The sequence below is a fragment of the Ferranicluibacter rubi genome, assembly GCF_011603255.1.
GTDB classification, from domain to species: Bacteria; Pseudomonadota; Alphaproteobacteria; order Rhizobiales; family Rhizobiaceae; genus Ferranicluibacter; species Ferranicluibacter rubi.
In genome coordinates, this window is the sequence record NZ_JAANCM010000012.1 from 54,915 (window position 1) to 110,184 (window position 55,270).

Genomic DNA, 55,270 nt, shown 5'->3' on the forward strand with positions numbered 1-55,270 from the left:
GGGCAGGGTACTGCGGAAGGCAAGGTGGACGAGAGCTTCACCGAGGATGTCGAGCGCACGATCAAGGGCCATAAGATCAAGCGCAAGGCCTCGACCGACGAGCCGGCCTACCTGATCAGCCAGGAAGACGGCGCGCATGTGCTCAAAAGCCATTCGGAACTGAGCGCAAGCTGATGGCCGGCGATCATGTTCCCCCGGAGGCCGTCGCCAAAGCGGCCGAGAAAGGCCTCGAGCTTCGCGAGACATTCAAGCGCGGCGGCACCCAGATCGGCGTCGCCCGCGCCCGCGACCTGAAGAACCGCGTCAATCTCTCGGCCGATACGATCAAGCGCATGTCGAGCTACTTCTCCCGACACAAGGTCGACAAGCGCGCCAAGAATTTCGGCGACGACAGCGATCCGTCCGCCGGATACATCGCCTGGCTGCTCTGGGGCGGCGATGCCGGGCGGGATTGGGCGGAGAAGCAGAAGGGGAAGATGGGGAAAGAGTGAGTGGTGAGCCGTAAGCAGTAAGCCGTAAGCCGTGAGGAGGACTTCGGCAGTCGGCAGTCGGGCTCTTACCGGTCGGACATAAGGCGTTCTGCAAGCGCTGCGATGTCGGCGCGGAAGCGGGCGTTCCTGCCAGGGTGCCAGCCGAGCGAACGCAGGCGGGCCGTGTCCATTCGGCTGAAGAGGCTTTTGTTGAGCGGCTCGGGAAGGGGATGGATGCAGGCCGTGGCCTGCTGGAGTTCCGAGAGGACGTCGTGGTGGCTCGTCAGGAGGTCGGAGGCGTTGAAGGCTCTGTTACCGACGAGGGCTGCATCGGCGGTCAGCAGCAGGAGAACGGCGGCGGCGAGATCGTCGCCATGCACCTCGGTCCCCACCCGATCCTCCATCGGCCGGCCGGCGATGTAATCGCGCGCCAGCATTTCCCACTTGTGCGGCAGGCCGGGGAGCAGGCCGTAGACGCCGGTTGAGCGAAGGATTGCGGTGACGAAGTTATCCGAATGAAGCGCCGCGAGCGCCTGTTCCGCGTCCCATTTGACGATGCCGTAAAGGCTCTCCGGTGCAGGCTCCATATCCTCGCTCAGGAGGACTCCCGCCGGTTGGCGACCGTAGACGGCGCGGCTCGACAGGAAGACGCAGCGCCGGGCGTCGGCCTGCTTCGCGGCCTCGAACAGCCGCAATGAGCCACCGACATTGGCGCGCCGAAAACCATCAGGGTCGTCCCCCTCGCCACCGCGATATCGGCCGGGCACATGCTGAAAGGCAGCGTGGACGAAGGCGTCGCATCCATCGAAGGCGGGGAGGGGCGCGGTGGGGTCCAGCGAGAGGAGCGTGGTCTCGACAGGCTGCGAAAAGGGCAGGGCGGTGGTTACATCTCTGACGCCGGCCACCACTTCATGACCCTGCGCCAGCAAATGCTCCACCACGAACCGCCCGACGATGCCTGTCGCGCCCGAGACCAGTACCCGCATCAGCCGTCTCGTTCATTGGAGGGAGGACCGGCAAGGCTCGCGATATCGGGAACATCGGAGCCGTCGTGGAAGGCATGCCAGAGGTCGATCAGCGGTTTCAGCGCCTCCGCCTTCGGGTGATCCGTCTCCCACGGCTTTTCATACTGGTAGTGCAGCACGCCGATGGAGGACCAGTCCCACAAAGCCGGCAGCGCAAACCAGACATATTGCAGCATGTTCATCGTCACCGGCAGGCCGTGCCAGTCGGGAAAGAAGGCCTGCAGAAAACTCTGGTCGGTGCGGGGCCAGAAGGCGTCCGGCGCATCCAGCCTTTGCAGCATCGCCTGGAACGTCTCGTCGGACGGCTTCGCCACGAAGACGCCGGAGTTCAGCCGGTGGAAATCGGCAAGGCTTTCATAGACGTTCGGTGCAGCCGAGAATTCCGGATAGGCAAAGAGCTTGTCGATGTTCTTCAGTACCAGCGTATCCGCATCGATGAAAATGCAGCGCTCGTACTGCGTCAACTGCCAAAGCCGCAGCTTGCAGAAATTGTCGAGCGGCGAATGGAAAGCGGGCTTGCGCCCTTTGGTGAAGGGCGCTGCAGCATGCACGTTGCGCCGCGCATGCCGTTCGTTGAAGGCGTCGGATAGCGGCAGCAGATCGGTCTCGACCAGCCGCACGCCGAATTCGGCCAGCGGCGCGAGCGCGTCTATCGCAACGGCCGGCGTATGGAGAACCACGATATCGGCCGCCGTGCCGGTGCGGCGGATCGAGCGGCAGAGCGCTTTCGCGCCCATCGCATAATTCGCATTGGTCACCAGCGTGACGAAGGCGTGTTTGCTGCCCCCGCTCATGAAACGGATTTCAGCCGGCGCCCTTCCGGATCGTGGACGATCTTTGCGGCGATGTCTTTCGTCCAGGCGGAAACGGCGGGAACGCGGCTGCGATCGACGCGATAGCTGTATTTCTTCGCCACATCGACGATCTCCGACAGCAAGCCGTCCTTCAGCTTCGTCGGGGAAAGGCCGAGGTCGAGGAACTTGTCGTTCTTCACCACCAGTTCGTTCTCCGGCGCTTCCTTGCGCGGGTTCGGCAGCCAGGCGATTTCGGCGCCGGTCATGTCGCCGATCATCCGGGCGAGGTCACGCACCCGGTGCGTCTCGGTCATCTGGTTGAAGATCTCGACGCGCGATCCCCGCGCCGGTGGGTTCTTCAGCGCCAGCTCGATGCAGCGCACGGAGTCCTGAATGTGGATGAAGGCGCGGGTCTGCCCGCCGGTGCCGTGCACGGTCAGGGGATAGCCGATGGCGGCTTGGATGAGGAAGCGGTTCAGCACGGTGCCGTAGTCGCCGTCATAGTCGAAGCGGTTGACCAGCTGCTCATGGCGGCGGGTCTGTGCGGTGTGGGTGCCCCAGACGATGCCCTGATGCAGGTCGGTGATGCGCAGTGCGTCGTTCTTGGCGTAGAACTGGAACAGCAGCTGATCCAGGCACTTGGTCATATGGTAGATCGAGCCGGGGTTCGCCGGATAAAGAATGTCCTGGCTCACCGTTTCCCCGCTCTCGGTGGTGATGCCGACCGGCAGGTAGCCTTCGGGAATGGCGGCACCGACGGTCGAATAGCCGTAGACGCCCATGGTGCCCAGATGCACCAGATGCGCGTCGAGGTTCAGCTCCACCAGCGCGTTCAGCAGGTTGTGCGTCGCGGACACGTTGTTGTTGACGGTGTAGTTCTTGTGCCGGTCGCTCTTCATCGAGTAGGGCGCGGCGCGCTGTTCGGCGAAGTGGATGACGGCGTCCGGGCGATGCTCGCCCAGCCAATTCTTCAGAAGCTCGTAGTCGCGCCCGAGGTCGATCAGGTTGAAATGGATGCGGCGCCCGGTCTCGGCATGCCAGATGCGCGTGCGCTCCTGGATCGAGTCCATCGGGGTGAGCGATTGCACGCCGAGTTCGGTGTCGATCCATCGGCGGGAGAGATTGTCGAGGATATGGACGTCATGGCCCACTTCCGAAAGGTGCAGGGCCGTCGGCCAGCCGATGAACCCGTCTCCGCCCATCACTGCAATCTTCATGACGTCGCCTCCTGGAGAGAATGTCGGTCGGCGGCACCCGCGTCCCGAACGAATTTTGCGCCTTCACCGCTGTAATTAGAAATCATGACAGTTGTTCAATGCTTGTCGCGATGCGTTCTTTGCGCCACAACGAGCTCGCAAGGATGATGACGGCGGCAAAGAGGCGGCAGGACGTGGATTTCTCGATTGCGGGTCGGCTCGGCGACGACGGGCATCTGCTCCACCAGCGGGTCTATTACGAAGACACGGATTTCTCCGGCCTCGTCTATCACGCCCGCTACCTGCATTTCCTCGAGCGCGGCCGCACGGATTACCTGCGCTGCCTCGGCGTCGAGCAGCGGGCGCTGCTGACGGCCGATGCCGAGGGCCTCGTCTTCGTTGTCCACCGCATGGAGATCGACTTTCGCCTGCCGGCCCGCATGGACGATATCCTCGACATCCGCACCGTGACGGAAAAAGCCGGCGGCGCGAAGATGGTGCTGCAACAGCAGATCCTCAGCAGCGATCGCCTGCTGATCGCCGCGAAGGTCATCATCGCCGTCATCAATGCCGCCGGGCGTCCGCGACGCCTGCCGGAAGCGCTGGCCGCGAAATTCCTGGGCTGAGGCAACCCATCCTCGCGGGCGTGCAGCCTGCTAACCGAAGTTTCATTCCCGGATGCTACAGCAAGGGCGATAGGGGATGTCCATGAAGATTGCCGTCAACGCCCGGGTCACGAAATTCGCCATGGGTGGCCAGCAGCGGGTTGCCGCCGAGATCGCCACGCGGCTGGGGCCGATGACGGAAATCGTGCCGGATCGCCCGCTCGGCGGCATGAAGGCGCATGCCTGGGAGCAATTCGTGCTGCCGGTTCGCGCCCGTGGCTATCTCCTCTGGTCGCCCTCGGCCACCGGGCCCGTCGCCATGGGAAACCAGGTCGTCACCCTCCACGACGTCGCCTTTCTGGATGTGCCCGAATTCTTCTCCCGGTCGTTCACGGCTTTCTACAAGGCGCTGCTGCCGGTGCTGGTGAAGCGCGTGGCGCGGGTCGTCACGGTGTCGGAGTTCTCGCGCCAGCGGATCGCGGCCACGCTTCCGATCGATGAAAGCCGGATCGACGTCATCCCGAACGGCGTCAGCCGCCATTTCCGCCCCTACCAGCCGCACGAAATCGCGGCCACCCGAGCAGCCCTCGACCTGCCCGAACGATACCTGCTGCTGCAGGCGACCGCCGACCGGCGCAAGAATCTGGCAGCCACGTTGCGCGCCTGGGCCATCGCGCAGCGTGCGCTTGATCCGGATATCGCGCTCGTCGTCTCCGGCAATCTCGGGCGCGCGCATGTCTTCGGCGATGTCGCGGCCCTTCCCGACGTGCCGCGCACGAAGTTGATCGGCTATGTCGACGAGGCGCATATGGGGCCGCTGATGGCGGGTGCGCAGGCATTTCTGTTTCCCTCGCTCTACGAGGGTTTCGGCCTGCCGATCGTCGAGGCCATGGCCTGCAACACGCCGGTGCTGACGGCGTCGGCAACGGCCACGGGCGAAATCGCCGGCAACGCGGCCATGCTGGTCGATGCCACGTCCGACGCCGCGATCGCGGACGGCATCGTGGCGCTGATGCGTGACGAGGCTCTGCGGACGCGGCTCGCGGCAGACGGCCTCCTGCGCGCCCGCGATTTCTCCTGGGACAGCGCCACTGACCAATACCGCACGCTCTTCCGCTCGCTGGGTGCGGATATCTGACGGTCTTGCCGGACACGCGACCGCGCTTTCACGCGGGTTGCAAGCGGCAGACGCTCGCGTGGTAACACTCCCTTAACCATAATGATGTCTTATCGAGCCACGGGATTTTGTGCAGTGCACGTCATCCTTTGACCAAGATTACGCGGGAAAGGTTTGCCCGAAGCTTGGATTGCACGTGTGCGATCGGCGGCGGGCTGCCGGGGCGAACTTGATAACAATGACGTTTGAGCGACCTGGCGTCGAGCATGTGATGGCTCTTGCCGGGCGTCCGGATTCGGGGATTTGATAGCATGGAACAGGCTGGATTGGCCGCTGTGACCACGGACGTGACGTTGTGGTCTCTTTTCATGGAGGCCGGTTTCGTCGTGAAGCTGGTCATGCTCGGGCTCATGGCCGCATCGGTCTGGACCTGGGCCATCGTGGTCGACAAGACCATTCGCTATGCCCGTATCCGTCGCCAACTCGATAGTTTCGAGCAGGTGTTCTGGTCGGGCCAGTCGCTGGAAGAGCTCTACCGCACCCTGTCCGACCGCCAGACCTCCGGCATGGGCGCGATCTTCGTGTCGGCCATGCGCGAGTGGAAGAAGAGCTTCGAACGCGGCGCACGGTCGCCGATCGGCCTGCAGATGCGCATCGACCGCGCCATGGACGTGACGCTGTCGCGCGAATCCGAAGCGCTGGAAGCCCGGCTCGGCTCGCTCGCCACCATCGGTTCGGCCGGTCCGTTCGTCGGCCTCTTCGGTACGGTCATCGGCATCATGACCTCGTTCCAGGCCATCGCCGGTTCGAAATCCACCAATCTCGCGGTCGTGGCGCCGGGTATCGCTGAAGCGCTGCTCGCCACCGCCATCGGCCTGCTTGCCGCTATTCCCGCGGTTATCGCCTACAACAAGTTCACGGCGGATGCGGGCAAGATCAATTCCCGCATGGAAGGCTTTGCCGACGAGTTCTCCGCGATCCTGTCGCGCCAGATCGACGAAAAGCTGCAGCCGCGCCAGGCGGCGCAATAAAGAACACTGACGGAGACCTCGACGATGGGTATGGCAGTGGGCGGATCCAAGGGCTCGGGCGGCAGACGCGGCGGGCGTGGTCGCGGACGCGGCGGCAAGGCCGTGATGAGCGAAATCAACGTGACGCCCTTCGTGGACGTCATGCTGGTGCTGCTCATCATCTTCATGGTGGCCGCACCGATGATGACCGTCGGCGTGCCGATCGATCTGCCGGAAACGCAGGCCAAGGCGCTGAATTCCGATACGCAGCCGATCACGATCTCGGTCAATCCGGCCGGCGAGATCTTCCTGCAGGAAAGCCCGATCACCATCGAGGAGGTCGTGCCGAAGCTCGAGGCCATCGCCAAGACCGGCTACGAAGAGCGCATCTACGTGCGCGGCGACACCAATGCCGACTACGGAACGGTCATGAAGGTCATGGCGCGCATTTCGTCTGCCGGCTTCAAGAACCTGGGTCTCGTGACCCTTCAGGAAACGGACAAGTGAGCCTTTGACATGAAGGGCAGCATCGCAACCTCCGCTGTGCTTCACGGACTGGTGCTCACCTGGGCGCTGGTTTCGCTCGGCAGTCCGAAGCCTCTCGAGGTTGCGGCCGTCGAATCCGTTCCCGTTGAAATCATCAGCGAGATGAGCCAGATCCAGCAGGGCGACCTCAAGGCGCCCATGGCGGAGAAATCCGCGCCCAAGCCCTCCGAAAAGCCGCAGACGCTGCCCGAGGCCGAGAATGTCGGCGATAACGACGTCGATATGAAGACGCCGCCGAAGCCGGTTTCCAAGCCGATCGAGAATCAGGCCTCCGCCGCACCGCCGAAGTCGGAGGACGCACCGCCATCGCCCGATCCGGTGAAGGAAGAGGTCAAGCCGTCCGAAAAGCCGCCCGCCGAACCCGCAACCGAGGTCGCCGCCCTGCCGGCGCCCAAGGAAGAGGTGAAGCCGGACCCCAAGCCCGATCCGAAGCCGGAGCCGGAAGCGAAGGCCGAGCCGACGCCGGAACCGACCCCGACGCCCGCCGAGCCGACGCCGGCTGAGGCCCCGGATGCCGCGGCCTTGCCGCAGAACGTGCCGGCCCCGACCGCGCGCCCGAAGGTCGAGGAGACCGCCGCCGCGCAGACCGCCAAGACGCCCGATCGCAAGACGGATGCGGCGCCCAAGGAGCAGAAGAAGACGTCGTCCCAGAAGGAAAGCGACTTCAATGCCGACGAGGTGGCAGCCCTCCTCAACAAGACGGAATCCTCCGGCGGCGGCGCCAAGCGCTCGCAGGACAAGGCGGCGCTGGGCGGCAAGAAGACGACGACCGGCAATACGCTGTCCCTGAGCGAGATGGACGCATTGAAGGGCATGATCCAGAAGAACTGGTCGATCATTCCCGGCATGGCGGATCTTCAGGGCATGGTGATCACGGTCACAATCCAGCTCGATCCGCAGGGCGAGATCGTCGGCCAGCCCGAGGTCGAAGCGACGGGGGGCACGCCGACCTCGCAGCGCGCGATGATCGGCAGCGCCACGCGCGCCGTGCGCCGCTCCGCACCCTTCAAGCTGCCTGCCGAGAAGTACGATTCCTGGCAGGAAGTCGTCATCCACTTCGATCCGTCGGACATGCTGCTGTGACCGCCGGCTCTATCATCGAAATCACTCCGGCCATCGCTTCGTGGGATGGCCGTCACCATACCGAATGGACTGCTGAGAGGCTCCGTAACCATGCTTAGACGCACCTTTTTCCGGCTCTTCGTCGCGCTGACGGGTCTGGTCGCTGCTGCGACCGTGCCTGCGCATGCGCGCGTCGAGATCAACATCAACCGGGGCAATGTCGAGCCGCTGCCGATCGCCATCACCGACTTCCTGCAAGGGGAGATGGGGCAGAAGATCTCGGACGTCGTGGCCGCCGACCTCAAGCGGTCGGGCCTGTTCGCGCCGGTCGACCGCAAGGCCTTCATCGAGAAGATCACCAACCCGGACGCGGCGCCGCGCTTTGAAGACTGGCGCGTCTTGAACGTGCAGGCGCTCGTCACCGGCCGCGTCACGCAGGAGGCCGATGGCCGCCTGAAGGCGCAGTTCCGCCTGTGGGATGCCACGGCGCAGAACCAGATCACCGGCCAGCAGTATTTCACGCAGCCGGAAAACTGGCGCCGTCTCGCCCACATCATCGCGGACGCGATCTACAAGGAAATCACCGGCGAGGAGGGCTATTTCGATACCCGCGTCGTCTATGTCGCCGAAAGCGGCCCGAAGACGGCCCGCAAGCGCCAGCTCGCCATCATGGATCAGGATGGCGCCAATGCGCGCGCCATCACCAATTCCAACGATATCGTGCTGACGCCGCGCTTCTCGCCGAGCCGCCAGGAAATCACCTATATGTCGTTCGAGGGCCAGGAGCCGCGGGTCTACCTGCTGCAGCTGGAAACCGGACAGCGCGAGGTGGTGGGCAACTTCCCCGGCATGACCTTTGCGCCGCGCTTCTCGCCGGATGGCCAGCGCGTCATCATGAGCCTTCAGCAGGAGGGCAACGCCAATATCTACACGATGGACCTGCGCTCGCGCACCACGACGCGCCTGACCTCGACGCCGGCCATCGACACCTCGCCGTCCTATGCGCCGGACGGCGCGCGCATCGTGTTCGAAAGCGACCGCGGCGGCCGCCAGCAGCTTTACGTCATGGGCGCCGACGGTTCCGGCCAGACACGCATCTCGTTCGGCGACGGTTCCTATTCCACACCGGTCTGGTCGCCGCGCGGCGACCTCATCGCCTTCACCAAGCAGTCGGGCGGCAAGTTCTCGATCGGCGTGATGAAGCCGGACGGTTCGGGCGAGCGCATCCTTACATCGGGCTTCCACAATGAAGGCCCGACCTGGGCGCCCAACGGCCGTGTGCTGATGTTCTTCCGCCAGGAGAGCGGTGCCGGCGGTCCGCAGCTCTATTCCATCGACCTCACGGGCTATAACGAGCAGCGCGTTGCCACCCAGGGCTTCGCGTCCGACCCGGCCTGGTCGCCGCTCCTGGAGTAGCCAGACCTCGCGATTGCGGCGGGAATCGTGGTAAAATGCCGCTTTCTCGCCGCAAAGTGCTGATTACGACCGCTCGATGGTCGCGCGTTGAGAGAGTTTTAACCATCTCCGGTGTATGAAGATTAACCGCTTCCGGTTACAGTTCGGCAACCCTGATATTTGTTACCCCCCGACCTTTGCTTACCCAAGGAGACCGGCTCATGAGCCGCATTCACGTCCCGGCCACAGGCCGCCTTCAGTCCCTCGCGCGCAATCCCGTCGCGATCGCCCTGTTCATGTCGCTGGCCCTCGCAGGCTGCGCTTCCAAGAAGAACAACATGCCGAACGATGCCGCCGGCCTCGGCCTCGGCGCCGGTTCCGCAACGCCGGGCTCGCAGCAGGACTTCACGGTCAATGTCGGCGACCGGATCTTCTTCGACACGGATAGCTCGTCCATCCGCGCCGACGCGCAGGCAACGCTGTCGCGCCAGGCACAGTGGCTTGCCAAGTACCCGAACTACCAGATCACGGTCGAAGGCCATGCCGACGAACGCGGCACGCGCGAATACAACCTGGCGCTTGGCGCCCGCCGCGCTGCGGCTGCCAAGGAGTTCCTCTCCGGCCAGGGCGTTCCGGCCGGCCGCATGCGCACCATCTCCTACGGCAAGGAAAAGCCGGTCGCCGTCTGCGACGACATTTCCTGCTGGTCGCAGAACCGCCGCTCGGTCACCGTTCTCGGCGGCGGCAACATGTAAGTCTCGATCCTGACGAAGGTTTCGAAAGGGGGAAGGCGGTCTGCAAGGGCCGCCTTTCTTTTTCGTCACACTTTGACCGAACTCCGTTGCTTTTTGCAGGCAATTGGAAAACTGTGCGGCGGTTGCAGTGCGGTAGAGGCGGGACTCCTTCGCTTCGGCCTGCGACATGATCGGTATCGAACGGGACACATGACATGAAGAACATTGTCGTGGCAGCCATGATCGGTCTTGGCGCCTTCGGGTCGCTGAGCCAGCCCGTGACTGCCATGCCGCTTTCCGGCTGGCTGGACAAGACGTTCCACCGCAACGGAACGAAGCCTGTCGAACAGGCGCCGCTGCTCAAGGTGCAGGCCAGCGAGGCCGGGCGCATCGGGCAGCTCGAAGAAACGATCCGCTCCCTCAACGGGCGTATCGAAGAGATGAGCTTCCAGCTCCTGCAGATGCAGGAACAGATCCGGAAGTTCCAGGAAGACAACGAGCTGCGCTTCCAGGACATCGAAGGTGCCAAGCCTGCGGCTCCGCGCAAGAGCGGGGCGCTCGAAACGCCGCGCACCTCCGGCGAGGCCATGGCGACCACCGGTCGCACGGCACCGCCTGCAACCGTTACCGATCCCGGCGCAAGCACGGGATCGGAGACGGCCTCCGGCGTGCCCGGTGCTGCTCCCGGCGGTTTGCCGACGACGCTCGGCCAGATCATCCTCGACGATGCCGGCAACCCGATCGGTGCCAATGCCGACAACCTACCCGATCCCAGCACCGATCTGGGCGCCGTCGCCTCGACCGATCCCGGCACGCGCGCCGCACCGGGCCTGAATGCCACGCCCGAGACCGAGCAGCAGACGGCCAGCCTCGACAATCCCGGCGATCTCTACCAGTCGGCCTATGGCCATGTGCTCTCCGGCGACTACAGCCAGGCGGAAAACGAGTTCCGCGGCTATCTCGAAGCCTTCCCCAAGGGCGAGAAGGCGGCCGATGCCAGCTTCTGGATGGGTGAGGCCCAGTATTCTCAAGGGAAATTCAACGACAGCGCCAAGACCTTTCTGAATGCGCATCAGGCCTATTCCAAGTCGCCCAAGGCGCCGGAAATGCTCTTGAAGCTCGGCATGTCGCTGGCCGCTCTCGACAACAAGGAAACCGCCTGCGCGACCCTCCGCGAAGTCGGAAAACGCTATCCCAAGGCCTCCCCCGCGGTGAAGGCCAAGGTCACGTCCGAGCAGGGCCGCCTTTCCTGCTGATGCAGCCGCTATTGCCGGCCCGGCCAAGCCCCGACCGTGCGGCCACCGCGCCGCGTGCCGCCGCCCACGCCTTCCTCTCTCGCCTGCGCCATCCGTCCACCGTGCTCGTCGCTATCTCCGGCGGCAGCGATTCGGTCGGCCTCCTGCTCGCCCTCCATCACGCCGTGAAGACCTCCGGCGCGCCCCACCGCCTCGTCGCCTGCACCGTCGATCACGCCCTGCGATCCGGTTCGGCTGCAGAGGCCGAGGCGGTCTCCCGGCGCTGCGCCGCGCTCGGCATTCCCCACACGGTCGCCCGCTGGTCGCATTCCGGCATCGCCTCCGGCCTCCAGGCGGAAGCCCGTCTTGCACGCTACCGGCTCCTCAGCGCGGCGGCGCGCGATTTTCAGGCCGACCTCGTTGTCACCGGACATTCCCGCGACGATCAGGCCGAGACCATCGCCATGCGCGCCGCCCGCAGCCCCCAGACGTTAGACGCAGGCGAACCGCCCGCCATCGGTCTCGCCGGCATGGCGGATGCCGTCCTTTTCGATCGAACCCTCTGGATCTGCCGCCCCTTCCTCAACGTTCGCCGACAGGCCATCCGCGATGACCTCACATCTCTTGGGGAGAGGTGGATCGACGATCCGAGCAATGACGATCCCCGTTTCGAGCGCGTCCGCTTCCGGCAGGCCGGTCCTGTTGTCGTGGGGCAGGGGACCGAAAATATCCTCCAGGACGCGATTTCCCACCGCCTGAAGGCAGACACGGCGATATCGAAGCTTCTCGCCGATCACGTTCGCGTTCACGCCGCCATCGCGGCCGAGATCGCTCTTGCCGACCTCGATGTGACCGACACTCACTGGCAGCGGCTGCTTGCCGTGCTCGCCGCCACCCTTGCCGGAAAGCCGCACCCGATCGGGCAGGACACCGCCGCCCGCCTCTTTGCGACCCTGCAGACAAATATGGCGGGTGCAACCACTGCCGGCGGCTGCGTTTTCGAGCGACGCGGCGGGCGGCTGTTCGTCTATCGCGAGCGCCGCAATCTCCCGCCGCCGGTCACCGTCGAACCGGGACAGACGCTGATCTGGGATGGCCGCTTTGCGATCGACAACCACGGCGCGGCTGCGATCACGCTCATGGCGGGTGCGGATCGAGCACTTGTCCACAGGCTCACGGAAGGCGGCCTTCCCACGGGCGTTGCCGGGCGCATCGCGCAGGCGTCTCCCGGCATGCTCTTGCCCGACGGCGCAACCGCCGATCCCACGGCCTTTTCGCTGGCGCCCGTCATCGCGCCCTACGACACCTTTTTGCCGCGTTTCGACCTGATGATCGCGCAAAGCATCGCCGCGCTTTTCAACCGCGCACCGTTTCCGACATGTCCGGTTGACGATATCTCGACGAAATGATCGGGCAAAGGGCGGTTTGCCTTGGCAAGGCCTGTCGCGAACCCTATGTTAGCGAAGAAATATGGGCCCCGGTCGCGGGGCGCCAGCACCGGTTCCGGGGAATTCGATGAACCCTAATTTTCGTAATCTTGCCCTCTGGGCCATTATCGCTCTCTTGCTGATTGCGCTTTTCAGCATGTTTCAGCAGCCGTCGGAGCGTAGCGCCTCGCGGGAAGTTCCGTTTTCGCAGTTCCTGAAGGATGTCGATGGCAGCCGCGTCAAGGACGTTGTCATCACCGGCAACAAGGTGCTCGGCACCTTCAACGAGAGTGGCGCGACGTTCCAGACCTATGCTCCCTCCGTGGATACGGCGCTCACCGAACGGCTCGAAGCCAAGAACGTGACAGTCACCGTTCGTCCGGAAACGGACGGCTCCAACGGTTTCCTGAGCTTCATCGGCACGCTGCTCCCCATGCTGCTGATCCTCGGCGTCTGGCTGTTCTTCATGCGCCAGATGCAGGGTGGGTCGCGTGGTGCCATGGGCTTCGGCAAGTCCAAGGCAAAGCTTCTCACCGAAGCGCATGGCCGCATCACGTTCGACGACGTTGCCGGCGTGGATGAAGCCAAGCAGGATCTGGAAGAAATCGTCGAGTTCCTGCGCGATCCGCAGAAGTTTCAGCGCCTCGGCGGTCGTATCCCGCGCGGCGTGCTGCTGGTCGGTCCTCCCGGTACCGGTAAGACGCTGCTCGCCCGCTCGGTTGCCGGCGAAGCCAACGTTCCCTTCTTCACGATTTCCGGTTCGGACTTCGTCGAAATGTTCGTCGGCGTTGGCGCCAGCCGCGTGCGCGACATGTTCGAGCAGGCCAAGAAGAACGCGCCCTGCATCATCTTCATCGACGAAATCGATGCGGTCGGCCGTCATCGCGGCGCCGGTCTCGGCGGCGGCAATGACGAACGCGAGCAGACGCTGAACCAGCTTCTGGTCGAGATGGATGGTTTCGAGGCGAACGAGGGTGTCATCCTCATCGCCGCGACCAACCGTCCCGACGTTCTCGACCCCGCCTTGCTGCGTCCGGGCCGTTTCGACCGTCAGGTCGTCGTGCCCAATCCCGACATCAACGGCCGCGAGCGCATTCTCAAGGTTCACGTTCGCAACGTGCCGCTGGCACCGAATGTCGATCTGAAGATTCTCGCCCGCGGTACGCCCGGTTTCTCCGGTGCCGATCTGATGAACCTCGTCAACGAATCCGCCCTTATGGCCGCCCGCCGCAACAAGCGCGTCGTCACCATGGCCGAGTTCGAAGACGCCAAGGACAAGATCATGATGGGTGCGGAACGCCGCAACTCCGCCATGACCGAGTCCGAAAAGAAGCTGACGGCCTATCACGAAGCCGGACATGCCATCGTCGCGTTGAAGGTCCCCGCAGCCGATCCGCTGCACAAGGCAACCATCATTCCGCGCGGTCGTGCGCTCGGCATGGTCATGCAGCTTCCCGAAGGCGACCGCTATTCGATGAGCTACAAGTGGATGGTCTCGCGCCTCGCCATCATGATGGGCGGCCGCGTTGCCGAGGAAATCACCTTCGGCAAGGAGAACATCACCTCGGGCGCATCGTCGGATATCGAGCAGGCCACCAAGCTTGCCCGCGCCATGGTCACGCAGTGGGGCTTTTCCGACCAGCTCGGCCAGGTTTCCTACGGCGAAAACCAGCAGGAAGTCTTCCTCGGTCACTCCGTCTCGCAGTCGAAGAACGTGTCGGAAGCCACCGCACAGAAGATCGACAACGAGGTTCGCCGCCTGATCGACGAAGCCTATGACGAAGCCCGCCGGATCATCACGGACATGAATTCGGAGTTCGTGGCCGTGGCCGAAGGCCTGCTGGAATATGAAACGCTGACCGGCGAAGAGATCAAGGCGCTGATGCGTGGCGACAAGCCCGCCCGCGACCTCGGCGACGATTCGCCCCCCCATCGCGGTCCCGCCGTCCCCTCGGCCGGCGCCAAGAAGGACGGCACGACGCCCAAGGGCGAAGCGGAAGGCGGCCTCGAGCCGCAGCCGCAATAAGCCGATTACGCTTTGCAAAACATCGAAACCCTTCGGCTCACGCCGGAGGGTTTTTTCGTTCCCCTTCGTCATGCTCGGGCTTGTCCCGAGCATCTGCAACGGTCTGATTTCCTTGAGCTCAGCAGATCCTCGGCACAAGGCCGAGGATGACGTCGCGCGAAAAGAGAGCCTTCAGGGCAGTTTGAACCCTTCGGCCGACGCTGGAGGTTTTTTGTTTTCAGAATTATTTTCATCCCATCTTTTCCCCGCCCGCTTTTCCTCCATCATACTTCCCTCGTCCCGTTATCGGATGCACCGGAAGGCGTTCCGGCGAGGCGGGGCCGGTGCCGACGTCAAGGATTCTACGCACGTCCTTGGCTGCGGGCTCGTGAAAGGGCTGTCCGTCGTGGACCTCGAAAGGGTCTCGGCGTGGCGATGTCATAGAAGAGGCGGCGACCGTTGAAACCGCGGTCGTCCTGTGAAACCTGGCAAGGCGGCGGCAAGCCGCGTCGTGACTGCCGGACGCGCCATCGGGTCGAGCCGATGGAATCTTCTTCGAGAACAGCCGGGCTGCGGGAAAAACCACCGAACGAGGCGCTGGAAGATGTCATCTTCCACTGAACTACCAACGCGGCAGCTTCCAGCGCCTCGTCCGAACTGCCCTCCTCTCCACGGCGCTTTCGCGCGCGTGGTTATCGGCGCGTTGGGTCTCGATATCGGTAAGCTTTACGAAGGTAACGGCGTGTAATCATTTCTGATGGCCGTGAGGATGCCGTTTTCCGCCTGTCTGTGGCAGAAGGTGCCGAGAGCGCCAGGGAGACCGGCGGCGTTCCGGCCTTGGCGCTGCCCTCGTCCGCGAGGTGGTTGCGCCGGGACACGAGCATTTCCCGGCAGAGCGTCTTCGCGTCGCCTTCGGACGATGCGGCAATACAAATGAGAGACAGCCGTCCGGGTGAACCCGACTTCCCGGAAACGGCTCTGGACGATGGAGCGATCATGAAGCGCAGATATTTCGGCACCGACGGCATTCGCGGGCAGGCCAACATTTTCCCGATGACGCCGGATCTCGCCATGCGGGTCGGCATCGCCGTCGGCACCATCTTTCGCCGTGGCGCGCACCGTCACCGGGTCGTCATCGGCAAGGATACCCGCCTGTCGGGCTATATGCTGGAAAACGCCTTGGTCGCCGGCTTCACCGCGGCCGGTGTCGATGCTTTCGTCCTCGGCCCCATTCCCACGCCCGCCGTCGCCATGCTGACACGGTCGCTGCGCGCGGATATCGGCGTGATGATCTCCGCCTCGCACAATCCGTTCGAAGACAACGGCATCAAGCTTTTCGGCCCCGACGGCTACAAGCTCTCCGACGATATCGAGAGCCAGATCGAGGAACTGCTCGATCAGGACCTGTCGATGCAGCTCGCGCGCAGCAACGAGATCGGCCGCGCCAAGCGCATCGACGGCGTGCATGACCGCTATATCGAGCATGCCAAGCGCACGCTGCCGCGCGATGTGACGCTGAAGGGCCTGCGCATCGCCATCGATTGCGCCAATGGCGCCGCCTACAAGGTCGCGCCGGCCGCCCTCTGGGAGCTCGGCGCCGACGTGGTGTCGATCGGCACGGAGCCGAACGGCACGAATATCAATCTGGATTGCGGCTCCACCAGCCCGGCGGCCCTGTCGAAGAAGGTGCATGAAGTCCGCGCCGATATCGGCATTGCGCTGGATGGCGATGCGGACCGCGTGCTGATCGTGGACGAGAAGGGTACGATCATCGACGGCGACCAGCTGATGGCCGTGATTGCCGACAGCTGGGCGGCGGAAGGCACCTTGCGCGGCGGCGGCATCGTCGCCACTGTCATGTCCAATCTCGGGCTTGAGCGTTACCTGCAGAGCCGCAAGCTGTCGCTCCAGCGCACCAAGGTCGGCGACCGCTATGTCGTCGAGCACATGCGCGAAAACGGCTTCAACATCGGCGGCGAGCAGTCGGGCCATATCGTGCTCTCGGATTTCGGCACGACGGGCGACGGCCTGGTCGCCGCGCTTCAGGTGCTCTCCAGCGTCAAGCGGCTGGGCAAGCCCGTCAGCGAGGTCTGCCACAAGTTCACGCCCGTACCGCAGGTCCTGAAGAACGTGCGCATTTCAGCAGGCAAGCCGCTCGAGGACAATGCCGTCCGTCAGGCGATCGCCGATGCCGAGGCCGCACTGTCGAAGAACGGTCGCCTCCTCATCCGCCCCTCCGGCACCGAGCCGCTGATCCGCGTGATGGCGGAAGGCGACGATCGCGGCCAGGTCGAGCGGATCGTCGACGAACTCGTCTCCGTCATCGGCTCCGTCCGCCACGCGGCGTAGGTTTCTCTAGGATTGACGGTTGAATGAAGAAACCCGGCCTCGCGCCGGGTTTTTTCTTTCGAAATACGGTGAATTTTCTTGGTTAAACGAGCCTTAACCAATCTCCTCCATGATGCTTTCCAATAGGACGGTCGGGCTGCACGACGAAGGTGGGCTGACACAACATTTTAATGGAGTGAGCCATGAAGACTATCGTGATCGGCGTTGTGGCAGCTATGCTGACCGGCAGCGCCGCCTTCGCCGCCGACGTGTACCAGCCCCCGCTCGAACCCGTTGTCGAAGCCGCCCCCGTCGAGGTTGGCGCTGCCAGCGGCTGGTATCTGCGCGGTGACGTCGGCTACGCCTTCACCAAGCTGCGTGGCGCGAAATTCTATCAGGGCTCCAATTCCTACGAGCGCGATTTCGACAGCTACGATCTCGACGATACCTGGACCGGCGGCGTCGGCGTGGGTTACCAGGTCACCAATTACCTGCGCACGGACGTGACGCTCGACTATCTCGGCAAGACCGACTTCGAGGGCTCGACCACGGGCGGCTGCGGCGTCGCAGACTTCTGCACCTCGCGCGACATCTCCTCGATGACCGCCTGGAGCCTGATGGCCAACGCCTATGTCGATATCGGCACCTACGGCATCTTCACCCCCTATGTCGGAGCCGGCATCGGCGGCACGCAGGTGCGCTGGGACAAGCTGAAGAACACCAGCTGCGAAACGGGCAACCCCGACAATTGCGACGGCGAGTTCGAGCATAGCGGTAAGCGCAAGTGGCGCTTCACCTACGGCCTCATGGCAGGCACGGCCATCGACCTCACCTGCAACCTGCAGGCCGACGTCGGCTATCGCTTCCGCCAGATCGTCGGCGGCGACATGTTCGGCTACAAGGAAAGCGGTGGCCCCGGTCGCGACAAGGGCATCAACATCCACGAAGCCCGCGCCGGCCTGCGCTACAATTTCGGCGGCTGCGAACAGGCCTATGTCCCGGAATACCCGGTCGAACAGCCGGTCTACAAATAAGCCATTCCGTCTTGCCAATTTGAGAAAGCCGCCCCGCAAGGGCGGCTTTCGTGCGTTTTTGACACGGTTCGATGGTGCCTTGGTGAGGCGGCGTTAACCAGCATGGCGGGCGTAGCCGGGGGTTGCTTGTTCCCACCGCGTCGCGGGTTAGGGTCGAACCGGATGATTCGATGAAAAATTGACGGGACGCGACGATGGACAGACACTTCTGGCGGATCACCGGCCATGCCGGCATGGACCAGATCTTCGAGCGCATCGTGCCCGTGGACAGCCTGTCGGACGCCGCCGTTCGCCTGCTTCTCCAGTGCCTGCTCGCCCGCGAGGTGGATATCAACCAGTTGATCGACGGTTTCGGCCTGGCCGACACGCAAGGCGCCGGCCCGCTCGATGTGCGCATGGAGCCCGGTCCGCCGCTGCAGTACCGGCTGGCCGGCGCCGATGTCGTCTTCGAGGCGAGCGTCATGACGGAACGCCCGCCGCAGTTCCGCTCGTCCTACGGCTCCGGCCTTGCCGCCTGAGCGGGTGGCTCCGTTAACGCGCCATTAACCATACCGGCCCAAAGGTTAACGCCTGTATATCGGTCGCCTGCGTGATTCGCCGGCCGGCCGCGACACCGGGCAATCGAGGGCTCCATGACGCGTCTTTCAAACTTGGCCACAGCACGGGCGACCAAGGCATCATCGGCAGCAACGTGCCTCGCCGGCCTGGCCTGTGCGGTCCTGAGCGCGGTTGTCGGCCTGCAGGCCGCGCAGGCCGAAGACGCGCTGCTCTCGGCACCGGAAGTCACCATCGCCACGGACACCGTCTCGACCGGCCTCTATCTGCGCGGCGATCTTGGCTATACTGCGTTTCGCAACGACGGTGCGCCCGACCTTTCGGTGGGCGGTGCCCGCCGAGGCTTCGATGACGATCGTTTCGACCGTCCCGTTTCCGGCACGCTTGGGCTCGGCTACCGGCTGACCGACATCCTGCGCGCAGACGTCACCGCCGACCTCTTCAATGGCCGCTTCGAAGGCACGCAGGAAACGGCAGGCGTCGCCACCCGCTACCGGGCCGACCTGCGCGGCGTCGGCCTCATGGCCAATGGCTATGTCGATCTCGCAACCATCGCGGGCTTCACGCCCTATCTCGGCGCCGGCGTCGGCGCGACCTATGTGGATTGGCAGGACGTCACCGCCCGCACAGAAGCGGGCCCGGTTGCCGGTGGCGCTTACGCGGGCGATGACAGCTGGCGCTTTACCTATGCCCTCATGGCCGGCGCCTCCTACGATCTCACGGAGCGGCTGAAGCTCGATATCAGCTACCGCTATTCCGACATCGCCAATGGCGACATGTTCGCCCGCTCGCGCGAGAAAGCCCGCGACGACGGCCTCTCCCGCCACGAAATCCGCGCCGGCCTGCGTTTCTCACTCTACTAGCCTTCCGCAGGCGGGCGAGAGGAACCTTGTCGCGGTCCGCAGGTTCAGGCTCCAGCAAAAGGAGCCCGCCATGACCGACATCGGAAACCCCATCCCCCGCGGCACGATCGACACCGACGCCCCCCTCGTCGATGAAGCGCTCGCCGCAAAAGAAGACCAGTCCTCCAGCGATGCCGCCGATACGGTGGCCGCCCTCAAGGCGGAAATCGAGACGCTCCGAACGCGCATCGCCGAGCATCGCTCGGATGCCGCGGCAAAGGTTCGTTCCACCGTCCGCGACCGCCCGCTCGTCAGCCTGACCGCAGCCCTGCTCGCCGGTTACGGCATCGCTCTCGCCCTTCACGGCAGCCGCTCGGCCAGCACCGGACACGGCTGGCGATAGGGTCCGCGCCGGGCACTTTGCCTGGCCTCCGACCAGACCTGAAAACGTCCTGCACTGTGCTCATAACGACGGGCCGCGTCTGGAACGTGGAATTTTTCCTTGCGTTCCATGAGCAGTTTCTGTAATCACGGCGGCAGGACACGCCTCCCTAACGAGGTGCTTTCTATCTGGAAGGATAGCCACCATGAATACGACTGCGACACCGGATCTGCGTCCGGCAAACACCCATTTTTCGTCTGGACCTTGCTCCAAGCGCCCCGGTTGGTCGCTGGACGCTCTCTCCGATGCACCGCTCGGCCGGTCGCATCGCGCCAAGGTCGGCAAAGCCAAGCTCAAGCAAGCCATCGATCTGACCCGTGAGGTCCTGAACGTGCCGGCGGACTACCGCATCGGCATCGTGCCCGCGTCTGACACCGGCGCTGTGGAAATGGCGATGTGGTCGCTGCTCGGCGAGCGCGGCGTGGATATGGTCGCCTGGGAAAGCTTTGGTTCCGGCTGGGTGTCCGACGTTGTGAAGGAGCTGAAGCTCTCCGACGCCCGCAAGATCACCGCCGACTACGGCAAGCTGCCGGATCTCTCCACGATCGATTTCAACCGTGACGTCGTCTTCACCTGGAACGGCACCACGTCGGGCGTTCGCGTCCCCAACGCCGATTTCATTCCCGCCGACCGTCAGGGCCTGACGATCTGCGATGCGACCTCCGGCGCTTTCGCGCAGGACCTCGATTTCTCCAAGCTCGATGTCGTCACGTTCTCCTGGCAGAAGGTGCTGGGCGGCGAGGGCGGCCATGGCGTGCTCATCCTGTCCCCACGCGCCGTTGCGCGGCTGGAAAGCTACACCCCGGCCTGGCCGCTGCCGAAGATCTTCCGCATGACCAAGGGTGGCAAGATCGTCGAGGGCATCTTCCAGGGCGAAACGATCAACACGCCCTCCATGCTCTGCGTCGAGGACTATATCGATGCGCTACAGTGGGCAAAGTCGCTCGGTGGTCTCAACGCGCTGATGGCGCGGGCGGATGCCAATGCGCAGGTCATCTTCGATTACGTCGAGAAGACCGACTGGATCGCTAACCTCGCAGAGGTCGCGGACACCCGCTCGAACACGTCGGTCTGCCTCAAGATCGTCGATCCCGAGGTCACGGCGCTTGCGCCCGACCAGCAGGACGCCTTTGCCAAGGGCATGGTCGCACTGCTCGAAAAGCAGGGCGTCGCCCATGATATCGGCGCCTACCGCGATGCCCCGTCGGGCTTCCGCATCTGGGCCGGGGCGACCATCGACACGGCTGATCTCGAGGCGCTCATGCCCTGGTTCGACTGGGCGTTCGCGACCCAGAAGGCCACGCAGCTCAAGGCCGCCGCCTAGACCGGACAAGCGTCGGGACCGCGCCTCGTCGCGCGGTCTCCGCCACGTTCCTACGCGCATCACATCCCGTTCCTTTCAAGACGTTCTCACCAGTGGAGGCCTCTCATGGCACCTCGCGTTCTCGTATCCGACGAACTGTCGGAAACCGCCGTCCAGATCTTTCGCGATCGCGGCGTCGATGTCGATTTCCAGCCGCAGCTCGGCAAGGACAAGGACAAGCTTGCCGAAATCATCGGCAATTATGACGGTCTCGCCATCCGCTCCGCCACCAAGGCGACGGAAAAGCTGATTGCGGCTGCGACCAACCTGAAGGTCATCGGCCGCGCCGGTATCGGCGTCGACAATGTCGATATCCCCGCCGCCTCGCGCCGCGGTATCATCGTCATGAACACGCCGTTCGGCAACTCCATCACCACGGCCGAACACGCCATCGCGCTGATGTTCGCCGTCGCCCGCCAGCTGCCTGCCGCCGACACCTCGACGCAGGCCGGCAAGTGGGAAAAGTCCAAGTTCATGGGCGTCGAAATCACCGGCAAGACGCTCGGCGTCATCGGCGCCGGCAATATCGGCTCCATCGTCATCTCCCGCGCCATCGGCCTGAAGATGCACGTCATCGCCTACGACCCCTTCCTGTCGAAGGAACGCGCCGAGGAAATGGGCGTCACCAAGGTCGAGCTCGACGAGCTGCTGGCAAAGGCGGACTTCATCACCCTGCACGTGCCGATGACCGATAAGACACGCGGCATCCTGAATGCCGAAGCGATCGCCAAGACCAAGCCCGGCGTGCGGATCATCAACTGCGCCCGTGGCGGTCTCGTGGACGAGGCAGCGCTTGCCGCAGCCATCAAGTCCGGCCATGTCGCCGGCGCCGGCTTCGACGTGTTCGAGACAGAGCCCGCCAAGGAAAGCCCGCTGTTCGGCCTGCCGAACGTCGTCTGCACCCCGCATCTCGGTGCCGCCACCACGGAAGCGCAGGAAAACGTCGCGCTTCAGGTCGCCGAGCAGATGTCGGATTATCTGGTCAAGGGTGCCGTTTCCAACGCGATCAACATGCCGTCGATCACGGCCGAGGAAGCCCCGATCCTCAAGCCGGTCATCCGTCTGGCCGAAGTGCTCGGCGCCTTCGTCGGTCAGGTTACGGAAAGCGCGATCAAGGAAATCGAAATTCTCTATGACGGCTCGACGGCCGCCATGAACACCAAGGCCCTGACGAGTGCCGCCCTTGCCGGCCTCATCCGCAGCCAGGTTTCGGATGTCAACATGGTCTCCGCGCCGATCATGATCAAGGAAAAGGGCGTCATCCTCTCCGAGGTCAAGCGCGACAAGACCGGCGTGTTCGACGGCTACATCAAGCTGACGGTGACGACGGAAACCCAGACGCGTTCGGTCGCAGGCACGGTGTTCTCGGATGGCAAGCCGCGCTTTATCCAGATCAAGGACATCAATCTGGATGCCGACGTCGGCAGCCACATGGTCTACATCACCAACACCGACGTTCCCGGCATGATCGGTTTCATCGGCAAGACCTTCGGCGACGCCGGCGTTAACATCGCCAACTTCCAGCTCGGCCGCAAGGATGCGGGCTCGGATGCCATCGCGCTGCTCTATGTCGACGGCCCCGTGCCGGATAGCCTGCTGGAAACGCTGACCGCCAACCCGGCCATCCGCCAGGCGAAGCCCCTGGTCTTCAACGTCGAATAAGCCGGCAGCAACCAGCTCAAGATCATAAAAAACGCGCCGGATCCCCAGGGTTCGGCGCGTTTTTCATTGTCCGATTTGGTATTACCCGGCCACCTTGGGCCGCCCCTTTTCCGCCACCGCGATCCCCACGAGCGCCAGCAGAAGTGCGACGATGTGGAAGGTTTGGAGCGTCTCGCCGATGAGGGCGATCGACAGGAGCGTGCCGAAGATCGGGATGAGGTTGATGAACAGCCCCGCACGGTTGGGGCCGATCAGCTCGACGCCGCGCACATAGAGGATTTGCGAGATCAGCGATGGGAAGATGCCGGCATAGGCGACGATGATCCAGCCGGTCGTGTCGGGCCAGATCATGGCGCCGGAGGTGCTTTCCCAGATCATCAGGGGCACGCTGCTCAAGAGGGCCGCGAAGGCGGAAACGGCGATCAGGCTTTTCCAGTGGATGCCCGGCTTGTAGCGCAGCGACACGGTGTAGCCGGCATAGACGAGCACCGCGAACATCATCAGCGCGTCGCCGCGGTTCAGATCGAGCGAGAGCAGCGTCGAGAGATTGCCATGCGATGTGGTGAGCGCGACCGCGAACAGCGTCAGCGCGAAGCCGAACCACTGCGCCAGCGAGACGCCGGTGCGAAACAGCACGAAGTTCATGGCGAAGATCACCATGGGGATTGCGGCCTGCTCGATCACCGCGTTGATGGCGCTGGTATATTGCAGGGCGGAATAGAGCGAGGCGTTGAAGGCGGTAAACCCGATGGCGCCGTAGCTGAACAGCAGAAGCCAATGCCGGCGGATGAGCGGCCAGTCTTTGCGGAGCTGGGGGATGGCGATGGCCAGAAGCAGGGTACAGGCGATCACCCAGCGCATGCCCGTCAGCAGCATCGGACTGACATGGCCGACGGCAATCTTACCGGCCACGGAGTTGCCGCCCCAGATGAAGGTGGTCAGCGCAAGGATCAGATAGGCCTGGATGTTCAAGCTGAAATTCCGTCTCGGTCAAGAGGAGCGAGGGTTCGTGGCGCGTCCTTAGCGCTGCATATCGCGTAAAGCGGCATGCTGCCATGCAAAAAGCCCTGATTTCCGGGCGAACGGAATAGCTTTTGAAAAAACAAGACAGTATAGATGCGCGGGTTTGCAGCCCCGGATCGTGGGTCGGGATGCAGCACCATGGGTCGGTGCGGGATGCCATTGCCGGATTGAGGCAGGGCAATCGCGTGCAAGGCGAAGATGAGCGCGGATGAAAACGTGCGCTTGCAGACAGGAAAAACGAAATGACGAATGTCGTGGTTGTCGGATCGCAATGGGGTGACGAGGGCAAGGGCAAGATCGTCGACTGGCTCTCCGAACGCGCCGATGTCGTCGTCCGCTTCCAGGGTGGGCATAATGCCGGCCATACGCTCGTCATCGACGGCACAAGCTACAAGCTGTCGCTGCTGCCCTCCGGCGTCGTTCGCCCGGGCAAGCTCGCCGTCATCGGCAACGGTGTTGTCATCGACCCGCATGCGCTGATCGCCGAAATCGAGAAGCTGGACGGGCAGGGTGTGACGATCACGCCGGAAAACCTGCGCATCGCCGACAATGCGACGCTGATCCTGTCGCTGCACCGCGAGCTGGACGGCATCCGCGAGGACGCGGCCTCCAACAGCGGCACGAAGATTGGCACCACCCGCCGCGGCATCGGCCCGGCTTATGAAGACAAGGTCGGCCGCCGCGCCATCCGCGTCATGGATCTCGCCGATCTCTCGACGCTGCCGGCCAAGGTCGATCGTCTGCTCACCCATCACAATGCTCTGCGCCGCGGCCTGAACGAGGCCGAAGTCAGCCACACCGCGATCATGGAAGAGCTGTCCTCAATCGCCGCCCGTGTGCTGCCCTTCATGGATACGGTCTGGCTGCTGCTCGACCGCCTGCGCCGCAAGGGTGCGCGCATCCTGTTCGAAGGCGCGCAGGGCACGCTGCTCGACATCGACCACGGCACCTATCCCTTCGTCACCTCGTCCAACACGGTTGCCGGCCAGGCTGCTGCCGGTTCGGGCATGGGTCCGGGCGCGCTCGGCTATATCCTCGGCATCACCAAGGCCTATACGACCCGTGTCGGCGAAGGCCCGTTCCCGACCGAGCTGCACGACGAGATCGGCCAGTTCCTTGGCGAGAAGGGCCATGAATTCGGCACCATCACCGGGCGCAAGCGCCGCTGCGGCTGGTTCGATGCAGCCCTCGTTCGCCAGTCCGTCGCCACCAACGGCATCACCGGCATCGCGCTGACGAAGCTCGACGTGCTGGACGGCCTGAAGGAGCTGAAGATCTGCGTCGGCTACACGCTGGACGGCGTCGAGATCGACCATCTCCCGGCAAGCCAGGCCAGCCAGGCCCGGGTCGAGCCGGTCTATATCACGCTGGAAGGCTGGCAGGAATCGACCGTCGGCGCACGCAGCTGGGCTGAACTGCCGGCCCAGGCCATCAAATATGTCCGCCAGGTCGAAGAACTCATCGGTGCACCGGTCGCTCTCCTGTCCACAAGTCCGGAGCGTGACGACACCATACTTGTTACCGATCCGTTTGAGGACTAGGTTAACGGACCTGTGACGGGGTGATGACAAGGGCGTAAAGCGCGGGTTTTGTGAGAGATCCCGCGCTTGCGCCATATCAAGTATCGGCTTAATCACCCCGAAGGGTTGAAAGAAAGTTTTCGATGGCGGATTTTGTAGCAGTTATTCGCAGGACCGTGGACGGCTTGTCCGACAACAGTCCGGACATGCGGTCCAGGGTTTACGAAAAGGCCCGGGGCGCCGTCCGTCGCCAGCTTGAAAGCATGAAGCCTCGTCCCTCCGACGAGATGATCGACCGCCAGATGGGCAAGCTCGAAGCGGCCATCACGGAGGTGGAGGGAACCCACGCGCCGGCCCCTGTCGAGGATGTGCCGCCCGAGGTCGTGCCCGCGGCGGCTGTCGCCGCTGCCGTTATCCCCGCAGCCGTACCACCGGCCGAAGACGTCCCCACCGAGCCGGCACCGGCAGATGTCACCTTCGAGCAGCCGCCCGTTCCCTATGATGTGTCGCATGTCGATCGGCAGGAGGCCGTCGAAGCCGCTCCCGTTATACCGGAACCCGAGCCTCAACCGGAGCCGGAGCCGGAGCCGGAGCCCGAACCTGTCGCGGACGTGTCTCCCGAGCCCGAGCCTGTGTACGAAGAGCCCGCTCCCGAGCCGGTCTACGCCGATGAGCCGGCGCCTTCGGAAGACGTGCCGCCGGAATACGCACCAGAGCCCGAGACGCAACCCGAGCCGTATCTTGAGCCCGAGCCGGTCGCCGATCGCGATACGCTGGACGCAGCAGACGTGCTGGCCGAAGAATATGCCCAGATTCAGCAGCCAGCATCGCCCGCATGGGAGAGTGTCGATGAGAACGACACGGTCGCGCTCGAAGAGCCCGCAGCCGTAGAGCCTGCTCCCGCCGAGGACGCGGCGCAGGCCTGGGCCGAGCCCCGGCACATGGAGCCCGTCGAACCGTACGAACCGGAACCGGCCGAACCCGCTTCGATCGAGCCGGACTATATCGAGCCGGAACAGAGCTATGTGGAGCCTGCACCCTACGAGCCGGCGCCCGTCATTGAGCCGATCGAGCCCGAGCGCGACGCCAGCGCGATGCCGGTGGCCAACTGGGATCTGCCGGAATGGAACGAACCGCTGGCCGAGCAGCCTGGCACGCCGGTTGCCGCGCATATCGAGCCTGTCTGGACGGAAAGCGTCGGGACGCATTCGGCCGAAGACGTCGCGGATCACGATGCCGGCTGGGCCGACGAGCCGGTCGCTCATGACGATCACAATTATGCCGCCGATGCCGCACCCGTCGTCCTTCCCGCCGTTTCCGGCGGGCTGACGCCCGAGGGCGAGCCGTCGCATTCCTGGGCGCTCGACGAGACGGACCCGTTCCAGCACGATGTTCGCCCCGAGGGTACCGAGCCCGCCGTGTCGGACTGGTCCTGGCCGGTCGATCGCACGAACGAGACCGAACAGGCGGGCCCGAGCGATGAGCCGCCGCCGCCGCAGAACTGGGACGAGATCGACAGCCTGCTGGCTGCCGGCGGTGCTGCGGCTGCAGCCCAGAGCCGTCCTCCGCTCGATCCCGCAGAAGCGCCTCCCGCACCGCGTCGCCCGGCGTCCTATCGCGCCGAGCCGCGCAAGTCGGCCTTCAGTCTCAAGCGGATCGCCACCGTCCTCGTCCTGCTGCTCGTCTTCGGCGGCGGCGGCTATGCCTACTGGACGAACCGCGATTCGGTGAACGGCTGGGTTTCCGAGACGATCGCCTCCCTGAACACGGCGCCGCCGACGGCCAGCAATGGCGGAACCTCGGCGACGGGAACCGGCGGCGCAGCCTCCGGCACCGCGGCCAACGGCGATGCGACGACCGACGTGGCGTCGGCCGAGCCGAGCAACAAGTTCACCCAGCGCCTTCAGACCGACGGCACCGAGATCGACGAGGGTGCGGCCCAGCCGCCGGCCGGCGCCGCTACCGCGCAGGAAGGCAAATCCGTCGCAGCCCAGACGGAGGCGAGCCGCCCTGTCGATACGGCCGATGCCGGAGCGACGGCGACACCGCCTACGGCGGGCACGCCCGCCACGACGGCGGCTCAGGCCGATCCGTCGGCCACGCCCGGTGCCGATGCGGCACCCGCAACGACACCGCCGGTCAGCCCGACCTCCGCGCCGAACGAAGCAACGACCCAGATGCCGGCCGGCGCGCAGAAGATGTTCCTCTACGAGGAACGCCTCGGCCAGACGGCGCCGACCGCCATCGAAGGCGGCGTCGCTTGGTCGCTGAAGGAAGAAGCACCGGAAGCCGGACAGCGTCCCGAGCCCGTCATCCAGGCGCAGATCACCGTGCCGGATCGCGGCCTGACCGCGCTGATGACCATCAAGCGCAACACCGATACCTCGCTGCCGGCCAGCCACACGATCGAGTTCGTGTTCTCGCTGCCGGAGAATTTCGAGGGCGGCAGCATCGACAGCGTTCAGCGCGTGGCGATGAAGCGCAACGAGCAGGATCGTGGCGATCCGCTGATCGCGGTCCCCGCCAAGATCACCGACGACTTCCACATGATTGCGCTCAACGACTTTCCGGAGGCCGTGACGACCAATCTCGATCTCCTGCGCACCCGCTCGTGGATCGACATTCCCCTGACCTATCGCAACGGCCGCCGTGCGCTGCTGACGCTGGAAAAGGGTGCGGCCGGCAATGAAGCGTTCACGCAGGCTCTGGCTGCCTGGAGCCAGGCACGTCCGGCCGGCAACTGATAGGATGATGTGTTCCGGGGTCGCGCTGCGGTCCCGGATGCCATGATCGAACGCGATCAGGTTTGCGTAGGCTCGACCTTAAAGACATCGTCACCCACGAACACGATGATATAGCCACCGCTGGCCTCGGCCTGCGCGGCCCAGCGTTCCAACAGCCCTTTATAGGGCGCCTGCTGCCATATCGTCGGATGATCGGGATCGACCAGCACGGTCGTCTGCGGTCCCTGCTCGTACACCATCATATGCGCGACCAGCGGGTCCCATTCCGGTTCGAGATCGGGCTTCGTCATCCACGCGCAGAGGAAGTCGCGACAGAGTGCCGGGCGTTCGGCATAGATCGTGCAGCCGCGCTCCGCCACGCAATGGCGGCACCAGGCATTGGCCGGCTTGTCCAGCGCATCGATATCCGGCAGGCGACAGCAGAGCGTGCACGTGCGGCAGCCACGCGCTGTTCCATCTGCGGGCGGAAGGCCGGTCGTATGCGGCGCGCTATCGAGGTGTGTCACGAATCCTACCCTCCTGCCCGTGATATCCCGCCGATTTCCATGTCTCCCACATACGAAAAAGCCGGCTGGTGAACCAGCCGGCTTTTTGCATTCGAGGACCGAAAGGCTCTTAGAAGCTCTTGCGGAAGCCGACGATGACGGCGTGGCTGCGGAAATCGGTTTCCGAACGCGAGCCGTCACGTGCCGTGAAGGAGAAATCGTCGGCAGCGGTGAAGCGGTAGCCGATGTCGAAGGTGGTGTTGGTCAGCAGGGCGAAGTTGGTGAACAGGCCCAGTTCCTGGATGTTGATGCCGACGCCGGCGTCCAGGTGGTAGGCGAAGCGCGTGTCGTCATCGTCCATCAGCGTGGCAACGCCGGCAACGCCCTGGCGACGCAGCTCGAGGTTCATGACACCGACGCCGCCGCCGACGTAAGGCGTGATGGCCGAAAGCTGGCCGCCGAGCGGAATGTCGAGGTAGCCGTTGACGTAGCCCTGAATGGTGCTTGCGTCGCCGAAGCTGTCGATGGAGCTGATGGCGCCGACGCCGCTGACGCGGTGATTGTCGACCGAAGCGTTGCCGTAGCCGACTTCCAGTTCTACGCGGGGAGAGACATAGCCCATGTCGCCGAAGCTGTAACCGGCGCGAACGCCGCTGTAGTAGCCGACGTCGTAGTCCGTGCCGACGCGTGCGCCGCCAGCGGCAAACGACGTGTCGTCGAGGAAGGTCAGGCTGCTGACCGAACCGAGGTAGAAGCCGCCATTGGTTTCCACGACGACCGGGCCGACCGGCTCGGTCAGATCTGCAGCGCGGACGATGGAGCCGGAAGCCGCCAGAGCGACACCAGCGAGCAGGATCTTGGTAAAGCGGGTCATGAAGCTATCCTTCAAAAAGAGAGCGGCGCAATCAGCAAGTGTGCGTCGGATGATGGTTAAGTAGTCGGTTTTCACGTGAGCAGTAGAGGGGACAGCGCCAAAATGCTGTCTGGCTCACCTCGAAAAATGGGGCTGTTGCATGAAAGTCACGAATGCGTCTCATGCGTGTGTTAGAAAGTGCCGAAAGCCCGTTGCGTGAAAAAAGCGACGTACGACGGACTTTCGCCCGTTGTCTTGACGCATGTCGTTCTTCCGAAACCGCGAGATGGTCAGTTGGCCGGCGCGGCCCTATGTTGTCCGGCATGGTGCCCGCAGCGTATGCCGGGTATCGAGACTGTCCGCGCAGCGGTGCGCACGAACCCGTGAGGAAGCCTGATGATCGCGATCCGCGCCGCCGCCGCCATGCCGCGTGTCCGCCCCGCCTTCCTCATCTTCCTGTTTTCCCTGCTGGCGACCTTGGGCGGCTGTGCCAGCCGGCCGGCGGCCTCGGTGCTCGATCCGGTGTCACTTGCTCGGGGCACAGCCGGAGATGCGGCCGCGTCCGGCGGCAAGGCGCTTACGCTCTTTGCCGTCACCAATCGCGAGCGGGACGGGGACGGCTTCGACAGCGGTCGCGCCCGTGCTCTGACCTATGAGCGCTACCGGTTGTCCATACCCGCGGCGCACAAGCCCGCGGCCATCGAGTACCCCTCGAAAAAGGCCGATCCGACACGGGCGATGACGGTGCGCGAGCGTCGCGCGCTCGACCAGCGCAGCATGGTGGCCGCCATCATCTCGCAGCCCGGGTTCGACGGCACGATCGGCCTGTTCGTGCATGGGTTCAACTATCGCTATCAGGAGGGCGTGTTCCGGCTGGCGCAGATGGCGGTGGATTCGCGCAGCAAGGCGACGCCGGTGCTGTTTTCCTGGCCGTCCGAAGGCGCACTTTCGGGCTACCTCGCCGATCGGGATGCCGTGCTCTTCTCCCGCGACGACCTCGTGTCGCTGATGGCCGCGCTCGCCGAAACCCGCAAGGTGCGACAGATCCTCGTGTTCGGTCACAGCATGGGCGGTTTTCTCATCATGGAATCGCTGCGCCAGCTGCGCCTGACGGATCGCGGCGATGTGCTCGACAAGCTGACGGTGATCCTCGCGGCACCCGATATCGACGCGGACCTTTTCCGCCGCCAGATGGACGTGGTCGGCCGGTTGCGCTCGCCGCTGGTGCTGCTCGTCTCGCCGAAGGACGAGGCGCTGGCGGCATCCAGCCTGCTCAGCGGTTCCCGGCCGCGGGTCGGTCGGCTGGACGTGGAGGATCCGAAGGTGCGGGAAACGGCGAAGGCCTATGGCGTCCTCGTGGTCGATATCACCTCGCTGAATGCACCGGACGGGCTCGGCCATGATCGTTATGCGAGCCTTGCGGCGCTTGCGCCGCAGGTCAGCGCACTTGGCCGTCCCGGCGCGGCGACGCCTGGGGATGTCGGTGCCTTCATTCTCGATGCAGCGGGGCAGGTGGTGGCAAGTCCGTTCACCGTCGCCGGCCGCATTCTCGCGCCGAAATAGAGCAATTCCAGCAAAAGTGCGCAGCGGTTTTGCGTCCGGAATTGCGTTGAAACGCTCCAAAGTCGACGGCCGCGCACCAAATACCACCGCCATCAATATCCCTGAAGAGGTTCAAAGCATGCGACTGTTCACGACCCTTGCCACAGGCCTCGTCAGCGCGATTTTCCTGCTCGCGGCTCTGCTGGCCACCGTGTGGACGGCGCTGGCGCTGTGGTACCGCATTCCCGGTGACGGGCTGCTACGCGGCGTGGCGGTGTTCCTCTGGGTCGTCTTCATCCTCGGCCTCATCCTGTTCGGTCGCCGCTATCCCCTTGCCGCCGGCGGCATCTTCCTCGTGGGGCTCCTCGCCGTGGGCATCTGGTGGCAGACGATCCGCCCGCGGCTCGATCGCGACTGGGCACCCGATGTCGCCCGCACGGTGACGGGCACGATCGGCAACGACAATGCCGGGGGCAGCGATGTCGTCACGCTCCGCAATGTGCGCAATTTCCGCTGGACGAGCGACCGGGATGCCAAGCCGCTGTGGGAAACCCGAAGCTATGATCTCGATACGATCACCGGCACGGATCTCGTCCTGTCCTATTGGGGTATGGACGCCATCGCCCATACGCTCGTCAGCTTCAGCTTTGCCGATGGCCAGCGCGTGACCTTCTCAGTCGAAATCCGGCGCGAGAAAACGGAAGAATTTTCCTCCATCGCCGGCTTTTTCAAAAGCTACGAGCTCGCCTTCATCGCCGCCGACGAGAGCGACATCCTCTATCTCCGGACCAATATGCGCCGGGAGGATACCTATCTCTACCCGTTGGCGCTGCCCCGTCAGGCGGCCGCCGCCCTTTTCCTCACCTATATCAACGCCGCCAACGAGCGCGCCGAGACACCGGAATTCTACGATACGTTGACCAGCAACTGCACCACCGTCATTTTCGATCTCGCCCGGCTGGTCTCGCCCGGCATCCCCATGGACTGGCGCATCCTGCTGTCCGGATATCTCCCGAGCTACCTTATCGATCAGGATGCGACGCTCTGGAAGCTGCCGGAAAACGAGCTGCGCGCCAAAGCCGCCATCAGCGCCAAGGCCCGGGCGACGCCCACCAACGGCCCGGATTACTCCACGATCATCCGCGCGGATACCATACCGTAAAGGGTCAATGTCCCGTCATTCGTCGGCGCTTCGGGAGAGCCCGCCATCAGCGCCACCGCCTGTGCAGCACGACGGCCATCGCAAGGATCACCAGCGCCGTCGGCCAGAAGTCCGTCATCTGATCGAACGACCATTTCCACATCTCATACCCTTCGAGATGCGGCGGCTTCATGTTCACACTGACCTCGAAATCCCGCTTTTCCCGCCCATGGAAATGCCCGATGGCAAACGCCAGCCCCATGAGAACAGCCACACGCCGCTCGAAGAGGGCGCGGAGCAACAGAGCCACGACCGCGGCCATGACGATGGCTTCGACGATGTGGCCGAGCCAGTCGAGGTTTGCTTGGATATAAGTCCAGTCCATGGATCGTCTATTTTCGGGAGGACGGTGGCGTCGGAGCCATTTTGAGAATCAAGGCTGCAGCTCCGCGAGCGCGCGGCGCAACGGAGCGTCCGAAATCTGAATGGTGCCTTCGAACGGAACATCCATGTCGAGGACGAGGTAAAATGCCGTTGCGATCAAGCTGGCGCCAACGAGGAAGGAAATCGTCACGACCGCATTCAGCGGGGCGCGATAGCCGAAACTGGCAAAGATGAGCGTGAGCCAGGCGACGAGCAAGGCGATCAGCGGCATCGGGATCGCGCCTTCGGCGTTTCCAACGATGCTCCACCTCTGCTCCACCAGGCGATGATACTGCTGCCGTATGTCGATCAGCAGGTTCTGGTGGAAGTCATCGGCGGGCTGAATGGCCGTGATCGCGTCCCCCACGGCATCGAGCGCACGCCCACCGTCATCCGGCCGACGAACATCTGCTGCGGCGGGATTGGCAAGAGCATGAACGACATAGTCGTGCAGCTTGTCGCGCGCCTCCTTACCCATGAGACCGTATGTTCTCAGAGTGCGATCGAGCAAGATGATGTTCGTCGAGAACGAGTGCACGCTGGTATCGATGCTCTCATACGTGTTCTTCGCCGAATTGATCATCAGGCCAAAAACAAGAGACGACATGACCACGAAGATGTTGGCAAAAAGTCTCACGACCGTGTTCGTGTCATCGTCGCGGTGCCGGACCGACATCCTCGGGGATAACAGCATGGCACCGACAGACGCCACAGACAGAGATCCGAATATCGCAGGCGCAATCCAGGTTTCGTTCATCGAACTTCCATCGGGCAGAAAGTGGTATTCTTCACGCAACCCTAGCATATGCTGACGCGCGGACCAGCAGCGTCGCTGCATCCATCCACTGAGGCAACCGCCGGTCCTGCGGGGTTTGCGCCTCTCTGTCTCACGGCGCGCTGCACGAGTTCTTGACAGCGAGGCAGTGGCGGAATCCGCGCGACTTGGCCATTTTCGCCAAATCTGCCGGCGTCTGTGAAGAGGGCTTCAAGACCCCTCGAAACGCCCTTTAGGATTCTTCAAATCATTGATTTGTAACGATGGGGCGCGACCCGCTCCGTTGTCAGATTTTGGCCTGCAATGGCGAATTGGCCGATCTCAACCAATTTCTAGAATGTCAGAGCGTCCTATCTTTGGATTCTCATTAAAATACAGCGGGATAGTTGAAAACAGATACTGGTGAAAGAATGACAGTGCAGCAGAACCACTGGGCTGTACGCCGGTCCTAGGTGAAAACCAAAGATAAACTCAGCTGACGCCATAACTTATTATGCTTATTTAGAAGTATCGTAATTGAGAAATGCTAGACAGTTTAGGGCCTACCTGTATGTAAGGCTCAGGCAATGCCCGGATGGTACTGATGGCTCATTAGTTGCGAGCGCCAGTCTGGTTTCAAAAAGGGCAAGCCCCAAGCGTTGTGAAAGAATATGGGGACGATACGGTGGATGTTTTTTTCTCGGCAGACGTTGAAACAGACGGCGCCATTCCTGGCCCTTTTTCCATGCTATCTTTTGCTTTGGTTTACGCTGGAACTTATGACGGCAGTACATTCTCTCGCCCGCAAGATTATAAGCAGTCATTTTATCGCGAGCTCAGACCGATCTCCGACGACTTCGATCCCGAAGCCCTAGCGATCAATGGCCTTGATCGAGCTGAACTATCGCTTCGAGGAGTATCACCTGAAATTGCGATGGATCAAGCTTTCGACTGGATTCAAGAATTCTCCGGGGCAGGAAAGCCGGTGCTGGTAGCATATCCCCTCTCTTTCGATTGGACATGGCTTTATTGGTACTTCATCCGCTTCTCCAAGCGCGGCTCGCCGTTCGGGCATTCGCGTTGTTTCGATTTGAAGACCGCAGTCGCCGTTAAAACGGGTCGTACGATTAGTTCTTCTGGTAGGGGGAAGCTTCCCGTTCGCTTCACTTCAACCCGCCCGCATACTCACCATGCCGTTGACGACGCGATAGAGCAGGCCGAGATATTTGCAAATATTTTTGAAGGTGAAGGCGAATGAGCTACATAGATGAACGAAAGATCGCGACCTTAAAACGGTTTTCCGAACTGCAGAATCATCTCACTAAAGCAAGTGAAATAGTTGCAGGCACTGCGTGTGTCTATGCGACAGGCTCTTTCGGCCGGCTTGAAGCAGGAGATCAAAGTGATCTCGATGTTTTCATCGTCAGTAAGACAGGGGAGATCGAAAGAGATAGTAAAAAGTTCATGGTCAACCAGTTGTCAAATTTAGACACAATCCTTGTGAAGGCTGAGCTTATAAAAGCGATTAACGTGCTAAATATGCCAAAGTTTGATGCTGATGGCAAGTATTTGGCCAGCCATTCGATTCAAGATTTAAAGTCTCATTTAGGCACGGCAAAAGACGACTACCTTAATACACTGACTGGAAGGCTATTGCTTTTTCTAGAAAGCCGCCCGCTCATTGGTGAAGCCGTTTACGACGAAATCATCGATGAGGTAATAGCTGCATACTGGGGTGATTATGGAGATCACGCCGCAGATTTCATTCCCGCTTTCCTAACCAATGACATTCTTCGGCTTTGGCGGACATTCTGCGTCAACTATGAGTCAGGGCGTCGCTCTGAGAAGGGCGACGCAAAAATTAAAAATCACAAGCTGAAACACAGTAGAATGCTAACTTGTTACTCTGCGTTACTTTTCCTGTTGGCCGTGTATAAAATAGATGGCACGGTTTCGCCGGAGCGGGCCAAGGAGATGACCAAATTAACACCTACTGACCGTTTGCATTGGCTGTTGCAGCAGCCGTCCTTCGGGGAGCTTCACCCCCAGATTTTAGAGCTTTTAGAAAAGTACGGGGATTTCTTGAAAAGAATGGACCAACCGAAAGAGAAGCTTAGAGATCTCTTCGAAAGCAATAGCAAAGAGTGGGTCCGGAAATCCTACGAATTCGGTGACACATTATTTGATATTTTGGCTGCCTTGGGAAAAGATACAAAATTTTTCAGATTGATTGCAGTTTAGAAGAAGTGGAATTCCTGTGAGGCAATCGAATTTGCCGCATCAATTTTGGCCGTAAGCTTCGATATTGTATGTTTATCTTTCATGGTCCAGCGTGGTAAATAGGCAAGTGAAGCGCACCTCAGGATAGCTGCTCGGAATGGTAAGACCACATGTTTCATAATGGGGGATTACGCGATCTCTTATCGCTCGCGGTTCGCAAAACCATTTGGTAGCGGGAGAGGGACTCGAACCCCCGACACGCGGATTATGATTCCGCTGCTCTAACCACCTGAGCTACCCCGCCGCCGGATGCGACCTTTGGTCGGTCGCTTGCGGTGGGCGGCTTATAAGATGTGGGTCAGGGGGGTGTCAAGCGATGGTGGAAAAAAAGCCGCAGGATGTGCGGGGCGGGGGCCGAACGCTTGTGGGACAGGGGCTGGCCGTCGCCCGGTTCAGGCGGCGGCGGGAGTTTCCAGGAGGTGGCGCAGGGCCTGTTCGGCGGCGGGTTCGCGTTCCGAGCGCAGGATGAAGCCACCGCCGTACACGCGGGCGTCTTCGCCGGGGCCGGAATAGAGCGCGCAGGCCTGTCCGGGCGCGATGCCGGCTTCGCCTTCCATGAGTTCCACGGTGATGCCCGAGGCATCGACCTTCAGCAGTGCCGGGGCGGGAACGCGGGTGGAGCGGACCTTGGCGTAGCAGGCAAGGCCTTCCGCCGGCAGGTCTTCGAGGGCCACGTCGCCCAGCCAGTTCATGTCGCGCAGCGCGACGCGGCGGGTCTCCAGCGCCTCGCGCGGGCCGACGATGACGCGGCAGGAGCGGGCGTCGAGGTGGACGACATAAAGCGGCTCGCCTGTGGCGACGCCGATGCCGCGGCGCTGGCCGATGGTGTAGTGCAGGATGCCCTCGTGCCGGCCGAGAACACGGCCGTCGAGATGGACGATATCGCCGGCCAGCGCTGCATTCGGCCGCAGCTTGGAGACGATGTCGCTATACTTGCCCTGCGGCACGAAACAGATGTCCTGGCTGTCAGCCTTCTTGGCGACGACGAGGCCCATATCCTCGGCCAGCGCCCGGGTTTCCGCCTTGGTCAGGTGGCCGAGCGGGAAGCGCAGGTAATCGATCTGCTCCTGCGTGGTCGCAAACAGAAAGTAGCTCTGGTCGCGGTCGGCGTCCGTCGGGCGGTAGAGCGCGCGGCGACCGGGAAAGCCCGGCTGCGGATTGGCGCGCGAGCGGATATAGTGGCCCGTCGCCAGCGCATCGGCGCCGAGGTCGCGGGCGGTCGCCAGCAGATCGGCGAACTTGACGGTCTGGTTGCAGGCGACGCAGGGGATCGGCGTTTCCCCGGCGATATAGCTCTCGGCAAACGGATTGATGACGGTTTCGCGAAAGCGCTGCTCGTAGTCGAGCACGTAATGGGGAATGCCGAGCACGTCGCAGACGCGGCGTGCGTCGTCGATATCCTGTCCCGCGCAGCAGGAGCCGGCGCGGTGGACGGCAGCGCCGTGGTCGTAGAGCTGCAGCGTGATGCCGAAGACATTGTAGCCCTCCCGCTTCAGAATGCCCGCGACGACGGAACTGTCGACGCCGCCGGACATGGCGACAACGACGCGGGTATCTTCAGGCTTGCGGTCGAAATCGAGGCTGTTCACGAGAGATGGTCCGATTCTGTCGGATGACCGGCGCGGCGTTCGCGCCTGCACCTTGCTTGACGCCAATATAAAAGGTCGAGGCCGGGTCTACAAGCACTGCTGCGCGCGGCGGGCGATGCGCACCGCGCAAGCCGCCGCGACAGCGCACGAAACCGTCAGATGATCTTCAGCCGCATGGCGCGGGCGATCGCCTGCATGCGGTTGACGGCGTCGAGCTTGCGGGCGGCGGTCTTGAAGTAGCTGCTGACGGTATAGGCGGAGATGCCGAGGATGATGGCGATCTCGTCGCTGCTCTTGCCGGCCGCAGCCCAGCGGAGGCATTCGATCTCGCGGGCGGAAAGCTTTTCCCGCGTGGTAACGCCGGCGTCCATGGAGCGCTCCAGCCGCTCGAACAGCTGCAGAAGGACGTAATAGAGCTCTGCCGCCTCGATGCCTTCCGGCGCGTCGCGGCTGCCGGACAGCGTGACGATGAAGGGATCGGCATAGGTCGTGTGCAGCAGCACGGCGAGGGTGAAGGCCATGGAGGGTGTAATCTCGACGGCGGTCACGGGCTTGCCGCGGAGGCCGAGAAGGGTGGCCGTCTCGTTGAACACGGGCAACTTGGTGTGGCGCAGCTCCTCCACCAGCCGGCTCAGCCGGAAAATGTCGAGCGCGTCGTAGCCCCGCACAAGATCGGAAGGCCAGCTGCTGACGACCAGGCGTTCGGCAAAATTCTGCTGGTCGCCAGCGGGAGCGCGCACAATCATGAAATTGTCGAAGCCGAATTCGGCGGCGCATTGCCGCATGAGGCGCAGGACTTCGTATTCCGTGTGGACGGAGGACGGATCCGGGGTCGGAAAGAGCAGGCTCGATCTCCCGCTGCTCACCGTTTCATCGACGTCGGGCATTGCGTCTTCACCACTGCCGGCTCGGCCGGCTCCTTGTTTCGTGCGCGTCCTTCCGCCTGCAAATGCAACGGTTCCGTTGCGCGGCCGGCGTCTCGACCTCATCGGGCGGGCGCGTCGGGCGGCATCGGCCATTGCAGTCTAACGGAAAAATACCGTGATGGCATCCAAGGATGCGCATGCGTGAAATCTCGCAGCCTATGATGGCGCGAGGCTGATATCCTGCAGTTTCCCGACGTCGTCGTGCGTCGCGGCACTATCGTGGAGACCGTTCGAGGCCCCGTGACGACGAAAAATGCGGTCGATGCCCGCTGCGGACGCGCCGCATGCTGCTGCTTCGCGGCGATCTGTACGAAAATCTTACGACGTTTCCTACCCGCTGCTTTCGCATGGCAGCTATGCGGCGGAGTCTTCGCGCAATGCAGGTTTTCCACGGCTTTGCGGTGTGCGGGGGCCCGATGCAATCGGGGCGTGGTGTCCCGCCGTGAGACCGGAAATGGCCCTTCTTTCCGCATCGGAGGAGCCCTTTGCGGCAAGTCATTCGAATGATGGATAAATTGTGCCGTCGAGCTTAGGCAAATCTTAAATGTGGCAGGCTAGGCTCTCCGAATATGGTCTTGAGTATGTGTAGAGAGTCCAATGACCGAAATGGTACGACCCCGCGTGAAGTATGTCATCGGCCCGGATGGCAGCCCACTGACGATCGCCGATCTTCCCCCGGCGAACACGCGGCGCTGGGTGATTAGACGGAAGGCAGAAGTGGTGGCAGCTGTTCGCGGCGGCCTGCTGAGCCTTGAAGAGGCCTGTGAGCGGTATACGCTGACGGTCGAAGAGTTCCTGTCCTGGCAGGCCTCGATCAACGATCACGGTCTCGCAGGATTGCGCACGACGCGCATCCAGCAATATCGCCACTGAGATCATCAGGGCGTCATCGATCGGCTCGAGCGGCCGCGACCTTCGTCGCGGCCGCTCGATTGCGTTTTGGATTCCGGTGATGGACGCGTTTCGATCGAGGTGAAGAGGGCACGGCTGCGCGCGCGAGCGCCGGCGAGCCTCGAGACATGGCTGCGGCCGCGCTTGGCTGCGGCCAGGTGTGGCTGCGGGAAGGCTTCGCGCAAGCTCCTGCGCTTACCGTTCTTCACATGTGCCGTTCGGTCGCGCGAGGGAGCGCGGTCGTCGGCGAAAGACGGGAATGGAAAGCACAAGCGACGACGGCCGCGCTTCGAAGCGAGGCGCGGCGTCGTTCGTCAGGCTGGACTGCCGGTCAGGTTCGACTGCCGGCAGATAAGGATCAGGCGCGCAGGCGCACGAGACCGTCGCGTTCTTCGAGCGCGGAGGCCTTGGCGAATTCGGCCTGGACGTCTTCCAGAGCGAGTTCTGCCGCGTCCTGCTGGACTTTCAGTTCCCGAACCGACACTTGCAGATTGTCGGCCCGCTGGCGGGCCGCCTTTGCAAAGGTCGGATAGGCAAAATGGGACGGATCCGAAATGCCAGACTTTTTCTCCTCGAATGCGATCTGATGCTCCAAATCCTTGGTCATCCTTTCGAATTCAGCCATCATCATCTGAAGCTGCTTCAGTTGACGCTGTTTGTCTTTCACCTGAAATTCCTTCAGGCGGACAAGGCTCTCACGTGACTTCATACGCAATACTCCCGCGGTGCGAGACCCGGCATCTCACTTGCAACCCTTACCGAAGGCTCATGCCTGCGGCTCCGCGAAAAAACCCCAGCGATCTTAACAAATGCCTACCGCTGGTAACGTTTCGTTTACGGGCATAGTTAATCCTAGGGACGATCATTTAAGGCCCGGTAAATGGCCAACGCGAAATGTGACGCTTTGGTGTTTTGGCGAGTCTCTGGAATCCGATAACGCGGTTCGCTCACTTTCAGGGTGAGAAAGCCGTTTTATCAAAAACGAACAAAATCAAGGGGCTGAGAAATATATTTAACAAATGCTGTGCACCTTGCCAGAGGGAATCAGAATTTGTTAACCATTTGGTGGCAAGCTCCAAATCAGGCAACGACTGGATCCGTTTAGCGTCAGGCAGCCTTGCACTACCTTTCAGCGGCGGAAAAGGGGACAAAAACATGCGGGTTCTGCTTATCGAGGACGACAGCGCGACAGCGCAGAGCATCGAGTTGATGCTCAAGTCCGAGAGTTTTAATGTGTACACCACCGATCTCGGTGAAGAGGGCGTCGATCTCGGCAAACTCTACGACTACGACATCATCCTGCTCGACCTCAACCTTCCCGACATGTCGGGCTATGAGGTGCTCCGGACCCTTCGCCTGTCCAAGGTGAAGACGCCGATCCTCATCCTCTCCGGCATGGCCGGTATCGAGGACAAGGTTCGGGGCCTGGGCTTCGGGGCTGACGACTACATGACCAAGCCGTTCCATAAGGACGAGCTTGTGGCGCGCATCCATGCGATCGTTCGCCGCTCCAAGGGTCATGCCCAGTCCGTCATCTCGACCGGCGAGTTGATCGTCAATCTGGATGCGAAGACCGTCGAAGTCGGCGGGCAGCGCGTTCACCTGACGGGCAAGGAATACCAGATGCTGGAGCTGCTTTCGCTCCGCAAGGGTACGACGCTGACCAAGGAAATGTTCCTCAACCACCTTTACGGCGGTATGGACGAGCCGGAACTGAAGATCATCGACGTCTTCATCTGCAAGCTGCGCAAGAAGCTGGCAAACGCTGCCGGCGGCGCGAACTACATCGAGACCGTCTGGGGCCGCGGCTACGTGCTGCGCGAACCGGAAGGCGATCTCGCCGAGAGCGCCTGATCTTCCGGATGTTTTGAGAGCCCTCGGCGATCATGCATCCCGCAGTGCAGGATCGCCGTCATCGGCGCCGACCGACCCGCCCTTCGTGGCGGGTTTTCGTTTTCAGCGGTCTGGAAAACGCGGGGATTTTGCTGACACGAAAAAGGCCGCCTTGCGGGCGGCCGGTCTCAGGTCAGGGGAGGGGAAGCCCGTAGGGGCTCGCTCAGGCAGCGGCGGCGTAGGCGCCGAAGACGCTGGTCAGGATCTTGCGGTCGAAGGGCTTCAGCAGGAAATCGTCGGCACCGGCACGCTTGCCCGCCATCATCTTGCGCAGGTCGGCCTCGATGACGCAGTAGTAGATGCGCACGGACTTGCCTTCGGACATCACCCGAATGTTGGCGATCAGCTCCAGCGCGCCATCCAGGCCCGCATCGACGACGATAATGTTGGGAAGCTCGGCTTCGCACCGCGCCAGTGCCTCGAGGCCATTGGCGGCTTCCGAGACGAGAAAGCCCATGCCGGAGAGAATGCGCTTTCCGACCTTGCGCACCACGTCGGAGTCGTCGGCGATCATCAAGCGCTGCATGGGAGCTCCTTGCCCTTTCATTCCCGTGAACGAAAGACCTCGACGCAAGGCCGAAGGCGGATATCCGCCCCGGCGCTGCATCAACGTCCAGTTGCGCACTCTCACGATCTCGCATGCGAGACCGGAGGTGTACGCTCTTCTCGGGATTATAAGGCGCCGTTGGCAAACAAACCGTTACCGGAGCAGCGAAGAGTGACGACGACGTTCGATGCTAGATGGAGGAGGCCATGAAGACGATCTCTTCCGGGGTCGGGAGGATCTCGATCTTCATGCTGGCTTCATCTGCAAGCAGCACGGTGTAATAGGGCTGGATCGTGTGGGCATCGACGGCTTCTTCCAGGGTGCCGGAGAGAAGTTCGACAAGCCTGGGTGGTACGCGCATCATCTTGCCGCGCACGACGAGCTTGAAGACGGCGTCGTATTCCGGGTTTTCCAGCGTCACATCCAGCGAGCCGCCGCGGGGAATGGCGCCGTAGGCGATGAGGAAAAGGTTCAGAAGCAGCTTCACGCGGTTCTTCGGAATGATGACGCGCGGGCCCGTCCAGGTGATCTCGGTCTTCTTTTCCACCACAGCGAAGTCACGCGCGGCCTTTTCCGCTTCGCCGGTGTCGATGGACGCGCCGACCGAGCCGGAGGCGCCGAAGGCGAGGCGGGCGAACTTCAGGCGGACGGCGGCGTTCAGCGCGCTGGTGCGGATGAGGTCCATCGCGTCGGCATCGGCGCCGCCTTCGTCGAGAAGTTCCAGGCCGTTGTTGATGGCGCCGACCGGCGAGATGATATCGTGGCAGACGCGGCTGCAGAGCAGGGCGGCGAGGTCGGGGCCGGTCAGGGTCAGGTTCGGATTCTTTTCCATCGTCTTGTCCTTTAAGGTCGCCCTTGCCGATGTTGATCTGGCATCCCGGTGCGCGATGCCATCGCGCGGGGCTGTTTTCGGCTATGGTCTAGAGGGTGAAGATTGCGCGGACGTGGCGTGTCCGATCTCGTGTCCAGTCCGGCCATAATGACACCATGTTTGGTAAACCAATTGTTAAGATGATGGGTTCAGAGTGTCGGAATCCCGGGCCGGGGCCTCAGACAGGCACGGCCTGCTCCTGCCGATACCCTATCGGCCTTGGGATAACGGAGGATGCGATGCTGCCGAGATCGAAATTTGCGCCATCGAAAGACGTTGCCGCCCGCGTCAAGCGGCGCAGCCTGCTGTCTGCCATGAAAGCCGTTATGCTCGGCGCGCTGGCGCTGTGCGTCGCCGTCTCCACCGCTGCCGCGCAATCCGCCAACAACACGTCGCAATATTCCATCCAGGAAATCGTCGATGCGGGACACGGCTTCTTCGGGTCCACATCCGGCGGTCTTGCCAAGGTGGTCGAGCGAGCGTTCCAGAGCTACGGCCTGCCGAACGGCTACATTCTCGGCCAGGAGGGCTCCGGTGCCTTCGTTGCGGGCCTCACCTATGGCGAAGGCAGCCTGAACACCAAGAATGCCGGGCAGCACGGCGTCTACTGGCAGGGCCCCTCGCTCGGCCTCGATGCCGGCGGGCAGGGCAGCCGTATCATGATGCTGGTCTACAATCTTCCGAGCGTGCCCGGCCTCTACAAGCGGTTCGGCGGCGTCTCCGGGTCTGCCTATGTCGTGGCCGGCGTTGGCATGACGGTGCTGACCGACGAGCATATCGTGCTCGTGCCCATCCGCACCGGCGTCGGCGCCCGCCTCGGCATCAATGTCGGCTACCTCAAGCTGACCCAGCAGCCGACCTGGAACCCTTTCTGAGCGTGCTTGGCTTGCGCTGCTCGCCGGTCCACCGCTTGCCAATCCGGGGCCGAGCGCAAATAATGATGCGCAAGGGAAGGATGCCCTTGTCTAACCGCCTGTGAAGTGACCTCCGCGTGATCCAATTTGCACTGCTGTTCGCCCTGGGCTTCCTCACCGCGATCCTTCTCGGCGCGCTGGTCGCGCCCGTCATCCATCGGCGGATCGTGCGGTTTGCGGAGGACCGGCTGAAAGCGACGACGCCGCTGACGCAACAGGAGGTTCGTGCCCAGAAGGATGCGGCGCGCGCGATCTATGCTGCGGAAAACGTGCGCACCAGCCAGACGCTGAAGCGCGAGCGCGACAAGGCGATCTCCCTCATGCTGGCCCGCGAGAAGGCCGAGCAGGACGTGCGGACAATACGCGCCGAGAATGACGAGCTTCATGCGCAGCTGGACGAGATGAACGGGGAGGCGGGAGACCTGCGCTCCGGCATCCGGCTTCTGGAGCAGCATATCGAGCGGCTGAAGGATGCGCTGGGCACGCTGGAGACGGATTACGCCTCCAAGACCGAGCAGGCGGCCTTGCTTGCGCGTCAGCTCGATCGCGTTTCGGCCGAACTCGACGAGGTTCGCGCCGTATCGGTCGCGGAAGCGTCGCAGGTCGATGAACTCCATGCCCGGGCCGGTGGCCTGCGCGATGAGCGCGAAGCCCTGCGCGAAGAGCGGCGCCGCGAGAGCGAGAAGGCCAAGGCCCTGGAACTGAAGCTGGTGCAGCAGGAGATCCGGGCAAAGCAGCTCGAATCCCGTCTGACGACGGCCAATGGGCTTCTGGCCGACCGGGAGACCCATCTGGAACGCGGCAGCGCGGAAATCGACCGCCTCTCCACGCGCGTTCGCGAGATGACGGCGGAGCTGGCGGCCGCTATGCAGGCGTTGCGCGCTGCGGGGATCGAGCCAAGATCACTGTGGAAAGAGACGGCCGATGATGGTGGCCTGCCAACCACTGGGCGAGAGGACGCGATCGCCCTTCCTGCACCGGACGAGACCATGCTGCTCTCGCCGCCCGGCATCCCCACGCCGGAAGGCCTGGCGGCGGATGCCGGTGCCTTCATCGACCGCCTCATGGCGTCCGATCCAGCCGACGACGCGGTCCTGCGCGAAGACCTCCTGCAGATTGCGGCCGCGATGACGGCTCTGACGGCAAAGAACGAGGGAGAGGCATCGCCCATCCCCGCCTTGCTGGCGCGGGAGGCGGACGGCGGCGCGACGACGCTGGCCGCGCGGACCCGGTCGCTTCTGTCCTCGACCTCCTGAAACGTCAGACGAGGCCGTTGAGGCTGGCGATCCGGTGAAGCGCGATGCCCGTGGCGGTGGCGACGTTGAGGCTGTCGAGGCCCGGCTTTTGCCGGATGCGGGCCGTGCGGATCGCGGCCATGATGGCGGGCGGCAGGCCTTCGCCCTCGGCACCCACCACCAGCGCCGTGCGCGGCGCGGGCGGAATATCGTCCAGATCGGTTTCGCCGCGCGGCGACAGGCCCCACAGCGCAAAGCCGCGACCCTCGATGGCCGCAAGCAGGTTACCCGCCGTGCCCTGCCGCACGAAGGGGACGGTGAGCACCGCGCCGACGGAGACGCGGATCGCCTTTCGATACAGCGGATCGCAGCAGGTTTCGTCCAGAAGCACGGCGCTCGCGCCGAAGGCGGCAGCGTTGCGGAAGATCGAACCGACATTGTCGTGATTGGAGAGGCCGCAGGCGGCGAGGATCAAAGCCTCGTCCGGCAGGGTCGAAAGCAGGCCCTCCAGCGTTTGCGGGCTCTGCCGCATGCCGATGGCGAGCACGCCGCGATGCATGTCGAAGCCGGCGATGGCGTTGAAGACCGTGGCATCTGCGACGAAGACCGGCACCGTGTCCTCGAACTGCGCGAGAATGTCGGCAACGCCCGCAAGCCGGTTTTCGAGAAGCAGGATGGCCTCTGCCGTAAAGGGACCGCCGCCGGCAGCCGACGCCGCCAGCATGCGCAGCACGACGGTGCCCTCCGCGATGAAACGGTTGTGGCGGCCTGTCAGGTCGCGCTCGCGGATCGAGACGAAGGCGGCAATGCGCGGATCGGCCGGGTCCGTGATGCGCTCGGCGACGCGGTCAGTGTCCGGCACGGTCAGTTCGCGGGTACGGAGATATCGGCGACGATGCGGTTGGCGGCGATGTCGTAGACGAGCGCCTTGCGGACACCGGCGAGAGTGCCGAAGAACAGGATCTGACCACCCGAAAGCGAGGTGTCGGTGATCTCGAAGCCTTGCGGAAGCACGGCGGTGGCTGCCAGCGGCGCATCGCTCGGCACGCCGGCTGTGCTGTTTGCCAGCGACGGCGCGGCGCTCGGGCGCGTGACCTTGTAGACAATCGCGCCTAGCACGGCCATAAGCATGACCAACATCACCCCCGCCGAGACCAGCTGCAGGCGGATCATCTTGCGGCGAACGTTTTCCATTACCGGATCGAGCGGCTTTTCGTCCTGTTCGTCAGGTTCCTGGAGCGACATGGGCGGTTTGACCTCACGGATCGAGTCAGAATGAACGACCCCTTTAAACAAACGGCAGCCCCAGGGAAAGTCCTGACGGCGCAAGACGATGCATCCGGGCGCATGGATGCGTGGCTGACCGAGCAGATGGACGGCCTTTTTTCCCGCAATCGTATCAAGGCCCTGATCGAGCAAGGCGCCGTGCGCGTCAACGGCAAGCCGGTGCTGGAGCCCAAGCGCAAGGTGCAGCCGGGCGACGTGTTCGAGATCGGCATGCCGGAGCCGGAGGATCCCGAGCCCAAGGGCGAGGACATCCCGCTCGACGTCCTTTATGAAGATAACGACGTGATCGTGCTCATCAAGCCGCCGGGGCTCGTCGTGCATCCCGGCGCCGGCAACTGGACGGGGACGCTGGTCAACGCGCTCATCCATCATTGCGGCGACAGTCTTTCGGGGATCGGCGGCGTCAAGCGGCCGGGTATCGTCCACCGTCTGGACAAGGACACCAGCGGCGTCATGGTCGTTGCAAAGAACGATCTTGCCCACCGGCACCTCTCCGACCAGTTCGCCGACCACGGACGCACCGGACCGCTGGAGCGCGCCTATGCCGCCATCGTCTGGGGCCGTCCGCGGGGACTGCGCGGCACGATCGACGCGCCGCTCGGGCGCGCCGGAGACCGGATCAAGCGGGCGGTGAAGAAGCACGATGCGGACGATGCGCGCGAGGCCATCACCCATTACGAGGTGACCGAGCGCTACCACGAAAAGCCGGATGCGACGGCGCTGGCCGCCATGGTCGAATGCCGGCTGGAGACGGGGCGCACCCACCAGATCCGCGTCCACATGGCCTATATCGGGCATCCCCTGGTGGGCGATGCCGACTATGGCGCGGCATTCCGGACGAAATCGAACCTTTTGCCCGATGCCGCCAAGGCCGTCGTCGACCGGTTCCCGCGCCAGGCGCTGCATGCGTTCATGCTGGCGTTCGAACATCCGGCGACCGGGGAAACGATGCGCTTCGCCTCGGCGCTGCCGGACGATATGCTGGAGCTGGCTGCAGCCCTGAAAGCGTAAGTCCGCAGGCGTTCTGGCGGGCACTCGTGAAATCTCAAGCCTTGCATGCATCCTTTTGTCGATGCCGGCGTTTTCCGGTATCGATAGCCAAGGAGAGACATCATGATCGATGCCAGCCAGATCAAGGAACATGCCGAAGTCATCAGCGCCGATGGCGTTCATGTCGGAACCGTCGACGGTGTCGAGGGCGACCGCATCAAGCTGACGAAGAAGGACAATCCCGTCGGTCATCAGGACCATCATCATTTCATCGCCCTGTCGCTCGTCGAGAGCGTCGATGACAACCGGGTTCGCCTCAGCGCCAAGAGTGACGAGGCGTTCCTGTCCGAGCAAGAAGATGACGGCGCAGCCATCCGCTGACGCTATCCGGAACTGCCGGAAAATCCGGCTTGAGGGGTTGATTTCAGCTCCTCGATGCCGATCTTTACCGAGATATCCCGAAGCCAAAGGATGGGGTCGCAATCGCGCGGCTGCATCCTTGAATCGTGCGCTGCGCGTTCTTATCTTGGTGACCTGTGGGGTCGAAGGACCCACATGCCCGGCTTGCCAGATGGAGGCCGGAACGAGAAAGGGGTGCAAACATGGCCCGTAGTACGATGCCGACACTGACCGCCGGCGAAGGTGGTCTTAATCGATATCTCGATGAAATCCGCAAGTTTCCCATGCTGGAGCCGCAGGTCGAGTATATGCTCGCCAAGCGCTACCAGGAACATGACGACCGCAAGGCCGCCCATCAGCTCGTGACCAGCCATCTGCGCCTCGTGGCGAAGATCGCCATGGGCTATCGCGGCTACGGCCTGCCGATCGGCGAAGTCGTTTCCGAAGGCAATGTCGGCCTGATGCAGGCCGTGAAGAAGTTCGATCCGGAACGCGGCTTCCGCCTTGCAACCTATGCCATGTGGTGGATCAAGGCGTCCATTCAGGAATATATCCTGCGCTCGTGGTCGCTCGTGAAGATGGGCACCACCGCCAACCAGAAGCGTCTGTTCTTCAACCTGCGTCGCCTCAAGGGCAAGATCCAGGCGCTGGATGACGGCGACCTGAAGCCGGATCAGGTGAAGCAGATCGCGACCACGCTGAACGTATCGGAAGCCGAGGTCATTTCGATGAACCAGCGGCTTTCCGGCGACGCCTCGCTGAACGCGCCGATCAAGGCGGGCGAGGGCGAATCTGGACAGTGGCAGGATTGGCTGGTCGATGCCAGCGACAGCCAGGAAGACATCCTGATCGAGCAAGACGAACTGGAGAACCGCCGTTCGCTTTTGTCGGGCGCGATGGAGGTGCTCAACGATCGCGAACGCCGCATCTTCCAGGCGCGCCGCCTGACGGAAGATCCGGTGACGCTGGAAGAACTCTCGACCGAATTCGAGATCAGCCGCGAACGCGTCCGTCAGATCGAGGTTCGTGCCTTCGAGAAGGTGCAGGACGCGGTGCAGAAGGCCGCACTTGCGCGGGCGCAGGCCTTGCGGGTCGTCGAAGACGCTTAAGCTGACGCCATTTCAAGATTTCCGAGCCCGGCTGCCATTGCAGTCGGGCTTTTTGTTTTGTTTTGGCCATATCTCGAAGAACTGCTGAAAATGCGACCGATTGCTTTAGGATTTTGATTCCGAAAGAGGCCTACAAGACGAGGTGTGACGTGCATCACCAGGCGTGCCTGCAGTGCGGTTTCATGTAATGTCGTTGGAAAGAGGCAGGTCATGCAAGAGACAATGGAGGGCCATGCCATGCCGATGCTGCGGCCCCGGCCTGCTCGCGGGCAGAAAAGCCGAACGATGCGGCCGACACTAAGGATTCTGGCGATTGCCGGTGCCCTCGCTCTGTCCGCCGGACTGTGGGTCGGCGGTTACGCCCTGGTTCGCCTCGTCTGGTAGATATGCGCTTTAATTTGTGCCGTCGCCGGCTGCCAGCAGAATGCGCAGTTCCCGATCCAGCGCGTCGGCAATCTGCCGCGGGTCGGACTCATCCGCCGAGGCGGCATCGATTTCGAAGAGTTCGATAACGGCAAGATCGATTTGCTTCTCTTCGGCCGAGACTGGCTCGGGCTCCGGCTCGTAGTAGATCCGGCAGTGGTCCACGAAATCGCGGCCGACGTCGCCATCCAGAAGAAGCGCCAGCGTCTTGCCGTTCTCGTCACGAAAGTGAAAGACCGTATTCAGGCCTTTCGGCGTTGTCGAAAGGTGACGTGCTGCGAATGCGAGTTCCGACATTGACGACCTCGAATTTTCTCAACAGTTCGCAGTCTACCAGAAATTACGGTGCGTCGTCGCTAACTTTTTGCAGTGCAGCAAAATCAGCCGGCGAACCGTTCCATGACGAAGCTATCGGGTGAGCCCTGCAGGACGCGGTTGGTCTTTTCCAGCGACATGGAGCTCATCGAGACAACAGGTGCATCCGGCTGCGACAGCACGGTTGCCGTCATGAAGGTTGCGGTCAGCGCGATATAGGCTGTCAGGGCTGCAAATCGTATCGACATGGCATCTCTCCTGGTTTTCGGCACAACTCACGCTTTCTTCGAAAGTTCCGTAAGCCACGGATGACTGTGGGGAAAGCGCCGCTTTGCCGGCTTTGCGCGCTTGCCGGGGCGATGCGACCGTTTAAGATGCCGGTGGGCCTTTACCGACGGAGCCGTCTATGACGTTCGACACCATCATTCGCCATGCCAACCTTGCCGATGACCGGATGGGCGTCGATATCGCGATCTCCAAGGGCCGGATCGTCGCGGTGGAACCCGGTATCACGGCGGAAGCGGGCGAGGTCATCGATGCGGGTGGCCGGCTCGTCAGCGCGCCGTTCATCGACATTCACTTTCACATGGATGCGACGCTGTCGCTCGGCACGCCCCGGCTCAACCGGTCAGGCACGCTGCTCGAAGGCATCCAGCTCTGGGGGGAGCTGAAGCCGCTGCTGACCAAGGAAGCGGTGATCGAACGCGCGTTGCGCTATTGCGATCTCGCGGTTTCGCAAGGGCTGCTTGCCGTGCGCAGCCATGTCGATGTCTGCGACGAGCGGTTGACCGGGGTCGAGGCGCTGCTGGAGGTGAAGGATCTCGTGCGGGATTATCTCGACCTGCAGCTCGTCGCCTTTCCGCAGGACGGCTATTTCCGCTCGGCCACGGCGGCCCGCAATCTCGAACGCTCGCTCGACATGGGTGTCGATGTCGTCGGCGGCATTCCGCATTTCGAGCGGACGATGGAGGACGGGCGGCGCTCGGTGACCGCGCTTTGCGAGATCGCGGCGGAACGGGGGCTGCTGGTCGATCTGCACTGCGACGAGACTGACGACCCGATGTCGCGCCATATCGAAACTTTGGCTTACGAAACGCAGCGCCTCGGGCTTCAGGGGCGCGTGGCCGGTTCGCATCTGACATCCATGCATTCGATGGACAACTACTACGTTTCCAAGCTTCTGCCGCTGATCGTGGAGGCGCAGATCCATTGCGTGCCCAATCCGCTGGCCAATATCGTGCTGCAGGGGCGGCACGATACCTATCCGAAGCGGCGCGGCATGATGCGCGTGCCGGAGCTTATGGCGCTCGGCGTCAACGTCGCCTATGGCCAGGACAGCTGCATGGACCCCTGGTATTCGTTCGGCAATGCCGACATGCTGGATGTCGCGCATATGGCCGTCCACACGGGGCATATGACGAGCCCGGCGGCGGTCAAAGCCTCGTTCCGGGCGGTGACCGAAAACGCGGCCCGCACCTTCGGGCTCGACGGCTACGGCATCGCGCCGGGTTGCCATGCCGATCTCGTGCTTCTCGAAGCGCGCGACACGGCGGAGGCCGTGCGCATGCGGGCGAACCGGCTGATGGTGCTGCGCCGCGGCAAGATCATCGCGCAGACGCCACCGCGAACAGCAAAGCTGTCGTTGGCCGGGCGACCGGACACGCTGGAGCCCTGGCGCTATGCGCCGGTCGAGGCGTCGGCATCATGAGCCTCGATATAACGCCACCCCGCCTCGGGCAGAGCGAACGCAATGCGGCCGACAGTGCCGGCGGGCTTCCGGCGGGCGGGTTCAACGCGCTCGTGCCGGAACTCGATGTGACGGACCTTGGCCGCAGCCTGACCTTCTGGTGCGACCTCCTCGGTTTTGCCATCGCCTACGACCGCAAGGCGGCGAACTTTGCCTATCTGGAGCGCGAGGGTGCACAGATCATGCTGTCGCAGATCAACGGCGCCTGGGTCACGGCGCCGCTGGAGCCGCCGCTCGGGCGCGGTATGAATTTCCAGATCGAGGTCTCCGATATCGCCGCCATTGCCGAACGGCTGGCGCAGGCGGACTGGCCGCTCTTCCGGGGCGTTCAGGATGCCGTCTACAATGTCGGGGGTGAGGACCGGGCGTCGCGCGAGCTGCTGGTACAGGATCCGGACGGCTATCTCGTGCGTCTCGCGCAGCGCCTTCCGATCGGCGATGCGTAAGGTGGTGCGAACCTGAAAGGCAGCGGATGACGGTCATCGCCCTCAGGGCTCTGCAGGCCTTCGAGGCGGTGGGGCGGCTTGGCAGCGTGACGGCGGCTGCCGTCGAGCTCGGCGTTTCCCCGGGCGCCGTCAGCCAGCACCTGCGCAAGCTGGAGGCGCATCTCAGCGTGAGCCTGATCGAGCGGCGCGGCCGGCGTATCGCGATGACGGCGCTCGGTCATCTCTATCATGCCGAAATCGCCAAGGGCTTCCTGCAGTTCGAGGCGGCGGGGCGCGTGCTGGCGCGGGCGCGCAATACGGGCGGGCTGACCCTGTCGGCGCTGTCCTCCGTCGTCAACAAGTGGATCGGCCGCCGGATCTTCGACTGGCAGGCGGTGCATCCCGACGCGCAGATCCGCATTCTCGGGCAGGATGCGGAGCCGCGGCTCGGTATCGACGAGGTCGATTTCCGGATCACCTACGGCCTGCGCGGCAGTCCGCATCCCCACAGCACCGCGCTTTTTCGCGACTGGGTGGTGCCCGCATGCGCGCCGGCCCTGATCGCGGCGCATGCCGGGCCTGTCGGCCCTGCGGAGATCCTCCGCCATCCGCTGCTGCATATCGCCTGGGAGCAGCATTTCTCGACATTTCCGCACTGGCGGGATTTCGCGCATGCGGCTGGCGTCGCCTTTGCGGAGGGTGGGCCGGGCCTGTCGTTCACGCTGTCATCCAGCGCCATCGATGCCGCGGTCAACAAGCGCGGCTTCGTGCTGGCGCAGATGTCGATGATCACGGACGAGCTTGCCGCAGGCACGCTGGTCGTGCCCTTCGACCTGCGGCTGCCGCTGCCGGAGAGCTATTTCCTCGCCTGGGACCGCTCCGCACTCGACAAGCCGCATGGGCAGGCATTCCATGGCTGGCTGACGGCGCTTGGGCGGCGGCAGGGACTTGCGTCGGCGCCGCAATGACCTTCCGCGACTGTTTAGAAAAACTTACATAGAACGTCGTTTCCCGGGCTTGTCCGCCGGCCGGTTCCCGCCATACTCCGGGCAGTCGATCACAGGAAGGGACCTCGCATGGCACGGCAGGACAAGCTCAAGCTCGGGACGTTCGTCTACACCTTCGGGTTCCATCCCGCGAGCTGGCTGCACCCTTCCAGCGATGTGAACGGGGCGAACGATATCGCGCATCTGAAAAAGGTCGCGCAGATGTCCGAAGCGGCCAAGTTCGATTTCCTGTTCATGGCGGATTCGCCGGCGGCCGGCATCGGCGACCCCGATGCGCTGGCCCGCAGCCCCACCAAGATGAACCGTTTCGAGCCGCTGACGCTGCTCTCGGCGCTGTCCATGGTGACGGAGCGGCTGGGCCTCGTGGCCACCGCATCGACCAGCTACTACGAGCCCTTCAACCTCGCCCGCATCTTCGCCTCCATCGATCAGTTGTCGAACGGCCGCGCCTGCTGGAATGTCGTGACGTCGGATCATGACGAGACCGGCTACAATTTCAACCGGACCGGGCTCGATCCGCACGAACTGCGGTACGAGCGCTGCCGGGAGTTCGTGGATGTCGTCTTCGGGCTCTGGGACAGTTTCGAGAAGGATGCGCTGCTGCTCGACCGCGATAGCGGCCTCTACTACGACAAGGCCCGGCATCACATGCTGAACCATGTCGGCAAGCACTATCAGGTGCGCGGGCCGCTCAACATCGCGCCCTCGGCGCAAGGGCGGCCCGTGATTGCGCAGGCGGGCGGGTCGGAGGCCGGCATGGACCTTGCCGCGCGCACGGCCGAGATCGTCTTCAGCCTCGCCTCCAACATCGACCGGAACCGGGCATTCTACGCGAACGTCAAAGGGCGCATGCCGGTGCTGGGGCGCGATCCTGACGACCTCAAGATCATGCCGGGCGTGGTGCTGAATGTGGGGGAGACGGAGGCCGAGGCGCGGGCCAAGGTCGAGTTCCTGATCGATAGGCTGCATCCCGATGTCGGACGGCTGATGCTGTCGGAATTCCTGGAGGCGGACCTGCGCGGCGTGCCGCTGGACGAGCCTTTCCCGATGGACCGGCTTCCCGAACAGCCGAAGGGCTCCAAGGCGCTGTTCGAGGAGCTGACCGATTTCGTGAAGAAGGGCCATACGGTGGGCGAGCTGATCCGGCTCTATGCCGAGAAGCACACCGGCAACGGTATCACCGGCACGCCGGTGCAGATCGCGGATTTCATGGAGGAATGGTTCGAGACGCGCGCGGCCGACGGCTTCATCCTGATGTTTCCGACCCTGCCGGCGAGCCTTGAGGATTTCGTCCGGTTGGTTCTGCCGGAGCTTCGCCGCCGCGGCCTGTTCCGGGAGGAATATGAAGGCGAGACGCTGCGCGAGAACCTCGGCATCTCCGTACCGGTCAATCGTCATACCGCCGCCCGGCAACGTTCCGGCACCTCGGGCGTTCAGGCTCCGTAAAGCATACGCGAAGATCGAGCTCCGTCCTTCGCAGTCCTGTTTTTGGTGGAAGGAAGATGTTCAGTGCATTCGGATAGACAGGGAGCCCCGACCGAGGATATGCCGTCGATCGGGATGCTCCAGATGCGAGGTGTCGTGACATGACTGCTGCCGTTTCTCCGTCGGGCGTGGACGTTGCCGGCCCCGATGCCGCGGCCTTCAAGCTCTCCATGCGCCATCTCGCAGGCGCCGTCTGCGTCATCACGGTGGGCGATGGCGAGGCGCGGACCGGGTTTACCGCAACGTCGGTCACATCGCTCTCGGCCGAAGTGCCCTCGGTCATCGTCAGCCTCAACCGCACGTCCTCCTCCTGGCCCGTGCTGGAGCGGAGCGGCCATTTCTGCGTCAACGTGCTGGCGGAAGGTCAGGACGGCGTTGCCAAGGCCTTTGCCGGCGCGGACGGACGCCGGGGGGCTGAGCGCTATGCCGGCGCTGAATGGACCCGGCTCGACAGCGGCGGATGGGCGCTTGCCGATGCGCTGACCGTCATCGATTGCGGCCTCGACGAGGCGCTGCATCGCCACACGCATGCCATCCTCATCGGCCGCGTGCGCAGCGTACGGGTGCGGCAGAACGTGGCACCGCTTCTCTACTTCAATGGCGGCTTCCGCACGCTGCTTCCCGAATAGGACGACCCACATGCCCGAGATCGACGCCGTCCTCGCCGCCATTACCGCGGCCGTTCCCGGCGTGGACATGCGCATCGGGGCCGATATATCGGCGCTTCATCCCGGCGAACATCCCGACAATCTCGGCGGCTCCGCCGTCATCGCGCCGCGCGATGTTGCCTCGCTCTCCACCATCGTCGGGATCTGCGCGCAGGCCGACATTCCTGTCGTCACCCATGGCGGGCGGACGGGGCTGGTCGGCGGGGGCATCTCCGTGGCTGGCGAGATCGTCGTCTCTTTAAAGAACCTCGACCGCATCATCGAGATCGACCCGGTCGGCGGCGTGGCGGTGGTCGAAGCCGGGGTGACGCTGGAGGCCTTGCAACAGGCCGCTGCCGTTCACGGGCTGGAGCCGGGCATCGACCTTGCGGCGCGCGGATCGGCGACGCTCGGTGGCATGGCCTCCACCAATGCCGGCGGCGTCATGGCGTTCCGCAACGGCGTCATGCGCCATCGCATTCTGGGGCTGGAAGCCGTGCTGCCGGATGGTGGCATCTATCGCGACATGGTGCGCGTGGTGAAGAATTCCGCCGGCTACGACCTGAAGCATCTGCTGATCGGGGCCGAGGGTACGCTCGGCGTGATCACCGGGCTGGTGGTCAAGCTCGATCCGGTGCCGGCGGCGAGCGCCACGGCGCTGTTCGGCCTGCCCTCGACGGAAGCCGCATTGGCGCTGATGGGGCTTGCCCGGGCCACGGGCAGGCTGCGGGCCTGCGAGGCGATGTGGTCGCGCTATTTCGGCTTTACGGCGCAGCATTTCGGCTGGCGCGAAACGAGCGATGCGACGCCGGTGCATCTGGCCATCGGGCTTGGTGGCGAGACGGACGAGGCGCTTCTCGGCGTCCTTGCCGGGCTCTACGAGGCGATCTGCGAGGTCTATCCGGATACCACGGCGGTGGTTGCAGGCTCAGTGCAGCAGGCGCATGAGATCTGGCGG

Annotated in this window: 56 protein-coding genes and 1 tRNA gene (2 of these 57 only partly in view); 39 read left to right on the forward strand and 18 right to left on the reverse strand. The window is 63.3% G+C overall.

What is annotated here, in order from left to right:
• Both G8E10_RS20240 and G8E10_RS20245 read left to right on the forward strand, forming a co-directional pair.
• Window positions 1–174, forward strand: partial view of a hypervirulence associated TUDOR domain-containing protein gene (locus tag G8E10_RS20240; protein WP_110730010.1) — the 3' portion only. The gene continues 42 nt to the left of window position 1, outside the view; the window shows 174 of its 216 coding nt (coding positions 43–216); its start codon lies off the left edge, out of view; its stop codon occupies window positions 172–174.
• On the forward strand, window positions 174–491 hold the full coding sequence (locus G8E10_RS20245; protein ID WP_110807771.1) for a hypothetical protein: 318 nt from the start codon (window positions 174–176) through the stop codon (window positions 489–491). Before G8E10_RS20240 ends, G8E10_RS20245 begins: the two co-directional genes overlap by 1 nt.
• Before the next feature lie 65 nt (window positions 492–556).
• Here G8E10_RS20245 and G8E10_RS20250 read toward each other — a convergent pair whose 3' ends face one another.
• From G8E10_RS20250 to G8E10_RS20260, 3 genes are read right to left on the reverse strand one after another with little or no spacing between them, the layout of a single operon-like run.
• Window positions 557–1,456, reverse strand: a complete 900-nt coding sequence (locus G8E10_RS20250; protein ID WP_167130473.1) for an NAD-dependent epimerase/dehydratase family protein — start codon at window positions 1,454–1,456, stop codon at window positions 557–559.
• Window positions 1,456–2,289, reverse strand: a complete 834-nt coding sequence (locus G8E10_RS20255) for a glycosyltransferase (protein ID WP_167130474.1) — start codon at window positions 2,287–2,289, stop codon at window positions 1,456–1,458. The genes G8E10_RS20250 and G8E10_RS20255 overlap by 1 nt, the downstream gene beginning before the upstream one ends.
• The gene (locus G8E10_RS20260) at window positions 2,286–3,506 is read right to left on the reverse strand and encodes an NAD-dependent epimerase/dehydratase family protein (protein WP_167130475.1); all 1,221 of its coding nucleotides are present in this window, start codon (window positions 3,504–3,506) and stop codon (window positions 2,286–2,288) included. The genes G8E10_RS20255 and G8E10_RS20260 overlap by 4 nt, the downstream gene beginning before the upstream one ends.
• A 173-nt stretch (window positions 3,507–3,679) precedes the next feature.
• On the opposite strand from G8E10_RS20260, the gene ybgC reads away from it, so the two are divergent.
• The 17 genes from ybgC (at window position 3,680) to serA (ending at window position 22,847) form a co-directional block, all read left to right on the forward strand.
• Window positions 3,680–4,111 (forward strand): tol-pal system-associated acyl-CoA thioesterase, encoded by a 432-nt coding sequence (gene ybgC / locus G8E10_RS20265; protein WP_422038677.1) that lies wholly within the window; start codon window positions 3,680–3,682, stop codon window positions 4,109–4,111.
• Window positions 4,112–4,193: 82 nt separating this feature from the next.
• On the forward strand, window positions 4,194–5,228 hold the full coding sequence (locus G8E10_RS20270) for a glycosyltransferase family 4 protein (protein WP_167130476.1): 1,035 nt from the start codon (window positions 4,194–4,196) through the stop codon (window positions 5,226–5,228).
• A gap of 290 nt (window positions 5,229–5,518) precedes the next feature.
• The gene (tolQ, locus tag G8E10_RS20275) at window positions 5,519–6,238 is read left to right on the forward strand and encodes a protein TolQ (protein ID WP_110730015.1); all 720 of its coding nucleotides are present in this window, start codon (window positions 5,519–5,521) and stop codon (window positions 6,236–6,238) included.
• A gap of 24 nt (window positions 6,239–6,262) precedes the next feature.
• Complete coding sequence (tolR, locus tag G8E10_RS20280; RefSeq protein ID WP_092930245.1) at window positions 6,263–6,724, forward strand: protein TolR; 462 nt, start codon at window positions 6,263–6,265, stop codon at window positions 6,722–6,724.
• A 9-nt stretch (window positions 6,725–6,733) separates the two neighbouring features.
• Window positions 6,734–7,846 (forward strand): cell envelope integrity TolA family protein, encoded by a 1,113-nt coding sequence (locus tag G8E10_RS20285; RefSeq protein WP_132665068.1) that lies wholly within the window; start codon window positions 6,734–6,736, stop codon window positions 7,844–7,846.
• Between the two features lie 90 nt (window positions 7,847–7,936).
• Window positions 7,937–9,241 (forward strand): Tol-Pal system beta propeller repeat protein TolB, encoded by a 1,305-nt coding sequence (gene tolB / locus G8E10_RS20290; RefSeq protein WP_165910725.1) that lies wholly within the window; start codon window positions 7,937–7,939, stop codon window positions 9,239–9,241.
• 200 nt (window positions 9,242–9,441) lie between these two features.
• Window positions 9,442–9,975: a peptidoglycan-associated lipoprotein Pal gene (gene pal, locus G8E10_RS20295; RefSeq protein ID WP_110800757.1), complete on the forward strand. Its 534-nt coding sequence runs from the start codon at window positions 9,442–9,444 to the stop codon at window positions 9,973–9,975.
• Window positions 9,976–10,169: 194 nt separating this feature from the next.
• Window positions 10,170–11,210: a tol-pal system protein YbgF gene (gene ybgF / locus G8E10_RS20300; protein WP_167130477.1), complete on the forward strand. Its 1,041-nt coding sequence runs from the start codon at window positions 10,170–10,172 to the stop codon at window positions 11,208–11,210.
• The gene (gene tilS, locus G8E10_RS20305; protein WP_167130478.1) at window positions 11,210–12,598 is read left to right on the forward strand and encodes a tRNA lysidine(34) synthetase TilS; all 1,389 of its coding nucleotides are present in this window, start codon (window positions 11,210–11,212) and stop codon (window positions 12,596–12,598) included. Before ybgF ends, tilS begins: the two co-directional genes overlap by 1 nt.
• A gap of 106 nt (window positions 12,599–12,704) precedes the next feature.
• Entirely contained in the window at window positions 12,705–14,642 is a 1,938-nt protein-coding gene (gene ftsH / locus G8E10_RS20310; protein ID WP_110730021.1) for an ATP-dependent zinc metalloprotease FtsH, read from the forward strand.
• 975 nt (window positions 14,643–15,617) lie between these two features.
• Window positions 15,618–16,970 (forward strand): phosphoglucosamine mutase, encoded by a 1,353-nt coding sequence (gene glmM / locus G8E10_RS20315; protein ID WP_167130479.1) that lies wholly within the window; start codon window positions 15,618–15,620, stop codon window positions 16,968–16,970.
• 182 nt (window positions 16,971–17,152) lie between these two features.
• Window positions 17,153–17,983 (forward strand): outer membrane protein, encoded by an 831-nt coding sequence (locus G8E10_RS20320; protein ID WP_167130480.1) that lies wholly within the window; start codon window positions 17,153–17,155, stop codon window positions 17,981–17,983.
• Between the two features lie 194 nt (window positions 17,984–18,177).
• Window positions 18,178–18,501: a hypothetical protein gene (locus G8E10_RS20325; RefSeq protein WP_132448485.1), complete on the forward strand. Its 324-nt coding sequence runs from the start codon at window positions 18,178–18,180 to the stop codon at window positions 18,499–18,501.
• A 114-nt stretch (window positions 18,502–18,615) separates the two neighbouring features.
• Entirely contained in the window at window positions 18,616–19,401 is a 786-nt protein-coding gene (locus tag G8E10_RS20330) for an outer membrane protein (RefSeq protein ID WP_167130481.1), read from the forward strand.
• A 70-nt stretch (window positions 19,402–19,471) separates the two neighbouring features.
• On the forward strand, window positions 19,472–19,783 hold the full coding sequence (locus tag G8E10_RS20335; protein WP_132713627.1) for a hypothetical protein: 312 nt from the start codon (window positions 19,472–19,474) through the stop codon (window positions 19,781–19,783).
• A gap of 184 nt (window positions 19,784–19,967) precedes the next feature.
• Complete coding sequence (locus G8E10_RS20340) at window positions 19,968–21,146, forward strand: phosphoserine transaminase (RefSeq protein ID WP_167130482.1); 1,179 nt, start codon at window positions 19,968–19,970, stop codon at window positions 21,144–21,146.
• 105 nt (window positions 21,147–21,251) lie between these two features.
• Complete coding sequence (gene serA / locus G8E10_RS20345) at window positions 21,252–22,847, forward strand: phosphoglycerate dehydrogenase (RefSeq protein ID WP_110800748.1); 1,596 nt, start codon at window positions 21,252–21,254, stop codon at window positions 22,845–22,847.
• A gap of 81 nt (window positions 22,848–22,928) precedes the next feature.
• Here the strand turns inward: serA and G8E10_RS20350 are convergent, their stop codons facing one another.
• A complete protein-coding gene (locus tag G8E10_RS20350) occupies window positions 22,929–23,819 on the reverse strand; it encodes a DMT family transporter (protein ID WP_132448480.1) in 891 nt (296 codons plus the stop codon).
• Between the two features lie 293 nt (window positions 23,820–24,112).
• Between G8E10_RS20350 and G8E10_RS20355 the strand changes: the two genes are divergently transcribed.
• Together G8E10_RS20355 and G8E10_RS20360 are read left to right on the forward strand one after the other, a co-directional pair.
• On the forward strand, window positions 24,113–25,411 hold the full coding sequence (locus G8E10_RS20355; RefSeq protein ID WP_167130483.1) for an adenylosuccinate synthase: 1,299 nt from the start codon (window positions 24,113–24,115) through the stop codon (window positions 25,409–25,411).
• A gap of 122 nt (window positions 25,412–25,533) precedes the next feature.
• Window positions 25,534–28,134 carry a hypothetical protein gene (locus tag G8E10_RS20360; RefSeq protein ID WP_425530859.1) on the forward strand — a complete coding sequence of 867 codons (2,601 nt, stop codon included), beginning with the start codon at window positions 25,534–25,536 and terminating at the stop codon, window positions 28,132–28,134.
• A gap of 56 nt (window positions 28,135–28,190) precedes the next feature.
• Here the strand turns inward: G8E10_RS20360 and G8E10_RS20365 are convergent, their stop codons facing one another.
• Entirely contained in the window at window positions 28,191–28,640 is a 450-nt protein-coding gene (locus G8E10_RS20365; RefSeq protein ID WP_167130485.1) for a hypothetical protein, read from the reverse strand.
• 109 nt (window positions 28,641–28,749) lie between these two features.
• A complete protein-coding gene (locus G8E10_RS20370; RefSeq protein ID WP_110807774.1) occupies window positions 28,750–29,493 on the reverse strand; it encodes an outer membrane protein in 744 nt (247 codons plus the stop codon).
• Between the two features lie 375 nt (window positions 29,494–29,868).
• On the opposite strand from G8E10_RS20370, the gene G8E10_RS20375 reads away from it, so the two are divergent.
• Together G8E10_RS20375 and G8E10_RS20380 are read left to right on the forward strand one after the other, a co-directional pair.
• Window positions 29,869–31,035 (forward strand): alpha/beta hydrolase, encoded by a 1,167-nt coding sequence (locus G8E10_RS20375; protein ID WP_167130486.1) that lies wholly within the window; start codon window positions 29,869–29,871, stop codon window positions 31,033–31,035.
• A 118-nt stretch (window positions 31,036–31,153) separates the two neighbouring features.
• Entirely contained in the window at window positions 31,154–32,176 is a 1,023-nt protein-coding gene (locus G8E10_RS20380) for an Lnb N-terminal periplasmic domain-containing protein (protein ID WP_167130487.1), read from the forward strand.
• A 46-nt stretch (window positions 32,177–32,222) separates the two neighbouring features.
• On the opposite strand, the gene G8E10_RS20385 is transcribed toward G8E10_RS20380, so the two are convergent.
• Both G8E10_RS20385 and G8E10_RS20390 read right to left on the reverse strand, forming a co-directional pair.
• Window positions 32,223–32,540, reverse strand: coding sequence for a hypothetical protein (locus G8E10_RS20385; RefSeq protein ID WP_167130488.1), 318 nt, complete (start codon window positions 32,538–32,540; stop codon window positions 32,223–32,225).
• A 48-nt stretch (window positions 32,541–32,588) separates the two neighbouring features.
• Window positions 32,589–33,416: a bestrophin-like domain gene (locus G8E10_RS20390; RefSeq protein ID WP_281517704.1), complete on the reverse strand. Its 828-nt coding sequence runs from the start codon at window positions 33,414–33,416 to the stop codon at window positions 32,589–32,591.
• Window positions 33,417–34,017: 601 nt separating this feature from the next.
• Between G8E10_RS20390 and G8E10_RS20395 the strand changes: the two genes are divergently transcribed.
• Complete coding sequence (locus tag G8E10_RS20395) at window positions 34,018–34,590, forward strand: 3'-5' exonuclease (RefSeq protein ID WP_343289836.1); 573 nt, start codon at window positions 34,018–34,020, stop codon at window positions 34,588–34,590.
• Window positions 34,587–35,573: a nucleotidyltransferase domain-containing protein gene (locus tag G8E10_RS20400; RefSeq protein WP_167130489.1), complete on the forward strand. Its 987-nt coding sequence runs from the start codon at window positions 34,587–34,589 to the stop codon at window positions 35,571–35,573. The genes G8E10_RS20395 and G8E10_RS20400 overlap by 4 nt, the downstream gene beginning before the upstream one ends.
• Before the next feature lie 206 nt (window positions 35,574–35,779).
• Here G8E10_RS20400 and G8E10_RS20405 read toward each other — a convergent pair.
• From G8E10_RS20405 to G8E10_RS20415, 3 genes are all read right to left on the reverse strand, one after another.
• Window positions 35,780–35,856, reverse strand: a tRNA-Met gene (locus G8E10_RS20405).
• Window positions 35,857–36,004: 148 nt separating this feature from the next.
• Entirely contained in the window at window positions 36,005–37,201 is a 1,197-nt protein-coding gene (mnmA, locus tag G8E10_RS20410) for a tRNA 2-thiouridine(34) synthase MnmA (RefSeq protein WP_167130490.1), read from the reverse strand.
• A gap of 155 nt (window positions 37,202–37,356) precedes the next feature.
• On the reverse strand, window positions 37,357–38,088 hold the full coding sequence (locus G8E10_RS20415; protein ID WP_110800738.1) for a helix-turn-helix transcriptional regulator: 732 nt from the start codon (window positions 38,086–38,088) through the stop codon (window positions 37,357–37,359).
• A gap of 636 nt (window positions 38,089–38,724) precedes the next feature.
• Here G8E10_RS20415 and sciP point away from each other — a divergent pair.
• Entirely contained in the window at window positions 38,725–39,000 is a 276-nt protein-coding gene (gene sciP, locus G8E10_RS20420) for a CtrA inhibitor SciP (RefSeq protein ID WP_062474978.1), read from the forward strand.
• Between the two features lie 376 nt (window positions 39,001–39,376).
• On the opposite strand, the gene G8E10_RS20425 is transcribed toward sciP, so the two are convergent.
• Window positions 39,377–39,727 carry a flagellar export protein FliJ gene (locus G8E10_RS20425; RefSeq protein WP_092935538.1) on the reverse strand — a complete coding sequence of 117 codons (351 nt, stop codon included), beginning with the start codon at window positions 39,725–39,727 and terminating at the stop codon, window positions 39,377–39,379.
• Window positions 39,728–40,173: 446 nt separating this feature from the next.
• On the opposite strand from G8E10_RS20425, the gene ctrA reads away from it, so the two are divergent.
• Window positions 40,174–40,872: a response regulator transcription factor CtrA gene (gene ctrA / locus G8E10_RS20430; RefSeq protein ID WP_056339603.1), complete on the forward strand. Its 699-nt coding sequence runs from the start codon at window positions 40,174–40,176 to the stop codon at window positions 40,870–40,872.
• Between the two features lie 202 nt (window positions 40,873–41,074).
• On the opposite strand, the gene G8E10_RS20435 is transcribed toward ctrA, so the two are convergent.
• Window positions 41,075–41,437: a response regulator gene (locus G8E10_RS20435; RefSeq protein WP_110736227.1), complete on the reverse strand. Its 363-nt coding sequence runs from the start codon at window positions 41,435–41,437 to the stop codon at window positions 41,075–41,077.
• Window positions 41,438–41,648: 211 nt separating this feature from the next.
• Window positions 41,649–42,290 carry a histidine phosphotransferase ChpT gene (gene chpT / locus G8E10_RS20440; protein WP_110730040.1) on the reverse strand — a complete coding sequence of 214 codons (642 nt, stop codon included), beginning with the start codon at window positions 42,288–42,290 and terminating at the stop codon, window positions 41,649–41,651.
• A 365-nt stretch (window positions 42,291–42,655) separates the two neighbouring features.
• Between chpT and G8E10_RS20445 the strand changes: the two genes are divergently transcribed.
• Window positions 42,656–43,204: a DUF1134 domain-containing protein gene (locus G8E10_RS20445; protein WP_425530862.1), complete on the forward strand. Its 549-nt coding sequence runs from the start codon at window positions 42,656–42,658 to the stop codon at window positions 43,202–43,204.
• 116 nt (window positions 43,205–43,320) lie between these two features.
• Complete coding sequence (locus tag G8E10_RS20450) at window positions 43,321–44,499, forward strand: hypothetical protein (protein WP_167130492.1); 1,179 nt, start codon at window positions 43,321–43,323, stop codon at window positions 44,497–44,499.
• Between the two features lie 4 nt (window positions 44,500–44,503).
• On the opposite strand, the gene G8E10_RS20455 is transcribed toward G8E10_RS20450, so the two are convergent.
• A complete protein-coding gene (locus tag G8E10_RS20455) occupies window positions 44,504–45,340 on the reverse strand; it encodes a TrmH family RNA methyltransferase (protein WP_167130493.1) in 837 nt (278 codons plus the stop codon).
• A 2-nt stretch (window positions 45,341–45,342) separates the two neighbouring features.
• Window positions 45,343–45,723: a hypothetical protein gene (locus tag G8E10_RS20460; RefSeq protein WP_132665087.1), complete on the reverse strand. Its 381-nt coding sequence runs from the start codon at window positions 45,721–45,723 to the stop codon at window positions 45,343–45,345.
• Window positions 45,724–45,753: 30 nt separating this feature from the next.
• Here G8E10_RS20460 and G8E10_RS20465 point away from each other — a divergent pair, with 30 nt between their 5' ends.
• The 4 genes from G8E10_RS20465 to G8E10_RS20480 all read left to right on the forward strand — a co-directional run bounded on the left by G8E10_RS20465 (window position 45,754) and on the right by G8E10_RS20480 (window position 48,647).
• Window positions 45,754–46,776 carry an RluA family pseudouridine synthase gene (locus G8E10_RS20465; protein WP_132665088.1) on the forward strand — a complete coding sequence of 341 codons (1,023 nt, stop codon included), beginning with the start codon at window positions 45,754–45,756 and terminating at the stop codon, window positions 46,774–46,776.
• A gap of 102 nt (window positions 46,777–46,878) precedes the next feature.
• Window positions 46,879–47,136 carry a DUF2171 domain-containing protein gene (locus G8E10_RS20470; protein ID WP_110730045.1) on the forward strand — a complete coding sequence of 86 codons (258 nt, stop codon included), beginning with the start codon at window positions 46,879–46,881 and terminating at the stop codon, window positions 47,134–47,136.
• A 221-nt stretch (window positions 47,137–47,357) separates the two neighbouring features.
• On the forward strand, window positions 47,358–48,263 hold the full coding sequence (gene rpoH, locus G8E10_RS20475) for an RNA polymerase sigma factor RpoH (protein ID WP_092935526.1): 906 nt from the start codon (window positions 47,358–47,360) through the stop codon (window positions 48,261–48,263).
• 210 nt (window positions 48,264–48,473) lie between these two features.
• On the forward strand, window positions 48,474–48,647 hold the full coding sequence (locus G8E10_RS20480; RefSeq protein WP_167130494.1) for a hypothetical protein: 174 nt from the start codon (window positions 48,474–48,476) through the stop codon (window positions 48,645–48,647).
• Window positions 48,648–48,656: 9 nt separating this feature from the next.
• Here the strand turns inward: G8E10_RS20480 and G8E10_RS20485 are convergent, their stop codons facing one another.
• Together G8E10_RS20485 and G8E10_RS20490 are read right to left on the reverse strand one after the other, a co-directional pair.
• The gene (locus tag G8E10_RS20485; protein ID WP_167130495.1) at window positions 48,657–48,983 is read right to left on the reverse strand and encodes a hypothetical protein; all 327 of its coding nucleotides are present in this window, start codon (window positions 48,981–48,983) and stop codon (window positions 48,657–48,659) included.
• A gap of 83 nt (window positions 48,984–49,066) precedes the next feature.
• A complete protein-coding gene (locus G8E10_RS20490; RefSeq protein ID WP_132665090.1) occupies window positions 49,067–49,249 on the reverse strand; it encodes a hypothetical protein in 183 nt (60 codons plus the stop codon).
• 158 nt (window positions 49,250–49,407) lie between these two features.
• On the opposite strand from G8E10_RS20490, the gene G8E10_RS20495 reads away from it, so the two are divergent.
• The 6 genes from G8E10_RS20495 to G8E10_RS20520 form a co-directional block, all read left to right on the forward strand.
• Window positions 49,408–50,709 (forward strand): amidohydrolase family protein, encoded by a 1,302-nt coding sequence (locus G8E10_RS20495; RefSeq protein WP_167130496.1) that lies wholly within the window; start codon window positions 49,408–49,410, stop codon window positions 50,707–50,709.
• Window positions 50,706–51,194, forward strand: a complete 489-nt coding sequence (locus G8E10_RS20500; RefSeq protein ID WP_132448448.1) for a bleomycin resistance protein — start codon at window positions 50,706–50,708, stop codon at window positions 51,192–51,194. The genes G8E10_RS20495 and G8E10_RS20500 overlap by 4 nt, the downstream gene beginning before the upstream one ends.
• Before the next feature lie 26 nt (window positions 51,195–51,220).
• The gene (locus tag G8E10_RS20505; protein ID WP_167130497.1) at window positions 51,221–52,141 is read left to right on the forward strand and encodes a LysR substrate-binding domain-containing protein; all 921 of its coding nucleotides are present in this window, start codon (window positions 51,221–51,223) and stop codon (window positions 52,139–52,141) included.
• Between the two features lie 108 nt (window positions 52,142–52,249).
• A complete protein-coding gene (locus G8E10_RS20510) occupies window positions 52,250–53,626 on the forward strand; it encodes an LLM class flavin-dependent oxidoreductase (RefSeq protein WP_167130498.1) in 1,377 nt (458 codons plus the stop codon).
• 140 nt (window positions 53,627–53,766) lie between these two features.
• On the forward strand, window positions 53,767–54,294 hold the full coding sequence (locus G8E10_RS20515) for a flavin reductase family protein (RefSeq protein WP_110800725.1): 528 nt from the start codon (window positions 53,767–53,769) through the stop codon (window positions 54,292–54,294).
• Between the two features lie 10 nt (window positions 54,295–54,304).
• On the forward strand, window positions 54,305–55,270 hold the 5' portion of the coding sequence (locus G8E10_RS20520) for an FAD-binding oxidoreductase (protein WP_167130499.1). The gene runs 420 nt beyond the window's last position; the window shows 966 of its 1,386 coding nt (coding positions 1–966); the start codon lies at window positions 54,305–54,307; its stop codon lies off the right edge, out of view.

Excerpts from the sequence above, each read along its gene's own strand:
- G8E10_RS20245 (WP_110807771.1), top strand. The coding sequence starts at position 174 with ATGGCCGGCGATCATGTTCCCCCGGAGGCCGTCGCCAAAGCGGCCGAG.
- G8E10_RS20250 (WP_167130473.1), bottom strand. The coding sequence starts at position 1,456 with ATGCGGGTACTGGTCTCGGGCGCGACAGGCATCGTCGGGCGGTTCGTG.
- G8E10_RS20255 (WP_167130474.1), bottom strand. The coding sequence starts at position 2,289 with ATGAGCGGGGGCAGCAAACACGCCTTCGTCACGCTGGTGACCAATGCG.
- G8E10_RS20260 (WP_167130475.1), bottom strand. The coding sequence starts at position 3,506 with ATGAAGATTGCAGTGATGGGCGGAGACGGGTTCATCGGCTGGCCGACG.
- G8E10_RS20270 (WP_167130476.1), top strand. The coding sequence starts at position 4,194 with ATGAAGATTGCCGTCAACGCCCGGGTCACGAAATTCGCCATGGGTGGC.
- tolQ (WP_110730015.1), top strand. The coding sequence starts at position 5,519 with ATGGAACAGGCTGGATTGGCCGCTGTGACCACGGACGTGACGTTGTGG.
- tolR (WP_092930245.1), top strand. The coding sequence starts at position 6,263 with ATGGGTATGGCAGTGGGCGGATCCAAGGGCTCGGGCGGCAGACGCGGC.
- G8E10_RS20285 (WP_132665068.1), top strand. The coding sequence starts at position 6,734 with ATGAAGGGCAGCATCGCAACCTCCGCTGTGCTTCACGGACTGGTGCTC.
- tolB (WP_165910725.1), top strand. The coding sequence starts at position 7,937 with ATGCTTAGACGCACCTTTTTCCGGCTCTTCGTCGCGCTGACGGGTCTG.
- pal (WP_110800757.1), top strand. The coding sequence starts at position 9,442 with ATGAGCCGCATTCACGTCCCGGCCACAGGCCGCCTTCAGTCCCTCGCG.
- ybgF (WP_167130477.1), top strand. The coding sequence starts at position 10,170 with ATGAAGAACATTGTCGTGGCAGCCATGATCGGTCTTGGCGCCTTCGGG.
- tilS (WP_167130478.1), top strand. The coding sequence starts at position 11,210 with ATGCAGCCGCTATTGCCGGCCCGGCCAAGCCCCGACCGTGCGGCCACC.
- ftsH (WP_110730021.1), top strand. The coding sequence starts at position 12,705 with ATGAACCCTAATTTTCGTAATCTTGCCCTCTGGGCCATTATCGCTCTC.
- glmM (WP_167130479.1), top strand. The coding sequence starts at position 15,618 with ATGAAGCGCAGATATTTCGGCACCGACGGCATTCGCGGGCAGGCCAAC.
- G8E10_RS20320 (WP_167130480.1), top strand. The coding sequence starts at position 17,153 with ATGAAGACTATCGTGATCGGCGTTGTGGCAGCTATGCTGACCGGCAGC.
- G8E10_RS20325 (WP_132448485.1), top strand. The coding sequence starts at position 18,178 with ATGGACAGACACTTCTGGCGGATCACCGGCCATGCCGGCATGGACCAG.
- G8E10_RS20330 (WP_167130481.1), top strand. The coding sequence starts at position 18,616 with ATGACGCGTCTTTCAAACTTGGCCACAGCACGGGCGACCAAGGCATCA.
- G8E10_RS20335 (WP_132713627.1), top strand. The coding sequence starts at position 19,472 with ATGACCGACATCGGAAACCCCATCCCCCGCGGCACGATCGACACCGAC.
- G8E10_RS20340 (WP_167130482.1), top strand. The coding sequence starts at position 19,968 with ATGAATACGACTGCGACACCGGATCTGCGTCCGGCAAACACCCATTTT.
- serA (WP_110800748.1), top strand. The coding sequence starts at position 21,252 with ATGGCACCTCGCGTTCTCGTATCCGACGAACTGTCGGAAACCGCCGTC.
- G8E10_RS20355 (WP_167130483.1), top strand. The coding sequence starts at position 24,113 with ATGACGAATGTCGTGGTTGTCGGATCGCAATGGGGTGACGAGGGCAAG.
- G8E10_RS20360 (WP_425530859.1), top strand. The coding sequence starts at position 25,534 with ATGGCGGATTTTGTAGCAGTTATTCGCAGGACCGTGGACGGCTTGTCC.
- G8E10_RS20370 (WP_110807774.1), bottom strand. The coding sequence starts at position 29,493 with ATGACCCGCTTTACCAAGATCCTGCTCGCTGGTGTCGCTCTGGCGGCT.
- G8E10_RS20375 (WP_167130486.1), top strand. The coding sequence starts at position 29,869 with ATGATCGCGATCCGCGCCGCCGCCGCCATGCCGCGTGTCCGCCCCGCC.
- G8E10_RS20380 (WP_167130487.1), top strand. The coding sequence starts at position 31,154 with ATGCGACTGTTCACGACCCTTGCCACAGGCCTCGTCAGCGCGATTTTC.
- G8E10_RS20385 (WP_167130488.1), bottom strand. The coding sequence starts at position 32,540 with ATGGACTGGACTTATATCCAAGCAAACCTCGACTGGCTCGGCCACATC.
- G8E10_RS20390 (WP_281517704.1), bottom strand. The coding sequence starts at position 33,416 with ATGCAGCGACGCTGCTGGTCCGCGCGTCAGCATATGCTAGGGTTGCGT.
- G8E10_RS20400 (WP_167130489.1), top strand. The coding sequence starts at position 34,587 with ATGAGCTACATAGATGAACGAAAGATCGCGACCTTAAAACGGTTTTCC.
- G8E10_RS20415 (WP_110800738.1), bottom strand. The coding sequence starts at position 38,088 with ATGCCCGACGTCGATGAAACGGTGAGCAGCGGGAGATCGAGCCTGCTC.
- sciP (WP_062474978.1), top strand. The coding sequence starts at position 38,725 with ATGACCGAAATGGTACGACCCCGCGTGAAGTATGTCATCGGCCCGGAT.
- G8E10_RS20425 (WP_092935538.1), bottom strand. The coding sequence starts at position 39,727 with ATGAAGTCACGTGAGAGCCTTGTCCGCCTGAAGGAATTTCAGGTGAAA.
- ctrA (WP_056339603.1), top strand. The coding sequence starts at position 40,174 with ATGCGGGTTCTGCTTATCGAGGACGACAGCGCGACAGCGCAGAGCATC.
- G8E10_RS20435 (WP_110736227.1), bottom strand. The coding sequence starts at position 41,437 with ATGCAGCGCTTGATGATCGCCGACGACTCCGACGTGGTGCGCAAGGTC.
- chpT (WP_110730040.1), bottom strand. The coding sequence starts at position 42,290 with ATGGAAAAGAATCCGAACCTGACCCTGACCGGCCCCGACCTCGCCGCC.
- G8E10_RS20445 (WP_425530862.1), top strand. The coding sequence starts at position 42,656 with ATGCTCGGCGCGCTGGCGCTGTGCGTCGCCGTCTCCACCGCTGCCGCG.
- G8E10_RS20460 (WP_132665087.1), bottom strand. The coding sequence starts at position 45,723 with ATGTCGCTCCAGGAACCTGACGAACAGGACGAAAAGCCGCTCGATCCG.
- G8E10_RS20465 (WP_132665088.1), top strand. The coding sequence starts at position 45,754 with ATGAACGACCCCTTTAAACAAACGGCAGCCCCAGGGAAAGTCCTGACG.
- G8E10_RS20470 (WP_110730045.1), top strand. The coding sequence starts at position 46,879 with ATGATCGATGCCAGCCAGATCAAGGAACATGCCGAAGTCATCAGCGCC.
- rpoH (WP_092935526.1), top strand. The coding sequence starts at position 47,358 with ATGGCCCGTAGTACGATGCCGACACTGACCGCCGGCGAAGGTGGTCTT.
- G8E10_RS20480 (WP_167130494.1), top strand. The coding sequence starts at position 48,474 with ATGCAAGAGACAATGGAGGGCCATGCCATGCCGATGCTGCGGCCCCGG.
- G8E10_RS20485 (WP_167130495.1), bottom strand. The coding sequence starts at position 48,983 with ATGTCGGAACTCGCATTCGCAGCACGTCACCTTTCGACAACGCCGAAA.
- G8E10_RS20490 (WP_132665090.1), bottom strand. The coding sequence starts at position 49,249 with ATGTCGATACGATTTGCAGCCCTGACAGCCTATATCGCGCTGACCGCA.
- G8E10_RS20495 (WP_167130496.1), top strand. The coding sequence starts at position 49,408 with ATGACGTTCGACACCATCATTCGCCATGCCAACCTTGCCGATGACCGG.
- G8E10_RS20500 (WP_132448448.1), top strand. The coding sequence starts at position 50,706 with ATGAGCCTCGATATAACGCCACCCCGCCTCGGGCAGAGCGAACGCAAT.
- G8E10_RS20505 (WP_167130497.1), top strand. The coding sequence starts at position 51,221 with ATGACGGTCATCGCCCTCAGGGCTCTGCAGGCCTTCGAGGCGGTGGGG.
- G8E10_RS20510 (WP_167130498.1), top strand. The coding sequence starts at position 52,250 with ATGGCACGGCAGGACAAGCTCAAGCTCGGGACGTTCGTCTACACCTTC.
- G8E10_RS20515 (WP_110800725.1), top strand. The coding sequence starts at position 53,767 with ATGACTGCTGCCGTTTCTCCGTCGGGCGTGGACGTTGCCGGCCCCGAT.